We start from the raw sequence: 57,671 nt of genomic DNA on the forward strand, positions 1-57,671 counted from the left end.
CTGCGTGCTTGGGCATGGAGAAGTCCTTGGGCGGGTCGGAAGAATGACGGCGGATTCTCGTGGCTGACCCCGGGCGCAACAATGTGGCATGGTGTCGCACAGTGCTCCATGCCATGGGCTTACACGTTTCCGGACCGCCCCCCCAAGGTTGAGGTCCAGCAGAACGTAGGCGGGCCTGATGCTCACCGTCAGCGCCAGGGCGTCATCGATGGCAGCTGCGGCGTGAACGCCGAAGCCATGCTGCTGGAGCGAGCGTGACAGGACCTGCGCAAAGGTCTCGTCGTCCTCCACCAGCAGCAGCGGCCCATGGGCGCGCAGGGTGTTGGTCATGTCCATGGCAGGGCTGCCCTGGGCAGGTGGATGGCGACCGTTGTGTGCTGTCTGGAATCGTTGTGGATGAAGAGGTCGCCGCCAAGCCGCTCGATGGCGCTGCGGGCCACTTCATGGCGGATCTCCGGATCGGCGATCGATTCTCCAGGCGGGGAGACGAAAAAAAGAGCCCTGAGGAAAGGGCTCGAAAATGAGGTGGCTTCTCCGTTTTCGAAGAGCTGCGCCGAATCCTAGGCGGTCTCGCTGTGGCCGGAAAGTGACCGATCGTCGCACCCGGAGCTGCGCCTGCGCGGCGATTCGCCGCGCGACCATGGGTCACTTCTGCGCGCCCATTCCCTTGTCCAGAATCCGCCCCGTCCGACGCTCCAGGGCCCGGACAGTCCTCCCGCCGGGAGCGCTCCGCCAGGGCCTCCCGGCCCCCCTTCACCCGACCCCCGCGGGAGCTTCCCGAGATGAAGTCCTTGCCGTTTCCGTCCAGCCGGCTTGCCCGGGACATCACCCTCACCATCGCGGTCAAGCTGCTGCTGGTGGCCTGCCTGAAGTTCGCGTTCTTCAGCGAACCCATGGACAAGGCCGAGGCCGCGCAGCGGATTGCCGATCGTGTGTCGGGGCCTTCCGCGCCGGCCGGTGATGCGTCGCCGCCGTCATCCCATCCACATCCGGAGAAACCATGATCAACGAAACCGTCGTCGATCTGTCGCGGCTGCAGTTCGCCGCCACCGCGCTCTACCACTTCCTGTTTGTTCCCCTGACCCTCGGTTTGTCCTGGTTGCTGGTGATCATGGAGGCCGCCTATGTCATGAGTGGCAAGGAGATCTACAAGGACATGACCCGCTTCTGGGGCAAGCTCTACGGCATCAACTTTGCGCTGGGCGTCACCACCGGCATCACCATGGAGTTCCAGTTCGGCACCAACTGGGCCTACTACTCCCATTACGTGGGCGACATCTTCGGTGCGCCCCTGGCCATCGAGGGGCTGATGGCCTTCTTCCTGGAATCGACCATGGTCGGTCTGTTCTTCTTTGGCTGGAACCGGCTGTCCAAGGCCGGCCACCTCACCGTCACCACCCTGATGGCCCTGGGCACCAACCTGTCGGCGGTGCTGATCCTGATCGCCAACGGCTGGATGCAGAATCCGGTTGGTTCGGCCTTCAACCCGGTCACCATGCGCATGGAGCTCACCGACTTCGCCGCCCTGGTCTTCAACCCGGTGGCCCAGTCCAAGTTCGTGCATACGGTGTCGGCCGGCTATGTAACGGGCTCCCTGTTCGTGCTCGGCATCTCGTCCTGGTATCTGCTCAAGGGGCAGCATGTGGAGTTCGCCCGTCGCTCCTTCCGCATCGCTGCGGCCTTCGGCCTGGCCGGCACGGCATCGGTGATCGTGCTGGGTGACGAGTCGGGCTACTCGGTGGGCGAGGCCCAGCACTCCAAGCTGGCAGCCATCGAAGCCATGTGGGAGACCGAGCCGGCCCCCGCGGGCTTCAATCTGATCGCCATTCCCAACGAGGCCCGCCAGGCCAATGACTTCGAGCTGCGCATACCCTACGTGCTGGGGCTGATCGCCACCCGTTCGACAACTGAAGTCATCCCCGGCATCAAGGAGATCCGCGAGAAGAATCGTCAGCGCATCGAGTCGGGCATTCAGGCGGCGATTGCCCTGGAAGGCATGCGCAAGAACCCGCAGGACGAGGCGGCCCGGGCTGCCTTCATGGCCCACGAGAAGGATCTGGGCTACGGCCTGCTGGTGAAGAAGTACGTGGAAGACCCCCGCCAGGCCACGCCGGAGATCATTCACAAGGCCGCCATGGATTCGGTGCCGCGGATCGCGCCCCTGTTCTGGAGCTTTCGGGTGATGGTCGGGCTGGGCGTGGCCATGCTGGCCCTGATGGTGGTGGCCTTCTGGCACAGCGTGAAGGGCAGCTTCCAGGACAAGCCCTGGTTGCTCAAATGGGCTCTGTATTCAATTCCCATGCCGTGGATAGCCATCGAGGCCGGCTGGTTGGTTGCGGAATACGGTCGTCAGCCGTGGACGGTGTTCGGTGTGCTGCCCACCCACCTCTCGGCGTCCAGCCTGTCGGTGGAGAGCCTGTGGGGCTCCATCGCCGGTTTCGTCGGTTTCTATTCGCTGCTGCTGGTGGCCGAGATGTACCTGATGTTCAAGTACGCCCGTCTCGGCCCCTCCGTCCTGCACGCCAAGACTGCCTGAGGAGCCATCATGTTTGATTACGCAACCCTGAAACTGATCTGGTGGCTGCTGGTGGGCGTGCTGCTCATCGGCTTCGCCATCATGGATGGCCACGACATGGGGGTGGGCACACTGCTGCCCTTCCTGGGCAAGGACGATACCGACCGCCGGGTGATGATCAACAGTGTCGCGCCTCACTGGGACGGCAATCAGGTGTGGTTCATCACCGCTGGCGGCGCGGTCTTCGCGGCCTGGCCCCTGGTCTATGCCACCGCTTTCTCCGGCCTTTACTGGGCCTTGCTGCTGGTGCTGTTTGCCCTGTTCTTCCGGCCGGTGGGTTTCGAGTACCGCTCTAAACTACCCAACCCGGCCTGGCGGAAAGGCTGGGACTGGGGCCTGTTCGCCGGCAGCGCAGTCCCGGCCCTGGTGTTCGGGGTGGCCTTCGGCAACCTCTTCCAGGGCGTGCCCTTCGATCTGGACGACAGCATGCGCTCCAGCTATTCGGGGTCCTTCTGGGCGCTCCTCAATCCCTTTGCCCTGCTCTGTGGTGTGGTGAGCCTCTCCCTGCTCACCCTGCAGGGGGCCACCTTCCTCTCCCATCGGGTCGAGGGGCCGCTGCAGCGCCGCACCATCCTGGCTGCCCGGGTGTGCGGTGTCGTGCTGCTGGTGAGTTTTTCGCTGGCGGGCATGTGGGTGGCGCGGATGGAGGGCTATGTGCTTGAGTCCATCCCCGATGTGCGCGGCGTGCTGACCCCGCTGATGAAGGAGGTGGGGCGGGCGCCGGGGGGGTGGTTTGCCAACTTCAACAACTTCCCCCAGTTGTGGATCATTCCCGTGCTGGCCTACGCCGGGGTGGGGGTGGTGCTGGCCAGTATCGGCAGCGGGTGGACCCTGCTGTCCTTCGTGGCGTCCTCGGTGGCCTGCGTGAGCGTGATCCTGACGGCGGGTGTGGCCCTGTTCCCCTTCGTGCTGCCCTCATCCGCCCATCCGGCGGTGAGCCTGACCCTCTGGGACTCCACCTCCAGCGAGCTGACGCTGAAGGTCATGCTATGGGCGGCGCTGATCTTCACCCCCATCGTTGTCGCCTACACCAGCTGGGCCTACCGGGTGATGGCCGGAAAGATCACCCGCGACTACATCGCGGCCAATGACAAGCAACTCTACTGACAATCGAAGGAGATCATCATGTGGTATTTCACCTGGGTGCTGGGTTTGGGGTTCGCTGTACTTCTGGCGTTGGTGAACGCGCTGTGGCTGGAGGCGCAGGAGTGATGGCCGGCTAGGGAGACGAGGGCCCTGTATCGGATGGGGCTCGTCCGGCGCCTGTCTTGACGCCACCCGGAGTAGATATACTGCGTGCCGAACTTTAGCCATCCGGAGAGGCCGTCATGCCCACATCGTCGTTCAGCAGGTATTGGTTTTTCTTCTGTTCGTTGTTCATCCTGATGGCCGGGTTCGCCGGCCAGGCCTCCGCCGAGTGGGGCGAAGGTGATTACCGGATCATCAAGGCCTTGTATGGCACGCCGGAGAGGCATGTCGACGTGACCTCGCGCCTCAAGGAGCTGGCTCAGCGTGATGAGCGTTTCCGCCTCGGCAACGGCGTCTTCGGTAGCGACCCGGACAAGGGCCGCGTCAAGACCCTGCGCATCGAGGCCGTCAGCGCCAGCGGGCGCAGCCGCACCTTCGAATACACCGAGGGCAGCTGGGTGGATGGGGCTCAGTTTCAGGGCTGGAGCAGCGGCAACTGGGGCGGTAACGGTGACAGGGGAGCGGGTTGGGGCGATCGGCCCGGCTACCAGGACCGGAACGAGGGCGAGTACCGCATCCTTCAGGCGCTGTATGGCACGGCGGAGCGCAATGTGGACGTGACCCGCCGCCTGCGCCAGCTGGCTGGCCGTGACGAGCGTTTCCGGCTGAGCAACAGCACCTTCGGCGTCGATCCGGACAAGGGCCGCGTGAAGGTGCTGCGTATCTATGCCGAGGGCCCCCGTGGGCAGCGCACCTTTGAATACACCGAGGGCAGCTGGGTGGATGGCGCCGAGTTTGCCGGCTGGTCTGGCGGCAGCTGGGGCAACGGGGGGTGGAATGGTGGCTGGGGCGGCTCGCGGCCGTCCTACAACGACAACAACCGCGACCGGGACCCGGACGGGCTGAAGATCCTCCGCGCCGAGTACGGCACCAGCAGAAATCGTATCGACATCACCCATCGCCTGAGCCAGCGGGTCATCCTGAACCGCCTGACGGCGCGGGTGAACAACGACTTGGCGGGTGACGATCCGGCCCGTGACCAGGTCAAGCGCCTGTGGGTGACCTACAGCGTCGCCGGCCGCGAAATGCGCCGGGATGTGCGAGAGGGGCAGGTGCTGGTTCTGCCGTGATCAGGATTTGAGGCGGGTGGGGGCGCTGTGGCGATCCTGCCGAAATGATGCAGAACGGGCGCCGGAGCAGGCGCCCGTTCTGCATTTTTGGTGGGCTTGATGCCGTTTGGAACGTCATCCGCAGAGCCCGCTCATCGCCATGCCGCTTACGACCGTCCGTGATCGAAGGCATTCGACCCTGCGGGAGAGGCCGTGTCTGCCAGAAAGCCCCTCACCAATTCGATCACCGCTTCCGGGTGTTCCCGGTGCGGCATGTGGCGGGAGTCCGCCATGATCTCGACCTGAGCCCGGCTGGCGCGGCTGAGTTGACCGATGAGTTCGGGGTGGCGGGTTGAGCCGTACTCGTCGTGAAGCCCGTGGATGGCGAGCAGGGGGCAGCTCACGTGGGGCAGAACGGGGGCCAGGGACCAGCCGGCGAAGGCCGGACTGAGCCAGGTTTCGGTCCAGGCGTCGAGCACCCAGCGTGCCTTGTCGCCGTGGTATTTCTCGAGCCGCTCCACCTGCCGGACATCCTTGAACTGCTCCTTGGCGACCCGGATGCCGTTCAGGGTCCGGTCTTCGGGAAAGGCCTGGGCGGCGATGGTGATCAGCGCCTCGCAGTCGGCGGCAAACTCGGCAGCACAGTTGACGGCCATGCCGCCACCCACGCTATGGCCGAAGGCAATGAAGGGCCCGATGCCCAATTGCCGGCGCACCAGGGTGAAGTCGTGGTGGGCTTCCGCGGCGATGAAGTCGAGGGGCAGGGCGCCGTGGCGCGGGCTGGACTGGCCGAATCCGAGCCGGTCGTAGGCGACCACCCGGCGGCCGGTGGCGAGGCTTAGCGCAGCGGGGAAGTCACGCCACAGCTCCACGCTGCCCAGGGAGTCGTGGAGCATGACGATGGGGGCGTCGGGCAGGGGGCGGCCAGCCGGCAAATCGGGCGTCCAGACCCGGCTGAACAGGCGGCCTTCGGGGTGCTCGATCCAGACTTCGGTGAAGGGGGCGGTGCCAGGTGTTTGGTCAGACATGGGCGTTGGGCTCGTGGGGGCTCGTGGGGGCGTGTCGTCCGGACTCGCAGGCCGGGCTTTGGCCTGATTGTTAGTCAGTGTTGACGTGAACGTCAACTTCTTGCGGGGTGTTGAAGTGGTGTAGTCATCGCTGCTCATTCGGGCGGTGATGCTGCACCCCCCGCCGCTGCCATTACAATTCCGTGTATGACAAACAAGCTCTACGCGGTGGTGCATGGCGGAACGCGCTGACCCACCCCGCGCCCGGTGTCTCTGCCTTGATATCGAAACCGCCCGCCAGGACCAGAGCGCCCTGCGGGAGTTAGGCGTGTTTCGCCCCGATCTGGACGCCCGGCTGCGCATTCCCGGCAAGGCACGTGACCTGGCTGCGCGTCTCGATGAGCTGACCGAAGGTGCGACCTTTGTCCTCGGCCACAACGTGGTGGCCTTCGATCAGCCGGCGCTGGCGCGGCTCCATCCCGGCCTGGCTCTGCACCGCCTGCCGCTGGTAGACACGCTCGAACTGTCTCCGGTGGCTTTCCCCCAGAACCCCTATCACCGCCTGGTGAAGGACTACAAACTGTGCACCACCACCCGCAACGATCCGGTGCAGGACGCGGAGCTGGCCTACGCGCTCTTCCTGGATCAGAGAGCAGCCCTGCAGGCGCGGGTGGCGGAGCATCCGGACGAAGCCCTGTGCCTGCACTTCCTGCTCTCGCCCGAGCCGGGCAAGGGGGTATCGAGTTTCTTTGCCAGCCTGCGTCGGGCGCTGCGCCCATCCCTGGAAGACGTGGTGGCGGCCTGGCAACGGGCGACCGCCGGCAAGGTGTGCATCTCTGCGCAGCGCACGCTGCTGGCCGAGTGGCTGCCCGACCCGGTGTGGCACAAGCCCCTGGCCTATGTGCTGGCCTGGTTGCGGGTGGCCGGTGGCAATTCGGTGCTCCCGCCCTGGGTGGGGGCGAGCTTTCCGCGGGCCCGCGAGGCCATCTCGGCCCTGCGCGACCAGCCCTGCCGCGATCCGGCCTGCACCTGGTGCCGTGAGCAGCATGATGTGGAGGCCCTGCTGCCGCGCTTCTTCCCGGGCATCACGCGCTTTCGCAGCACGCCCGCCACGCCGGACGGGCGCTCCCTGCAGCAGGCAATCGTTGACAACGGCTTTGCCGGCATCTCCACGCTGGCCATCCTGCCCACGGGGGGCGGCAAGTCCCTGTGCTTCCAGCTCCCGGCCCTGGCCCGTTACTACCGCAAGGGCAGCCTCACGGTGGTCATCTCGCCCCTGCAGTCGCTGATGAAAGACCAGGTGGACAACCTGGAGGCGCGGGGCGTCACCTGTGCCGGCTATCTCAACAGCCTGCTCAACCCCCTGGAGCGGCGGGCCATGCTGGACAAGCTGCGCCTGGGAGATCTGGGGCTGATCTTTGTGGCGCCGGAGCAGTTTCGCAGCACGGCCTTCGCCACGGCCCTGATGCACCGGGAGGTTGGCGCATGGGTGTTCGACGAGGCTCACTGCCTGTCCAAATGGGGGCATGACTTCCGGCCCGACTACCTCTATGTGTCGCGCTTCATCCGGCGCCGCCAGGGCGACGCACCCTCGCCGGTGTTCTGCTTCACGGCCACCGCCAAGCCCGACGTGGTGGACGACATCTGCGACCACTTCGAGAAGCGCCTGGGCGTGCGGCTGGCCCGCCTCGAAGGCGGCGTCGGCCGCGACAATCTGAGCTACGAGGTGCGGCAGGTGCAGGTCCAGGCCAAGTATGCGGACGTGCTCCGCCTGCTCCAGGAGGCGTTGCGGGAGGAGGGCGGGGCCATCGTCTTCTGTGCGCGCCAGAAGACTGTTGAAGAGCTGGCCCGCTTTCTGAAGGACGGGGGGCTGGATTGTGGCTACTTCCATGGCGGCATGCTGCCGGCCGACAAGCGCCGGGTGCAGGAGGCCTTTCTCAACGGCAGCCTGCGGGTCATCGCCGCCACCAACGCCTTCGGCATGGGCGTGGACAAGCCTGATGTGCGTCTGGTGATCCATCTGGACACGCCAGGCTCGCTGGAGAACTACCTGCAGGAGGCCGGGCGGGCCGGGCGCGACCAGGCCCCGGCACGCTGCATCCTGCTCTACGACGATGCCGACCTGGACGTGCAGTTTCGCCTGCTCAAGAACTCGCGCCTGACCCAGCACGACATCCTCTCCATCCTCAAGGCCCTGCGTGCCATCGAACGCAGAGACCGGAGCGAAGGCGAGGTGGTGGTCACCAGTGGTGAGATTCTGCTGGAAGTGCCTGAATCCAACCGTCTTGATCCGGACGCCAGCGACGCCGACACCAAGGTGCGCATCGCCGTGGCCTGGCTGGAAGAGGCCCGCCTGCTCGAACGCCACGAGAACCACACCCGGGTGTTTCCGGGCAGCCTCATGGTGGCCAGCATGGACGAGGCCACCACGCGCCTGCGCCAGAAGCTGGGTGCCGATGCCGACATCGCGCCCTACCAGCAGATCCTGTCCATCCTGATGCAGGCCGCCGATGACGAAGGTTTGTCCACCGACGACCTGATGCTGGCCACGGGCAGCGACTCCCGCCGCCTCCAGGCCATGCTGAGGGAGCTGGACACTTGGAAGCTGCTTTCCAACGACACCGAGATCGGCGTCACCCTGTACCGGGACCCGGACAGCGCCCAGCGCATCGACGAACTCGCACGCATCGAGGATGCGCTGCTGAGTATCCTGCGGGAGCTGGCCCCCGACGCCGCCGACGACGGTTGGCAGATCCTCGACATGCGCCGCCTGTGTGACACCCTGCGGCGCGACGCCCGGGCGGATTTCAACCCCGAGCGGCTGACCCGCCTGCTCAAATCCTTCGCCGAGCCCTTTGGTGACGGCGAGGGGCAGCGCGGCTTCTTTGCCCTGCGCCCGGCCGGCCAGGACTGCCGCCACATCAAGCTGCTGCGCAGCTGGCAGGAGATCGACACGATCCGCGTCCGCCGCATGGCGCTGGCCCGGGTGCTGCTCAACCTGTTCCTGGCCCGTCGCCAGGGCAACACATTGCTGGTGACCTGCAAACAAGGAGAGCTGGAGGCCGGCTTGCAGGCCGACCTGACCCTGGCGGGGTTGAGCGTGAAGGACTGGAGCGTGGCCTTGTCCTCGGCCCTGCTCTATCTGGACACCAACGAGGTGTTGCACCTGGCCCGGGGCAAGGCGGTGTTCCGGGCGGCCATGAACATCGAGCTCAACCCCGAGGCGCGACGGCGCCAGTTTCGCAAGTCGGACTACGCCGAGCTGGCCCTGCACTACAAGGACAAGGTCGTGCAGGTGCATGTAATGGCCGAGTACGCCAAGCTGGCGGTGCAGAAAGTGCAGGCGGCGATGGCCTTCATTGCCGACTACTTCAGCCTCGACCGGGCCGTGTTTGTCCGGCGCTACTTTGCCGGCCGCAAGGACGTGCTCGAGATGGCCACCACCGAGGCCGCCCATCGCAGGATACTCACCGACCTGGCCAACCCGGACCAGCAGGCCATCGTTGCCGCGCACCAGGAGGGCAACTACCTGGTGCTGGCCGGCCCCGGCGCCGGCAAGACGCGGGTCATCGTGCACCGGGTGGCCTGGCTGCTGCGCGAATGCATGGTGCTGCCCGAAGAGATTATGGTGCTGGCCTACAACCGCTCCGCGGCGGTGGAAATCCGCCGCCGCCTGTGGGCGCTGGTGGGCAGCGACGCGGCCGGTGTCACGGTGCAGACCCTGCACGGCCTGGCCATGCGTCTCACCGGCACCAGCTACGCCGTGGCGATTGAACGCGGAGAGTCGGTGAACTTCGCGGAGGTCATCCAGCAGGCCACTGCACGCCTGCGGGCGGCGGAGCAGGGCGACGGCGCCGGCCCTTCCGTGATGCGCGACCGCCTGCTGGCCGGGCTGCGCTTCTTGCTGGTGGATGAGTACCAGGACATCAACGGCGACCACTACGCCCTGATCAGCGCCCTGGCCGGGCGTACCCTCCAGACCGAGGAAGACCGCCTGTCCCTGATGGTGGTGGGCGACGACGACCAGAACATTTACGCCTTCGACGGCGCCAACGTGCGCTACATCCGCCAGTTCGAGGCGGACTACCAGGCCCGGCGCTTCTCCCTGGTGGAGAACTATCGTTCCACCGCCCACATCATCCACTGCGCCAACCGGGTCATCGCCCCGGCCCGGGAGCGGATGAAGGCCGGGCAGGAGATCCGCGTCGATCACGCCCGCCGTGGCCAGCCCGACGGCGGCGCCCAGGCCGCCCTGGACCCGCTGGCAGCGGGGCGGGTGCAGGTGCTCGAAGTGCCGCGGAATCTCCATCGGGAGGTGCGCATCGCCCTGGCCGAGCTGCAGCGCCTGCACGCCCTGGACAGCAACCGTGGCACGGCCTCGTGGGGTGGCTTTGCCGTCATCGCCCGGCGCTGGGAGGATCTGGAACCCATGGCCGCCCTGTGCCGGCAGCACCGCATCCCCGTGCAGCTTCTGCGGGACGGCAGCACCACGAGCCTGCATCTCACCCGCCAGGGGCACGCGCTGCTGGCCTTGCTGCGCGGGGCCCGGCGGCGGGCGTCGCGGCGGCGCGTCGTGCTTCGCGCCGGCACCCTCGGGCGCTGGTTCCGGCGGCGTCATGGGCTGGATCTGGACGCCGCCATCGCCCACCCCTTCAAGGCGGCCCTGGCCCAGTTCATCGTCGACACCGAGTCCACGGCACCGGGATGCGAGCGGGTGGTGGGCGACCTCATCGATGCCCTTTACGAGTTTGGAGCCGGCGGGCGTGCCCCGGCCGGAATGCGCCCGAACGCCCCCCTGGTGCTGATGACCGCCCACCGGGCCAAGGGCCTGGAGTTCGAGCACGTGCTGGTGCTGGATGGCGGCGGCTGGCAGGGGCGCAGCGACGACGAGCGCCGGCTCTTCTACGTGGCCATGACCCGCGCCCGCCGCAGCCTGTGCCTGTGCGAGGCCATCGGTGGTGCCCATCCTTTCACCCGCGATGCGGATGGGCTGAGCCTGCGCGTTCGTCCCGAATGCCCGCCGGAAGTGGCCACACTGGACACCCGGGTCTGGCTTGCCGACCCAGGGCACGTGGTGCTGTCGTGGCCCGGGCGCTTTGCGTCTTCGGCGCCCATACACCGGGCGCTCGCCGCCCTGGATGTGGGCAGCCCCCTGCGCCTGCTGCCCCGCGCCGACGGCAAGCCGGGCTGGGTGCTGGCCGATGAGCATGGCGTGGTGCTGACCCGCATGTCGGCGCGTTTCAGCCTGCCGGTGGGCGACATCCTCGCCGTACGCGTCGCCGCCATTCTGGTGCGGCATGCCCGGGAAGGAGAGGCCGGGCTGCATTGTGACCAGTGGGAGCTGGTCCTGCCCGAGATCGAGTATCGGCCGGCAGGCGGCTGATCGCGCTGGATGGCTATGAGGTCTCGCCCGAAGAAGAGGCGCTGACCCGCACCCCGGCGCAGCGTGCGGCGCTGACAGCACAGATCGAAGGCTCGCTGTTGCAGATGCACGCCTTCTGGCTGCCGCTACGGCAGGCCGTGGCCGAGCGCGAGCGGGCGCGGCGCCTGAGCCCCAAGGTGGGCCGCAATGAACCCTGCCCCTGCGGCAGCGGCAAGAAGTTCAAGAAGTGCTGCGGGGCGTCGTCTGAGCGGCACTGACCCGGAAGGCAGCGCAGATCGGCACCCGGAAGCGGCGGGGTTGTGCGCTGGACTTTGCCTGCGGCTGAGGCTCGCCACTACTTGAAAACCGAAGTAACTAACAATTTCACGCGCTCGACAAACCCGAGCTTGATTGGGCTATCCAGGTTGTTCCAGGCGTCTTCGCACAAGCTTCGGATGTCACCTGTGTAGATTTGATCAAGGCGATCAGGGGTCGTCAGGCCCAGATTCACGGAGAGTGACAAGGCAATGTAATCACTGAACTCATGGTTCACCGCGCCAGGCAATTCACAAATTGACTTATTCGATCCCTGTTGCCGCTTCCCGTGCTGCAACAAGGCGGAAATCAAGCGTATGGCGTGGTAATCGAAATTCCCGTCGGCTTTATGCACCAGCAGCGGCTCAAGCTGCAACACAGGCGTGGTCAGCAGTTCGTGGATGTTCCACTCAAAATCATCGTCCAGATAATTCCGTTCGCCAATCGACTTCAGATATTGCTGTAGGTAGCTGAAGGCCACTGACAGTTTTCCATGGGCATAGCCATCAAACTCCGGCGAATTCGACAAGGCACGAAGCAGATTGTCCAGTGCCATCCTCAGGTTCTCGTCGGTCTGCCGAGTCGCAAACGAATGGCCATGAAACACGCGCTGCATGACGGAAAGATACTGGCCGGTTGCGGACTGCGGAACCGCCCGGTGCATCCAATGCAGCAAGGGCATCAGGTCGATGAAGTCGCCGAGGAAATGGCTCAGGTCCATCTCCAGTTTGATGGGTGGTTCTTCCACCGGTAGCGGCTCAGGCGCCACACCCCGGTGCCGCAACTCGTTTTTGGCCAGGCTGAGCAGGCTTTCGACAAGCTCATACCGATCTTTCTCGAACCAGATCGGGGTGATGCCCAGCTTGGCCAGTTCCGCGTTGCGCTGGGCGATCTCCGCAGGGGTCTCCGGGGCTTGCTCGATGGCGAAGTGCTGTTTGGTCTCCGCCTCTTCGCCCATGTCTTCCCTGATTTTCCTGAATACCTGAACCGTTCGGTCATTGCTCAGGCTACAGCCCAAAAAGAGCAGACTGCTGTTCTTGTAATGGTAGGCAAGCAGCTTGGGAATGGGCTTGTGCAGATTCAGGCTGCCGTTGCCATAGGCCTCGTCATATTGGTTCTTGCTGAGGATGCAGCGTTTCGGCTCGCGAATATCCCCGTGCAGTTTGATGACCGTGATCTTCTTCGGATCGGGCTGCTCCAGCGCATTCGGGCCATTGATTACCTGAACCCTGTCGGCCTCGCCGGTTTCAAACGACTGCTCAAGCAGGCGATCGTAATTGGTCGTGATCACCGTATCCGTGAACAGCTCGGAGATGCGCCAGACCACATCGGGGATCGTGGGGTTGCGGGAGAACTCATCGCGAATTTCGTTGATGAACACCTCGCGGCCCCGAACAGCCTCGATCTCTTCCAGCACCGTTTCGTAAGCGCCGGCAGCCAACAGTTCTTCGATGCGTTCCGCAGCGATATGCGCGGTTTTTCCCTGGTGGCGCAGATGCTCCTTCCAGCTTGAAAACCCCGCCGAGGCCGAAATGCCCGCCCCGACAAACGGCACCACCGCCCCGGTTGCAATGAGATTAACAAGCTGAATGAAGTGATCCTCATTGCGCTGGAACCAATGCTCATCGCCAAGCTGCTCCTGAAACCAGGATCTGCCCAGCGCCTCGTGGCGACAGGCTTCGCGAAACGCCTGGAATGCTTCGTCATAGCCGTTTCTGTCCCCCGCAAACAGCGCCTTGCTGGGCTGGGGCAAGGCGTCAATGCCATAGTCAATCCGGGCCGCCTGCCCTTCCTCGCCATCCAGCCACTCATTGAAATCGGCAAAGTGCTCGTAGCGGGTGTGCTCGTCTTCGTCACACCAGATTTTGTGCAGCGCCGGCGTCATACCCTGTTACTCAGCCGATGGCCCGCTCGACGAGAGCATCGGCGAGGTGGTGCTGGGTGGTTTGGGCATCGCTGAGGCGGGACTTGAGCTGATCGCACAGGGCCATCAGCTCGTCTACCTTGCCGACGATGCGGTGTTGTTCGGCCAGAGGTGGAAGCGCAAAAAAGTAGCGATTAAGCTCTTGACCAGCGAAGTGCTTAATTGTTGCGCCGGTAAAGAACTGGTCGAGACGCTTGCACAGCGCATCGGCTTGCAGGCAATTTGCGATGTGCTCAGGGAGAATCCCCCCGAAAACACGTACTCGGTGCAAGGCCTTCTGAAAATACATCTCCGATCTCTCCGTACGCCAGATCGCGCACCGCCCGGGCTCGCCTCCTTCGCAGATAAGTAAATCACCATCTCTCAACCGATACTCTTCCAACTCGTATGGTTCAAGATTGATTTCCTTGATGTCGTCAAGCTTGAATTGTTGCCACTGGACGTTGGTGTTCCGCAAATATGGGTAAGCTGCGCCGGAATTTTTTGCTCTATCAAGCATCTTCCCGAGTCTGCATTCAGCGACTTGGTAAGTGCGAACCCACTCCCAGCCTTTTGGCAGGTCGTAGGGCTTCTCATTGTCGGCAATCGGCGGCAGTGGCTTTTCCTTCTTAATCTTCCCTTCCTTTACCAGCTTCGCCTTCTCGGCGGCGATCTTCTTGAGCAGTTCGCTGGCGGGTTCGTCGTTCGGGTCTTGCGGGACGAGCTTGCCCATCACCGCCAGTTGCAGGATGGTTTGCTTGAGCTGGGCTATGCTCTCTTCGGTGGTGAACAGCGTGTCGAAGTGGCCGGCGATGCGCTGCCAAGCGCTGGCGAATTGTGCGTGATCGGCGGCGCTGGTCAGCGCGCTCAACAAGGTTTCCACCAGCGTTTGATGGGCGCCGAGGCTGGCGTCGGTTTCTTGCTCAAGCTGGTCGCACAGCGCCATCAGCTCGTCGACTTTGGCGACGAGGCGGTGTTGTTCGGTGAGAGGAGGCAAGGGAATCAGGAACTTACCAAGGTCTGCGGCTGACAGATTGGGCTGCGCAGTTCCATTGTCATATTTTTGAATCTGCCTGTAAGAGAGAGGACTATCAAAAAAGTTATGAAAGTAGAACCTATCTGATTCCCCAATCAATCTGACAATGACGAGAGATGAGGCAATGGCACCTCTCGAAAATCCTTCGACAATCGCGGATTTTCCAAGCGACCCTCGGAGACAAAAAAGGATGTCACCGTCCGAAAACTTTCCTCCGCTGAGTAGGTTGAACCGCTCCTCGGATATGAAAGTCATCTCCGATGTATTAATTCTTCCACTTTGCAGGTGCCCTGCGTTCACAAAGGGAATGCCTGAATCGACGAGCAGAGATTTGTTTGGGTAGTTTTTACTTCGGTCGCCGTTCTCCAACTCACAAAGCACTGACAGTCGAATCCATATCCATCCTGGCGGTATTTCGAACGGTTTTTCTGCTTCCGTGATCGGCGGCAGCGGCTTTTCCTTCTTGATCTTGCCCGCCTTCACCAACCTCGCCTTCTCAGCGGCAATCTTCTTGAGCAGTTCACTCGCCGGCTCATCGTTCGGGTCCTGCGGCACCAGCAGGCCGCGCACGGCCAGCTCCAGAATCAGCTCCCGCAGCTTCTTGATCCCGTACAGCTCGACCTTGCTGGACGAACCCCGGCCGGCGGTGGATTTGCGTTTAAGGGCGGTGGTCCACAGATCAAGGTGATCCGTGACGAGGGTTTCCACGGGCGACACGGCGTTCATGCCTGGGCCTCGCGCTGGTTTTCGAGCAGGGCGCGGTCGCGTTGCAGTTCGGCTTGCAGTTCGGCCTCCGAGGGCAGGAAGGGGCGGTAGCGGCTGGCGAAGAGTTGCTGGCTGTCGGCGAGCAGCGAGTATTTGGCGACGGCTTCGTTGCGCTCGGAACAGAGGATCAGGCCCAGGGTGGGGTTGTCGCCTTCGGCGCGGTATTGCTCTTCGAACACGCGCACGTACATGTCCATCTGGCCGACATCCTGATGGGCGAGCTTGCCGATCTTGAGATCGATGAGGACGAAGCATTTGAGCAGGTAGTTGTAGAAGACCAGATCGATGAAGCAGTCTTCATTTTCAACGCGCAGGTGCTTCTGGCGGGCGACAAAGGCGAAACCCTTGCCCAGCTCCAGCAGGAAGGCTTGCAGTTGCTGGATGAGGCCGGTTTCCAGCTCGCTCTCGAAGAGGGCGGCGCCGGGCTGGGCGTCGATGAATTCAAGAATGTAAGGGTCGCGGATGAAGTCGCGCGGATCGGCCGGGGTTTGCGCGGCGATCAGGCTGCTGGCTTCCTGCCGGAGGGCGGCCTTGTCCTGGCTGGAAAGCAGGCGCTCGTAGTAGAGGGTGGCTATCTGGCGATCCAGGGCGCGGGCGCTCCAGCCTTGCTGGCTGGCTTCGTTCATGTACCAGTTGCGGGCGTCGAGATTGTCGATGCGCATGAGCTGGCGCAGGTGGGTCCAGGTCAAATTGCTACGCAGCGCGTAGCGAATCTGCTCGTCGCTGAAGGTGAGGTAGAACTGACGGAAATTGCGCAGGTTGGCGGTGGTGAAGCCTTTGCCGAAATCTTCGGTCAGGCGCGCGGCCAGCGCGGCGAGCACGCCCTGGCCGTAGGCGGCGCGGGCCTCGCCGCCTTGCTCATGCTCGACGATGCGGCGACCGATCTGCCAGTAGGCTTCGACCATGGCGGTGTTGACGGCGCGGTAGCTCTGTTGACGGGCGGCGTGCAGGATGCCGCGAATCTGCTGGTACAACTCTGGCGGGAGCGCGGTGTTTTCCAGCCGGCTCATGCGTCGCGCTCCAGTGCAGCGGCGAGGATGCGCTTGAGCTGGTCGCGCAGCGACTGGATGTCCTGCTGCTGTGCCTGATACTGCTGCAGGAGTTGTTCCGGGTCGTGGCTGATCTGCTCGCCGACGTGCGGGTTCTTGATGTCGAGGTTGTAGTTGCGGGCGGCAATGTCTTCGAGGCTGACTTTCCAGGCCTGCGGGGTTTCGACGCGGGCCGCGAAGCCGTCGCTTTCGTCGCCCCACCAGGCGCATTCGCTGGCGAATTCCTCGAACTGCATGGGGCGGGTCTTGTTGTAGCTGCTGACGCCCTCGGGGTAGGGGTGCTCGTAAAACCAGACTTCCTTGCTTGCCGGCCATTCGGCCTCGGGCTTCTTGGTGAAGAAAAGAATGTTGGTCTTGATGCCGGTGTAAGGGCTGAACACGCCATTGGGCAGGCGGACGATGGTGTGCAGATGGCATTGCTCCAGCAGCGTCTGCTTGAGGCGGGTCTTCATGCCTTCGCCGAACAGGAAGCCATCGGGCAGCACCACTGCGGCGCGGCCGTGGCTTTTGAGCAGGCGGACCACCAGCGCCATGAACAGGTCGGCGGTTTCGCGGGTGCGCAGGGTTGCGGGGAACTGGTTTTCGACGCCGTCCTCTTCCATGCCGCCAAAGGGCGGGTTGGTGACGATGACGTTGACGCGGTCGGCCTCGCCGTAGTCGGTGTAGGCACGGCGGCTGAGCATGTTGTCGTGTTCGATCTGGGTCGGGGTGTCGATGCCGTGCAGGATCATGTTGGTGGTGCACAGCATGTGCGGCAGGGCTTTCTTCTCGACCCCGTGGATGCTGGCGACGAGGACGGCTTCGTCCGCCGCGTTCTTCACGTAGTGCTTGCGCTTGTGGTCGATGGCGCAGGCGAGAAAACCGCCAGTGCCGCAGGCCGGATCGAGCACGCTCTCATTGAGCTTGGGATCGACCCGGTCGACGATGAACTTGGTGACGGCGCGGGGGGTGTAGAACTCGCCCGCATTGCCGGCGCTTTGCAGGTCTTTGAGGATCTGTTCGTAGATGCTGCCGAAGGTGTGGCGGTCTTGCGTGTTGTTGAAATTGATCTCGCAGATCTTGTTGATGACCTGCCGCATGAGGGTGCCGGACTTCATGTAGTTGTAGGCATCCTCGAAGACGTTGCGGATGACCTTGGCGCGTTCGCCGGTGGGGCCGCTGACTGCGAGTTTGTTCTTCAGCGTGGGAAAGAGCTGGAGGTTCACGAAGTCGCCCAGCTCGTCGCCGGTCATGCCTTCGGGGTCGGCCGCCCAGTTGCGCCAGCGCAGGTGCTCGGGCAGCGGCGATTTGTAGTGGTCTTCCAGCAGCTCGATTTCGGCTTCGCGGTCATCGTAAATCTTGAGGAAGAACATCCAGACCAACTGGCTGATGCGCTGGGCGTCGCCGTCGACGCCGACATCCTTGCGCATGATGTCCTGGATGGATTTGATGATGCCGCTGACGTTGCTCATTGAGATTCCAGTGTTGCTTAACTTGCTTGTTTGAAGAGTTCGGTTTCAAGGGCCTGCAAGGCCGCTTCGTATTGGGCCTTGCCGCCAAAAACGCCGTTGATGATTTCCACCGGCGTGCCCAGCTGCTTGAAGGGATCAAGCTTTAGGACGTTGTTGTTCTCGATGCTGACAATGCCTTCGTCTGCGTATTTGTCGAGCAGGGCTTCCAGCACGGCACGCGCCTTGTCGCCGTACTGGGTGAAGTAGTTGCGCTTCTTGACGTTATTGGCGCGCTCGGCGCGGGTGAGGGGCGGCTGGTCAAAGGCAATGTGGCAGATGAGGTCGAAATCGCCGTAGTCCGTGCCCACTTCCCTGGCGAGTTTGGGCAGCTCGATGCCGTACTCCGCAAGGACCTCGATGATGGCGGCCTTCTTCTTGCTGCCGTTCCACTTTTGCAGGAAGTCGTCCAGTGAGCCGAATTCCTGACAGATGTTCTTGCGGCTGTAGTCACGGTAGCTTTCGGTGACCATCTGGCCGTCTTCGCCATAAACCTCGACGCGCTCGGCAACGATGTGAACCGTGACGCCGCCGACGTGGTACTTCCTGATGATTTCGCCTTCTTCACCCCCCGCTTCATCCTCTTCTCCGTCGCCTTCGGGATCGGGGGGGACCGGGTCGTCGTCATCCCCGGGTTCGTAGATGACGACCGGCTCACCATCGAAATCCGGGTCTTTGAAGAGCTCGGTGGCCTTCTTGAAATCCATGATGGTGAAGAAATATTTGTTCTGCGATTCTTCGATGCGCGTGCCACGACCGACGATCTGCTTGAAGGTGGTCATCGAGTTGATGGTCTTGTCGAGCACAATGAGCTTGCAGGTCTTGGCGTCCACGCCGGTAGTCAGCAATTCCGAGGTGGTGGCGATGACGGGGTATCTGCTCTCCGGATCGATGAAGTTGTCCAGCTCGGCCTTGCCCTCCACGCTGTCGCCGGTGATGCGCATCACGTACTTGCTGTTGGCTTTAGCAAGCTGCCCGGAAGCATTGACGATGGCCTTGCGCATGCGCTCGGCGTGGTCGATGTCTTCGCAGAAGATGATGGTCTTCTGGAACGGGTCGGTGGCGTTGAGCAGCTTCATGACGCGCTCGGCGACGAGCTTGGTGCGCTGGTTGAGCACCAGGATACGGTCCATGTCGAGCTGGTTGTATTCGCGCTGCTCGATCTCGTTGCCGAGATCGTCTTTCATGCCGGGTGGCGGCGTCCAGCCGTGAATGTCCTTGTCGATGTCGATACGCACCACTTTGTAGGGTGCGAGGAATCCGTCCTGAATGCCCTGTTTCAGCGAATAGGTGTAGATCGGTTCGCCAAAATAGGTGATGTTGGAGGCGTATTTGGTTTCCTTGGGCGTGGCGGTCATGCCCAGCTGGATGGCACCATCGAAATACTCAAGGATTTCTTTCCAGGCGGAATCATCGTTGGCGCTGCCACGGTGACACTCGTCGATGACGATCAGATCAAAAAAATCGCGTTTGACCGACTTGAATATCTTGTCTTCCTCATCGGGGCCGGTGAGTGCCTGATAGAGGCCCAGATAGACCTCGTAGGCAGGGTCGATCTTGCGATTGCGGATTTTGGTCATCACCGAGCCGAAGGGCTTGAAGTCGTTGACCAGTGTCTGGTCCGCCAGAATGTTGCGGTCCACCAGGAAAAGGATGCGTTTTGCCTTCTTGGCCTTCCAGAGACGGTAGATGATCTGGAAGGTGGTGTAGGTCTTGCCCGTGCCGGTGGCCATGACCAGTAGCAGGCGCTTTTCGCCTTGGGCCACTTTCTCGATCACGCGGTTGATGGCTTCGGCCTGGTAATAGCGGGGCTCCTTGTTGCTGCCATCATCGTGATACGGTTCGGTAACGAGGGATTCCTGATCGTCCGCAATACCTCTGAAACGCTTGTAGCGCGCCCACAGTTCCGCTGGCGATGGAAACGCATCCAGCCCGAATTCGGTTTCAGTGTCTTCGCCTTCGGCAGCCACCTTGTTATGGCTAGCAAAGCCGTCACCGTTGGAACTGAAGGCGCAGGGCACCTCCAGAATGTCGGCGTAGCCCAGGGCCTGCTGCAAGCCATGGCTGATGGTGTAGTTGTTTTCCTTGGCTTCGACCACCGCGACCGGTACGCCTTTTTCCTTCTGGAGCACGTAGTCGGCGAATTTTTTCTTTTTCTTGTTGCGCGAGGACAGATTGCCGCGAACGACGACCGGGCCCGGCGTCAAGGTTACTTCACGACGAATCTGCGTCATCTCGTCCCAACCCGCCTGGACGATGGCCGGCGTGATGAACTTGGCCTTGATGTCTGACTCGCTGAGTTCCTTCTTCTCGTTGCTATCCATCAGGGGAATCCAAAGTTGAATGACGCATGGCTTGTTTGCGCCATCGGTGCGCTGCTGGGCTTCGGATTCTATCCGGTTTCTATATGTCAGCTTGGCGGCATATTTCGCTCATTCGGCAAACAAGATCGGTCGGCCACGGGCAACGTCCTGTCGGCGGTTGGGCGCTCCGTAATACTGCTCTGCTCCCAAGCCTCCATCCCCACCCACAAGCCGTCTCGCCCCCATCACCGCCCCCCGCGCACCTCTTCCGCAAACCCCAGCGCATCCGGAAAGAATTCCAGAAAATCCGCCTCAAACCCCGGGTAAGCGGCCAGCAGCTCCTCACCGGCGCCGGCCAGGGGATTGGGCTGGCGGGCCCGGTGGTGGGCCATGCGGTCGAGGGCGAGGGCCACGTTGGCGGGGTCGCGGTAGCTGCCCAGCCAGTCGTGGGCGGCCATGCGTGCAAAGACTGGCGCGAAGGGGGCGGGCAGGTCGTCGAGCCGGGTGGCGATCAGGCGGTAGGTTCCGGCGGTGAAGTCGGCCAGGGGTTCGGGGCAGTAGCGCTGCCAGTGCACGGCCAGGAGGTGGTCGTAGAACATGTCCACCAGTACGCCGCCAAAGCGTTTTCTTGCGTCACTCACCCGTGCCCGGCTGCGCCGGAAAGCGGGGTGGGTGTCGGCAAAGCTGTCGATGCGCCGATGCAGCCTCACGCCCTCGGCCAGGGCCGGGTCCAGCCACGCGGGGCAGGGTTGCAGCAGGCCCTTCACGAAGTCGCCGGCCACCCCGCCGACACGATCGGTGGCGAGAGGGCCGGCGAGGAGGGCGTGGGCGAGGTAGTTCATGGAGGCAGATCAGGGGGGCTCCCTTCAAGTCTAGCCTGAGCTTGCCTCGCCGAGGCTTGCGGCGGGTTGATACCCTGGGTGGCAACGGTTCGGCCAACGCTTTTGCGGTGGGTTTCTCTCACGCATTCAGTGCGGACATGCTGCGCTGATTGCGACCACTCGTCCGGCGTGCCCTCTGTGGGCTGCCGGCGGAGCTCCGGCCGGGGAAGCGCCGCGCCTGAGTCCTTCCCTCAGCGAAACTCGAACAGCTCCCGGTGGAATGCCGGCGCATCGGCGCCCTTGCCCAATGCCCGGGCCAGGGCGTCGCCCCATGCCGCGGGGCCGCAGAACCACAGGCTGGCGCCGGGGCGGAGGCGGGCTTTCACGGCTGCGGGGGTGAGGGGGCCGTCTTCTTCCGCGTAGATGCGGTGCAGGCGGATGCCGGCGGCCTGGCACAGGCCCGGCAGGGTGTCGGGGTAGCCCGGTTCGTGACGGCGGCTGCAGTAGAAGAAGTCCACCGGGCTCTGGCTGCCGCCCCGGGCGGCGAGTTCTTCAAGGCGGGCCAGGAAGGGGGTGATGCCGATGCCGCCGGCCACCCACACCTGGGGGCCGGGGGTGGCGCCGTCAAAGGTGAAGCCGCCGTAGGGGCCTTCCAGACGGATGCGCTGGCCGGGCGCCAGCAGCCCGGGCAGGCTGCGGGTGTAGTCGCCCAGGGCCTTGATGGCCAGGCTCAGGCGGCCGTCGCTGGGGTTCCAGACACTGGCCAGGGTGAAGGGGTGGGCGCCTTCGCCGGTGTGACCGAAGTCGGCGAGCAGGTGCTGGCCGGCCCGGTGGCCCGGCCACGGGCCAAGCGGCCGGCAATGCAGGGCGAGCACCCCGTCGGCATGGGATTCGATGGTCTCGATGACCGCCTCCACCCGGTGCCGGGCACCAATGCGCCCGCGCAGGGACAAGGCCGCCGGCACCACGCCAAGGGCGGCCATGCCGGCCGTCAGCCAGCCCAGGGGCTGCTGCCAGAAGCTGGCCGGCATCAGCATCAGGCCGTGGTAGGCGCCGGCAATGAAGACCAGGGGAAAGAGCTTGTGCACCCAGCGGAAGTAACGGTAGGGGATGCGCTTGACCAGGGCGATCAGCACCAGCGCCAGCAGGATGTAGCCCGCCCACTCGCCCACGTCCTTGGCCAGGTCCACCCACACGTCGGCAGGCCCCTTGGGAGGGCGCGGGCCCCGCACAGGGCGCTCGATGAAGCCGGCCTTGGCCAGGTTCTTGGGCAGCCATTCAAGCATCCAGTGGGTGAACACGATGATGCCGGCGCCGATGCCGATGTCCTTGTGCAGGCGGTACAGGCGGTCGAGGCCGCCAAAACGCTGCTCCAGCCAGGCGGGCCGGGCGGCCAGCACCATGCCGGCGCTCATCCACCACAGGGCCAGAGTGCCGGACAGAAGGATCAGGGCGCGGCGCCAGTCCCAGGCGTTGCGGGCGCTGGCCAGTACGTCGGGCAGGGCAAACCCGGCCCATACCAGGAAGGGCAGGCCGGCAAGGAGGACAAGGGGGCGTTTCATGATGGGTATTCCGGATGGGGCGATGGGGTACGGATCAGGGGCTGGCGGGGCTGAGGGCTCCTCCGCCCAGCACCTTGTAGAGGGTGACGCTGTTGCTGGCGGCGGCGAGCTTGAGGCTGACCAGGTTCTGCCGGGCGGCGTACAGGCTGCGCTGGGCGTCCAGGGTGCTCAGGTAGCTGTCCACACCCTTCAGATAGCGGGCCTCGGACAGCCGGTAGCTGGCCGCGGTGGCGTCCACCAGCTTCTGCTGGGCGTCGAGGCGGGTGTCCACGGTGGCGCGCTGGGCCAGGGCGTCGGCCACCTCGCGGAAGGCGCTCTGCACGGTCTGTTCGTAGCGGGCCAGGGCGATGTTCCGGTCGGCTTCGGCCACCTGCAGGTTGGCCCGGTTGGCGCCCCCGTCGAAGATAGGCAGGCTGACCTGGGGGATGAAGGTCCAGGCGCCCGATCCGGCGGCAAACAGCCCGCCCAGGCTGGTGCTGGCGCTGCCGGCGGTGGCGGTCAGGCTGATGCGCGGAAAGAAGGCGGCCCGGGCGGCACCGATGCTGGCGTTGGCGGCACGCAGCGCGCGCTCGGCGGCGAGCACGTCGGGGCGCTCCTGGAGCACCGTGGAGGGCAGGCCGGCGGGCAGGGGGCGCAGGGCCGTCACGCTGTCGAGGCCGGCGGGCGGCAGCAGGCTGTCGGGCAGCGGGGCGCCGGCCAGCAGCACCAGGGCGTTGCGGTCCACGGCCACTTGGGCGGTGTAGGTGGCCACATCCCGGCGGGCGGTCTCCACACTGGTCTCGATCTGGCGCAGCTCCAGCTCGCTGCCCACCCCCAGCTCGACGCGCTTGCGGGTCAGCGTCAGGCTGCTCTGCTGGCTGGTCAGGGTGTCCCGGGATATGGCCAGCAGGGCGCTGTCGGCCGACAGGGTGAGGTAGGCTGCGGCCACCTCGGCCACCAGGCTGATGCGCGTGCTGCGCAGGGTGTCCTCGCTGGCCAGGTAGCTCTCCAGGGCTTGGTCGCGCAGGCTCTGCAGGCGGCCGAAGAGGTCGATTTCCCAGCCGCTTACGCCCAGATCCACGCTGTGGCTGCGGCTTGTGACGGCCTGTCCGCTGCCCGACAGCTCGGCCGGAGTGCGCTTGGCGGTGGTACCGGCGCTGGCGTTGATGGCGGGAAACAGCCCGGCGCGCTGGACGCGGTACTGGGCGCGGGCCTTGTCGATGGCCAGGGCGGTCTGGCGCAGGTCGCGGTTGTTGGCCAGGGCCAGGTCGATGAGCTGGCGCAGGCGTTCATCCACGAAGAACGCGCGCCAGCCCAGGGTGGCTACGTTTAGGTGGCGTCGGTGCTGGGGGCATCGGCCCAGCGGGCCTCCACCGGGGCGGTGGGGCGGGTGTAGTCGGGGGCAAGGGTGGCGCAGCCGCCCAGGCTGCCCAGCAGGCCGGCCAGCAGCAGGCTGCGGCTGAAGGTTGGCAGGGTCATTATCAGGCTCCTTGGGGGGCGGGTGCCGGGGTGGGGCGGGAGAACAGCCGGCGCACCGCCACGAAGGCCAGGGGAATGAAGAACAGGCCGAGCACGGTGGCGGTGATCATGCCGCCGAGCACGCCGGTGCCGATGGCGACACGACTCGCCGAGCCGGCGCCGGTACTGATGGCCAGGGGCAGCACGCCCAGGGCGAAGGCCAGGGAAGTCATCAGGATGGGGCGCAGGCGCAGGCGCACGGCCTGCAGGGTGGCGTCGATGAGGCCGGCGCCTTCTTCCTGCAATTGCTTGGCGAACTCCACGATCAGGATGGCATTCTTGGCCGACAGGCCCACGGTGGTCAGCAGGCCGACCTGGAAATACACGTCGTTGGAGAGGCCGCGCAGGCTGGTGGCGAGCACCGCGCCGAGCACGCCCAGGGGCACCACCAGCATCACCGAGAAGGGGATGGACCAGCTCTCGTACAGCGCCGCCAGGCACAGGAACACCACCAGCACCGAGATGGCGTAGAGCAGCGGCGCCTGGGCGCCGGACAGGCGCTCCTGGAAGGACTGGCCGGTCCATTCAAAGCCGATGCCTTCGGGCAGCTGCTTGATGATGGCCTCGATGGCGTTCATGGCGGTGCCGGAGCTGACGCCGGCCGCCGGCTCGCCGACGATCTCGAAGGCGGACATGCCGTTGTAGCGTTCCAGCTGGGGCGAGCCCATGGTCCACCGGGTGGACGAGAAAGCCGAGAAGGGCACCATGCCGCCATCGCCATTGCGCACGTACCAGCTTGCCAGGTCTTCACCCATGGCCCGGGCCGGGGCGTCGCCCTGCAGATAGACCCGCTTGACCCGGCCCTTGTCGATGAAGTCATTGACGTAGGTGCCGCCGCTGGCGGTGGACAGGGTGTCGTTGATGTTCGACAGGGAGAGGCCGAAGGCGCCGGCCTTGCGGTCGTCGATGGCGATGTGGAAGCGCGGCGTGTCGTCGAGGCCGTTCTTGCGCACCTTGGTCAGGGCCGGGTCCTTGGCGGCGAGGGCCAGGAACTGGTCGCGGGCCGCGACCAGCTTGTCGTGGCCGATGCCGCCCAGATCCTGCAGCTCCAGGTCGAAGCCGCTGCTGCTGCCCAGGCCGCGGATGGCTGGGGGCTGCATCACGAAGATCTGGGCATCACGCACCGCCGAGAGGTCGCGGGTGGCCCGGCGGGCAAAGGCTGCGGCCGAGCTGGCGGCGTCTTCGCGCTCGCTCCAGTCCTTCAGCTTGATGAAGGCGCGGCCCGAGTTCTGGGCGCTGCCGCCGTTGCCCATGCCGTTGATGGTGACCAGGCCGGCCACCTCGGGTTGCTGCAGCATGTATTGTTCGAGGGCGTTAACCGCGGCGGTGGTGCGTTCCTTGGTGGCGCCAGCCGGCAGGTTGACCATGGCCATCACGAAGCCCTGGTCTTCCTCGGGCAGGAAGGAGGTGGGCAGGCGCAGGAACAGCACCGACAACAGCCCCACCAGCAGCACATACACCAGGCCGGCACGCCCGCCCCGGCGCAGCAGGCCGGCCACGCCGCCCTGATAGCGCAGGCTTTGGCGGTCGAAGCTGCGGTTGAACCAGGCAAAGAAACCGCGCTGATGGACATGCCCCGGCTTGAGCAGGGTGGCGCACAGGGCCGGGGTGAGGGTCAGGGCCACCAGCACCGACAGCAGCATGGCGGCCACGATGGTGATGGAGAACTGGCGGTAGATGACGCCGGTGGAGCCGCCGAAGAAGGCCATTGGCACGAACACCGCCGACAGCACCAGGGCGATGCCCACCAGGGCACCGGTGATTTCGCCCATGGACTTGCGGGTGGCCTCCCGGGGTGACAGGCCCTCCTCGCTCATGATGCGCTCCACGTTCTCCACCACCACGATGGCGTCGTCCACCAGCAGGCCGATGGCCAGCACCATGCCGAACAGGGTCAGGGTGTTGATGGAGTAGCCGAAGGCTGCCAGCACGCCAAAGGTGCCCAGCAGCACCACCGGCACGGCGATGGCCGGGATGAGGGTGGCGCGGAGGTTCTGCAGGAAGAGGTACATGATCAGCACCACCAGCACGATGGCCTCGATCAGGGTCTTCACCACCTCTTCGATGGAGATGCGCACGAAGGGCGTGGTGTCGTAGGCCACCACCGGCTTGAGCTGCATCTCGGCGGGGAAGAAGCGCGACAGCTCGTCGAGCCGCGCCTGCACCCGCTCGGCGGTCTGCAGGGCGTTGGCGCCAGCCGCCAGCTTGATGCCCAGGGCCGCCGAGGGTTTGCCGTTGTACTGCACGCTGACGTCGTAGTTCTCGCCGCCCAGCTCGATGCGGGCCACGTCGCGCAGCTGCACGGTGGCACCATCGGCGCTGCTTTTCAGAACGATGGCGCCGAACTGGGCCGGGGTCTGCAGCTTGCTGCGGGCGGTGATGGTGGCGTTGATCTGCTGGCCCCCGCGGGACGGCAGGCCGCCAATCTGCCCGGCCGTGACCTCGGTGTTCTGGGCCTGGATGGCGGCCTTCACGTCGGCGGGCATCAACGCGTATTGCTGCAGCCTGGCCGGGTCCAGCCAGATGCGCATGGCGTAGCCGCTGCCCAGGGCCTGCACGTCGCCCACGCCCTCGACGCGGCTCACCGGGTCGAGCAGGCTGGTGGCGATGTAGTCGCCGATGTCGATGGCGGTGGTGTCCGGGTTGTCCGACACCAGGGACACGATCATCAGAAAGTCGGTGCCGGTCTTGGCCACCGACACGCCCAGGTTCTGCACGATCTCGGGCAGGCGCGATTCGGCCTGCTTGAGCTTGTTCTGCACCTGCACCTGGGCCACGTCGGGGTCGGTGCCGGCCTCGAAGGTCAGGGTGATCTGGGCGCTGCCCGCCGAGCTGCTGCTGGAGGACATGTAGCTCAGGTGGTCGAGGCCCTTCATCTGTTGCTCGATGATCTGCACCACCGAGTTCTCGATGGTCTCGGCGGAGGCCCCGGTGTAGTTGGCCGAGATGGTGATCTTGGGCGGAGCGATGTTGGGGTACTGCTCCAGGGACAGGCGGCCGATGGAGAGGGCACCGGCAAGCATCACCACGATGGCGATGACCCAGGCGAAGATGGGGCGGTCGATGAAGAAGCGGGCCATGATCAGACCCCCGGCGTCGGCGTGGCGGCTGCCGCAGGGCGGGCCGCCACCTTGTTGTCCACCACCACGGGTTTGACCACCGCCTTGGGGCGAACCTTCTGGCTGCCTTCGACGATGACCCGCTCACCGGCGGCCAGGCCAGTCTCCACCAGCCAGCTGTCGCCGATGGGGCGGCTTACCTGCAGCACCCGCTGCTCCACGCTGTTGTCGGCGCCCACCACCAGGGCCGTGGCCTCGCCCTTGACGTTGCGCGATACGCCGCGCTGGGGCACCAGCACAGCCTGCTCGGCAACGCCCTCCTGCAGGGCAGCGCGCACGTACATGCCGGGCAGCAGCTCGCCCCTGGGGTTGGGGAAGACGGCGCGCAGGGCCACCGTGCCGGTGCCGGCGTTCACCGTGATGTCGGTGAATTGCAGGCGGCCCTCGTGGCCGTAGCGGCTGCCGTCCTCAAGGATCAGCGCCACGGCGGCCTGGTTGCGCCCGGCCTGGCGGAGCTGGCCGGCCTCGAAGGCGCGGCGCAGGCGCAGGGCGTCGGTGCTGGACTGGGTCAGGTCCACGTAGATCGGGTCCACCTGCTGCACCGTGGCCAGGGCGGTGGCCTGGCCGGCGGTGACCAGGGCGCCGGGCGTGACGGCCGACTTGCCGATACGCCCGGCCACCGGCGCGGTGACGCGGGTGTAGGCCAGGTTGATGGCGGCGCTGTCGAGGGCGGCGCGGGCGGCGTCTACCTCGGCCTCGGCCTGGCGCAGGGCGGCCAGGGCATCGTCGTTGTCCTGCTGGGCAACGGCCTTGATCTCGGCCAGCTCCTTGTAGCGGGCAGCCTTGGGGCGCAGGCTGTCCACGTTGGCGCGGGCCTTGGCCAGGGCGGCGCGGGCGCTGTCCACGGCAGCCTGGTAGGGGGCCGGATCGATGCGGTAGAGCAGCTGGCCGGCCTTTACGTCGGCACCTTCGGTGAACAGCCGCTCGCGGAGGATGCCGCCCACCTGGGGGCGGACTTCGGCCACTACCGTGGACACAGTGCGGCCGGGCAGCTCGGCGCTCAGGGTGACGGGGCGGGCTTCAAGGGTGACCACGCCGACCTCGGTGGGGCCGCCGCCGGGGGCGGGTGGGGCGGCCGACGAGCTGCAGCCGGCGATGAAGGCCGCCATGAGGGCTCCAAGGGTGCTCGTGAGGGCAAACGGTCGGGGGAGGGTGCGGGGAGGCATGACGTTTCCTTTCGGGGAAGTCCGGGCCGGCCTCGGGGCCGGTCTCTCATGCCGCCATTGTCAAAAGCAAATGTGCAGGGAAATTGGAGAGATTGTGGAGATGCCGCCCCGCCCGTTGCCCTTAGCCCGGGACGGAGGCTTAATGGCAGCCCCGGCCCTTCCGATCTCCTGTCCGCCATGAAACTCGGCATCACCACCAAAGCCTTCCTCGCCGTCCTGCTGGTGGCGCTTGCCGTGCTGCTGGCCATGGGCGTGGCCGGGCGCTGGAGCTTCACCCGGGGTTTTGTGGGCTACGTGGACGAGCTGGCCGTGCAGCGGGTGGATGATGTGCTGCCCAAGTTCGTTCAGGCCTATGGTCGCGAGGGCAGCTGGGATTTCCTGCGCAACAATCGCCGGGTCTGGTTCCACCTCACCCGCCCCCGCATGGGTGACGACGAGCCCGGCAACTGGCGGGAGGACCGGGGCGGACGGGATGGGCCGCGGGACGGCCCGAAGGACGGACCGCGGGGTGGGCCCCGGGAAGGGCCGCTGGACTCTCCCCCGGAGTCCGACCTGACCGGGGCCGTTTTTCGCCTCGGCCTGGTGGATGCGGAGCAGCGCTTCGTGATGGGCAACCCCCGCGTGGCGGACGACCCGCGCGCGGTGAGGCGCGCGGTGAGGGTGGACGGGCGGACCGTGGGCTGGCTGGTGATGGGGCCTTTCCAGAGCGTCAGCAACACCGGCGCCCAGCGCTTCTACGACGAACAGCTCTACGCCACCCTGCTGGTCGGAGGCATCGCCGCCCTGGTTGCGGTGGCCATGTCCCTGTGGATCGCCCGCACCCTGGTGGCGCCCATCAAGGGGGTGGCGGCGGCCACCCACCGGCTGGCGGCGGGTGATTACGCCGAGCGGGTCATCCCCAGCTCCCGCGACGAGGTGGGTCAGCTGGCCCGGGATTTCAACAGCCTGGCGCGGACCCTGGAGGCCAACGAGCGCATGCGCCGGGACTTCATGGCCGATGTGTCCCACGAACTGCGCACGCCCCTGGCGGTGTTGCGGGGCGAGCTGGAGGCCATGGAGGACGGGGTGCGCCGCCTCGACGCCGAGGCGCTGCAGTCCCTCAAGGCCGAGGTGATGACCCTGACCCGGCTGGTGAATGATCTCAACGAGCTGGCCCTGGCCGACGTGGGGGCGCTGGTGTACCGCAAGCAGCCGGTGGCTGTGGCCGAGGTGCTGGAGCGCACCGTTGGCGCCTACCGCGAGCGCCTGGCGGGGGCCGGGCTGGCGCTGGAGTTCGTACTGAGCCCCGGGCTCCGCATGGCCGCCGACGAGGCTCGGCTGGCCCAGCTCTTCCGCAACCTGGTGGAGAACACCCTGCGCTACACCGACCCCGGCGGCAGCCTGAAGATCGTCACCCGGCGCGAGGGCGACACGCTATGCATCGACTTCCTCGACTCGGCCCCCGGTGTGCCCGACACCCTGCTGCCCAGGCTCTTCGAGCGCTTCTTCCGCGGCGATGCCTCGCGCAACCGGGCCACGGGGGGCTCGGGCCTGGGCCTGGCCATCTGTCGCAGCATCGTCGAGGCCCACGACGGCAGCATAGCCGCGCACCCCTCGCCCCTGGGCGGGGTGTGGGTGGCCCTGCGTTTCACGGCCCTGGAGGACTGAGCCATGGATGCCGTTTCCGCCTTCATCCTCATCGTCGAGGACGAACCCAAGCTCGCCGCCCTGCTCGGCGACTACCTGAAGGCCGCCGGCCACGAGACCGCATGGATCGCCAACGGCCTGGAGGTGATCCCGGCCATCCGCGCCCGGGCGCCTGATCTGGTGCTGCTCGACCTGATGCTGCCGGGCCGCGACGGCCTGGACATCTGCCGGGAGCTGCGCAGCTTCAGCGAGCTGCCGGTGATCATGATGACCGCCCGCGTCGAGGAGATCGATCGCCTGCTGGGGCTGGAGCTGGGCGCCGACGATTACATCTGCAAGCCCTACAGCCCCCGGGAGGTGGTGGCTCGCTGCAAGGCGGTGCTGCGGCGCAACCGGCGCAGCCTGCCCCCTGAAGGGGCGCCCTTACAGATCGACGAAGCTGGCTGGCGCGCCAGCTTTCACGGCATCGAACTGGATCTCACTCCGGTCGAATTCCGCCTTTTGCGCACCCTGTCGGCGGCGCCGGGGCGGGTATTTTCGCGCGAGCAGCTCCTCGATGGGCTGTATGACGACCACCGGGTGGTCACCGACCGTACCGTGGACAGCCACATCAAGAACCTGCGCCGCAAGCTTGAGCAGATTGCCCCCGAGGCGCCGCTGATCCGCTCGATCTACGGGGTGGGCTACCGCTTCGAAGGGGATTGAGGCGGGAGTTCCGGGTGGGGTGTCACGGGGGTCTCAGCCATCGACCGGGCGCTTGCCCTGGCGGGCCCGGCAGGCGGGGTCGGAGCACACGCCATAGAGGGAAAGGGCGTGTTCCCGCAGCTCGAACCCCCGTCGTTCTGCCACCTGGTGCTGCAGTCGCTCGATCTCCGGGTCGCAGAACTCCTCGACGCGGCCGCAGAGCACGCATACGAGGTGGTCATGGTGCTGGCCCTCGTTCAGTTCATACACTGCCTTGCCCGATTCGAAGTGCAGGCGCGACAGCAGCCCTGCCTGCTCGAACTGGGTGAGGACGCGGTAGATGGTGGCCAGACCAATCTCTTCGCCGTCGGCCAGGAGGGCACGGTAAACATCCTCGGCGCTCAGATGGCGCTGGGCGGTCTCCTGAAAGAGCCGGAGAATGCGGATGCGCGGCCAGGTGGCCTTGAGACCGCTGGAGTGGATGTCACTGGCGTTGTCGGAGGCTGGTCGGGTCATGGGGCCGTTCGATGGGTGGAATGAGTCTGTTTGTTAATGATAATACTTATCATTAATGAGCTCCAGCCCTGGCTGGGCTTTCAGGTCTCCTTCACTTCTTTCCTGCAACTATGGCAGGCCACGATGATCTCGATGTGTTCGTTCGCGATGCTGAGCCCGTTTTCCGTGGCCAGTCTGGACAGGGGCTCCGCGATGGCGTCGTTGTTCAGTGGAATGCGTTTGCCGCAGCGTCGACACACCAGGCTGGCGAGCATCCCGGGGCCGTCGGGGGGGACGAGGCGGAAGCGGGTCCTGCGCTCCGGGTCCCAGCTACGTTCGAGGAGACCGGCCGACTCGAGATCGGCAAGCACCCTGTAAACGGCCCCGATGCCGATCCGGCTGCCGGTGCCGGAAATACGCCGGAATATCTCGTCGGCGCCGAGAAAGTCGCTGTCGAGCTCCTGCAGGGCCTGGATTACCGTCAGACGCGGAGCGGTGGCACGCAACCCCGCCTGGCGCAGGCGGCTGGCCGGGTCTGGAGGATGGAGATCCGGCAGTGCGGCTGTGCGGGTGGGCGTCACGGTGCCGGTGCGCCGAGGAGGGAGAGCTGAGGGGGGCTTGAGGGCGTATGCCAGCCGCCGCCCAGAGCCCTGTAGAGATCGAGACTGGCCTGGAGTTGCGCCTTGAGCAGTTCCAGGGCGGTGTCCTGGGCAGCAAACTCGTTTCTCTGGGCATCCAGCAGGACAATGAGGTTGTCGGTGCCGGCCCGGTAGCGTGCCTCCGCGAGGCGGGTCGTGCGGCGGGCTGCCGCCAGTTCCTGCGCCTGGGCTGCTCGCTGCCTGTCGATGCCGTGAAGGGCCGCGAGGCTTCGCTCGACCTCTCCCACGGCGGCAATCACGGTGCTTTGATAGCTCGCCAGCAGTGCGGCTCGACCGGCAATGGCGGCGTCCCGTCCGGCTGCGAGGCGACCACCGTTGAAGATCGGTGCGAGGAGCGTCCCAGCAATACCGTACAGCGGTGCGTCAAGGAGGCGGGAGGGATGCTCGAAAACCGAACTCAGGCTGGCCGTGAGCGAGAGCCGGGGCAGCAGCGCCGCACGGGCCGCCGCCACGTCGGCGTCAGCCGCGGCGAGGAGTGCTTCGGCCCTGGCGATATCGGGTCGTCGGGTGAGCAGACCGGCGGGCTGCCCGGCGCGTATCGGTGGGGCCATGAGCTGTGCGGGATCGACGAATGCCAGGGACAAGGCCGCGGCTGGCCGCCCGGTGAGCACCGCCAGACGGGCCTGGGCGTCTGCACTGCCTTGCGCGAGGGCGGCCTCTTGCCGACGTTGGCTGGCAACCAGGGTTTGCTGCTGGGCGATCTCCAGCGGGCTTGCCGCACCCGCACGGCCGCGCTTTACCAGCAGGGACAGAATCTGCTCGGCCCGCGAGAGGTTGTCGGCGGCCAGGGACGCCCGGGCCCGCAAGGTCATGGCATCAAACCAGGCGGAGGCCGTCGATGCGGCCAGTGTCAGGGCGATGCTGTCCCGGTCAAAGGCGACGGCGCGGGCCCTGGCCGCCGCCGCATCCGACTCATTGCCGATGCGTCGCCACAGATCCAGCTCGTAGCTCGTCTGCAGCCCCAGGGTGTGGAGGCTGCTGCTTGCGTTGCCCCCGTCGCTCAGGGCGCCACGGCTCCTTGACATGTTGACGGTGGCGTCGAGGCTGGGTGCGAGGGCGGAGCGGGCTTGCCGGGTCAGGGCTTCAGCCTGCTGCAGGCGCGCCACCGCGGCTCCCATGTCGGGGTTGTCGCGAAGTGCCAGATCAACGACCCGGTTCAGTTCTGGCGTGCCGAACTGCGACCACCAGTCTGCCGTCGGCCATTCTGGCGTGGTGGATGGCCGGGCGTTGTGCCAGGCTACGGCTGACGGCACTGCCGCCATCTGGATTGATGGCGGCGGTGCCGTGGCGCAGGCACTGCAGACGAGTCCGAGCATCGTCACAAGGACGCTGGTCGGCCGGAAGGAGGGGGTGCTTCGAGAGAACATTGTGAGGGCTGAATGACGGTTCCAGGTTACCTGGGAGGGGCCGTTCAGGTGGTGCAGGAAGTGCACCTTCAGGCGAAGGATGGCGCTTTCGGCGATGTGTCGACAGCGCTGGATTCCGCTGTGATCCTGCGTTTTAGCCGGAATCGCAGTTGAGATTCACTCACAATCGACATGCCGGAGCTTGATCCCGGCGACAAGTGATGCCAGCCTTGAAGCCTGAGTCATTTGGAGAAGCCCCATGAAAGGCGATAAAAAGATCATTGGTATCCTCAACACCCTCCTCGCAGGTGAGCTGACCGCAGTGGACCAGTACCTGATCCATGGCGAGATGTATTCGGACATGGGCTTTGGCCGTCTGGCCGAGAAAGCGCTGCATGAGTCCGAACATGAACGTGAACATGCCCGCGCCCTGATCCAGCGCATCCAGTTTCTGGAAGGTGTGGCCATCGTAGACAAGCGCAATCCGCTGCACGTGGGCGATACGGTGCCGGCCATGCTCCAGTCCGACCTGAACCTGGAATACCACGTGGTGGGTGAGCTGAAGAAGGCCATTGCCGCGTGTGAGAAGGCCGGTGATTACGTGAGTCGCGACATGCTGCTGGTCCAGCTCGAAGACACCGAAATGGATCACGCTTACTACTTGGAAAAACAGTTGCGCCTGATCGATGCGGTCGGCCTGCCCAACTTCCTCCAGAGCCAGATGGGCTCCGGGGCTGCTGCGGCTTGAGGGAGGGATAGGGCATGAAGGGCGACAAGAAAGTCATCGGCATCCTCAACAAGGTGCTGTTCAACGAGCTGACGGCGATCAACCAGTACTTCCTGCACGCCAGGATGTTCCGCAACTGGGGTTTCGAGCGGCTCAACGACTACAACTACAAGCAGTCCATCCGCGTCATGAAGGAGGCGGACGAGATCATCGAGCGGGTGCTCTTTCTGGAAGGTCTGCCCAACCTGCAGAACCTCGGCAAGCTGATGATCGGCGAGAACGTGGGCGAGTGTCTGGGTTACGACCTCAAGTATGAGCGCGAAGTCCAGCACCCGTTGCTCAAGGAGGCTGTGGCTCTGGCCGAAGCCGAGGCCGATTTCGTCAGTCGCGACCTGCTCCAGGAACTGCTGGAGGCCTGCGAGGAAGCCATCGACTGGCTGGAAACCCAGTTGAGCCTGATCGATGTCGTGACCCTGCCGAACTACCTGCAATCGCAGATCGACGACTGACGCTCTAACCGCCCAAGCCGCAGGGCGGCCCCGCCGACGCGGGGGCGCCGCGGCACGGGCGGCTTCAGTTCACCCACTGCTCCAGGAGGCTGTAGAGCTGGGGTACCGCCACCGGTTTGCGTAGCACAAGGTAGCCGTCCTGCTCGGCCTCCTGAAGCTCGGGTGAGGCGTGCTCGCCGCTGACCATCGCGCCGCTGGCGTCGGGGCAGCGCGCAAAAAGGGCCTTCAGCACGTCCACGCCGCTTTCACCGGAGCGCAGGCGTTGGTCGCACAGGATGGCCTGGGGCTGAAACCCCCTGTCGAGATGTGCAAACGCCTCCATCGCCGACGCGGCGCAGCGCACATCGATGCCCCAGGCCTGCATGAGGCTTTGCCAGGCCGACGAAACCTGAGGATCGTCATCGATGACCAGGCAGGTGCCGGACAGCTGCCGATAGACCTGGGGCGGCCTGCCGGCCTCGATCCGGGGCGGCGAGGCCTCGGCCGAAACCGCCGGAAACTGTATCCAGAAGCGCGAACCTCGCCCCTCCACCGAATCGAAGCCGTGGGCGGCACCCATCAGCTCTGCGCAGCGCGCCACCACCGCCAGCCCGAGACCATGCCCGGCGCTGTCAATTCGCCAGGCGTGCTCGTTCCGGAAGAAGGGCGAGTAGATTCGCCCCCGGTCGGTGTTGGCCACGCCCACGCCGGTATCCCACACTTCCAGCCGCCAGTCGGGCCCGCGACGTCGGGCGCCCAGCAGCACCCCGCCCCGGGAGGTATAGCGCAGGGCGTTATGCACCAGGTTGACCAGAGACTGGCGCAGCAGCACGGGGTCGGCCAGCGCAACGCGCCGGCGCCCGGAAAAATGGATGCGCAAGGCCAGCCCCCGGCTTCTGGCCTCTTCCCGGTAGAGGATTTCCACGTCGCGCAGGAGCGTGTCGATGTCCACCTGGACCCGACTGATGTGGACCCCGCCATTCTCGATGCGCGACAGATCGAGCAGGGAATTGAACATCAGCGTCACCGAGCTGACACTGCGACGCAGGTCTTCCAGCGCCGAAAGCTGGGCGGCATCCCGGTTGCGGTGGATGATGGACTCGATCAGAAAGCCCATGGCATGCACCGGCTGGCGCAGATCGTGGCTGGCGGTGGTGAGAAACTGGCTCTTTGCCTGGAGCGCCGCTTCGGCCTCCTCCTTTGCAACGCGATAGCGCTCGGCCAGCCGCTTGCTGCTCTCTTCCAGCTCGGCATAGCGGACGAAGAAATGGTGGGAGCTCGTGGCGTGGCGGAGGATCGCCACCACGTAGAAGAGCATCAGGAAGCCGGTTGGCACCCACATCGTCGGAAAGGTCCACGGGGCGAGGACGACGCAGCCGCCCCAGGCCGTGAGGAAGAAGCGCTTGAATGTGCCGAACTCGGGGGACTGGTGGGTGGCGTTTCCGGCAACGATGGACATCTGCGTCGACACGAGCAGGAAGGCGAACTCGATCGGCACCCGGCCGGCGGTGATCAGGGACACGGTGCTGACCCCAAGGCCATGGACCAGCGCCGCCCGATGGGCGACCGGCCGCCAGCGCGTCAGCACCGCCTCGGCGGGGAGGGAGGCGCTGTCCCGTTCCAGTCTTGACTTGTTAGGGATCACCCACAGATTGCCCAGGCCGTAGGCCGCCAGCCACAGCAGCATGGCGTCGATGTCGAGGCCCAGGTGCACCATCCAGAGGATGAAGGGCACGCCTACGAAGGGCATCGCGCGAATGCCGAAGATCAGGCGCCGGAAAGCCATCTCCAGCAGGGGCAGGCGGGCCTCGGGCGACAGGACGGAGGCGGACTCATCCTTGTTGAGGCTGAAACCGCCGGGTATCAAGACTCGATCCTCCGCCCACCCATGCGCGCGATGACTTCAAGCCGGCTGGACGCGCCTAGGCGGGCCAGGATGTTGGTGACGTGCTCCTTCACGGTCTGCTCGGAAATGTGCAGATCCCGGGCAATACGCTTGTTGGGCTGGCCGCGCAGCAACATGCCCAGGATCTGACCTTGCCGTTCGGTGAGCCCCAGCTCGTGGGGGCGCAGGGGCAGTTCGCGGCGCAGGGCCGTGCCATCCGCCGGGGGGCACTCGGCAAACCAGCGCTGGCCCGCCCGCAGCGTCGCCACCGCGTGGGCAAACGTCTCGGGGCTTGCCTGCTTGTGCAGGTAGCCATCCGCGCCGGCCGACCGGGAGAGGTCCGCCAGTTTCGGGTCGTCGTCGCCGCTGACCACCAGCAGTCGGCTGTGCGGGCAACGCTGCCTCAGGGCCACGAGCAGATCGGGGCCATGCCATCGGGGAGCCAGAAATCGATCACCGCCAGCTCGGGTGGGCCGTCCAGGTCGATGCGCAGCAGGCACTCGGCGGTGCTGCGGGCAATGTGTACCCGAGGGAGCCCGCAAGCCATGGTCATGTATCCGGCAAATCCGCTGGCGACCAGCGGGTGATCGTCCACCACCAGCGCGTAGGGGCCGGCAGTGGGGGCTGGGGCGGGATCGGAGGCGCCATCTTGCATAAGGCGCAAGCCTATCAGGCTATGCAGCGGTGCCAAACCCTACCGAGGTTGGGTAGGCGGCGTATGCGCCCCGGCGGGAAGATCCGGGCCTTGAGCCATCTGGCGCCCCGGCTGCCCAGGTGGAAACGTCCAGCAAGGAACCCGCCATGTCCGCCACGTCCCGTCCCATCCGGTTTGCCGCTCTTGCCCTGGGGGCCCTGCTTGCGGGTTGCGCCGCGCAGATCGTCAAGGAAGACCATCTGAAGCAGAAAACGGCCTTTGCCCTTGGTCTGGAGCAGAACGCCTTCACCGTTTCCGACCGGGTCGATGATGGCCTCCAGACGCGCTACAGCGTGCGCACCGATGATGGCCGCCGTTTCAATTGCTACGTGGAGGGGGCTTTCGGCTTCGCCACCGGCCGCGTCGTCAGCGACGCCATCTGCAGCCAGTTGGGTGGCGGCGGCAAGCCCGCGTCCCGCCCCAAGAGCGGCGCCCCCGCTTCCGGCAGCGGCTGCAACGAGTTGCTGCGGGCCGCCGGGCGCTGTTGATCGGCCTGTCGTTCCCGTCGCCCTCAACCGAGTCACCCATGAAGCGCCTGGCAGCGCCCTGGTTTCTGGCCCTTGCCGTCCTGGCGGGCACGCCGGTGTTCATCAGCCCTATCCTCGACAAGCAGAAGGAAGCGCCCGTGTGGAGCGCCAGGCCGGATGGCCATGGGGGCCGGTCCGGATGGGCGGGGGGCGGGTCGGTGTCGAGCGGGGAGGGCGAGGGCCGCGACGCCCGATTGTTCGACGGTCGCGACTGGGGAGGGGGGCTTCGCATTGATCAAGCACCGCTGCGCTACTGGCAGCAGCTGCTTCAAGTCCTGTGCGGCCCATCCGGGTGTTCCGCCCGTCAGCATCGGGCTGCGCTGCCAGCGCGTCCCTGTTTGCAGCGGTCTTGACCCAATGGTGCCGCGGGTGTTTCAGCGCCGCACCCAGACGTGGCGGGCGACGCTGTGCTCCAGTGCCAGTTCCACTTCCTCCGCCAGGATCACCGTCATCGGCCGTTGTTGCAGCACCGTGAGCGGGCGGTTTTCGGCGAGTCCGTAGGCCGTGAGCTGTTCCCGCTGATGTGGGTCGATCTCATCCCCCAGGGAGGCCAGGCGGACTTCACTGCCGGGGGAGATGAAGGCCAGTGGTACCAGGGCCTGGTGGTCGGAGGTGGGGGTATCGTTGCTCATGGATTCACCATAGGGCGCGCAGTGCGATATTGAACAGACCGCCCACCAGGAAGGCAAAGGGGACGATGAGGGCCACCATGGTGGCCGCCGTCTTCAGGCCCTGTTCCTTCACCATCATCATCAGGCTGGCAAAGCAGGGGATGAACAGGGTGATGGTGATCATGCCGACCACGGCCTGGATCGGGCTCAGGCTGGCGCTCATGGCGAACAGGCCGGTGGCGCCGAAGTCGCGGCGCAGGAAGCCCATCACGAAGGCCGCGCTGGCCTCCGGCGGCAGGCCCAGCCAGCCCGAGACCAGGGGTTCGCCGGCACGGATGATGGCCGGGAGTACGCCAAGCTTGTCCAGGCTGAACATCAGGAAGGTGCCCACCAGGAACAGGGGGATCACCTCCACCAGATACCATTTGAGGCGTCCGGCGGTCTTCTTCAGCACGTTGCCGAAGATGGGCAGACGCATGGGCGGCATTTCGGTGACCAGCGGAATGCGCCGGCCCGGGATCAGCCGCGAGGCCAGGAAGCCCGTGAGCATCAGAACGCCAACCATGGCCAGGGCCCAGATCAGCACGGCCTTGAAGGACAGGCTGCCAAGCATGCCCAGCACCACCCCCAGCTGTGCCGAGCAAGGGATGGCCAGGGCCAGCAGGAAGGTGGTGATCAGGCGCTCCCGCGGGCTGTGCAGGATGCGCGTGGTGAGGGTGGCCATGGTCACGCAGCCCAGGCCCAGCACCATGGGCAGCACTGCCCGGCCGTTGAGGCCGATGGCGGCGAACAGGCGGTTGGCGATGACCGACAGGCGCGGCAGGTAGCCCGAATCCTCCAGCACGCCGAAGGCCAGGAAGAAGGTGGTGACGATGGGCAGGATCAGCGCCAGGGCGTAGGTCATGCCCATGGTCCACAGGCCGTACTGGCCCACCAGCAATTCGGATACCCAGCTGGCCGGGGCGATGGCCTCGATGAACTGGGTCACCGCCGGGTTGAGCACGCCTTCGAAGAGGTCTTCCTCCAGCAGGCCCACCAGGGTGGTGGCACCAAAAACACCAACAAACTCGTAAATCAGGTAAAGCACGGCCAGCAGGATGGGCAGGCCCCACACCGGGTGCACTACCGCCTGGCCGACCCGCTGGCTGAGCAGCGGGCTGCTCTTCACACTGCGGCTGACCACGCTGGTGGCCAGCACGTCGGCGGCTTCGGTGCGCTCCCGGGCCAGCAGCGTGGGCAGGTCGCCCTCCACCCGGTTGCGGGCAGCCTGGCGCAGGGCCACGAGGTGGGCGAAGTTCTGCCCGGCCTTGTCTCGCATCCAGGCGGCCACTTCGTCGTCACCGCCGAGAAACAGGATCGCCAGGCCACGGGCGGCGAGCACCGGGTGGGGGCAGTGCTCGGTGATGGCCGCGGCGACCTGTTCGATGTCCACGTCGATGGCCTTGTCGTACTGCAGAAAGCGCCGCGGCGCCCGGGCGTCGGCCAGGTGCCGGGTGAGGGCGCCGACGCCCTTGCCGTCGGTGGCCACGGTGGCCTCGACGGGCACGCCGAGCTCTTCTGACAGGGCCTTCAAATCGATGGTGACGCCGCGGGCGGCGGCCTCGTCGTGCATGTTGAGAGCCAGCACCAGGGGCACATTCAGCTCAGCCAGCAGAGCCGTCAGGGTGAGGGTGCGGCGCAGGTTCTTGGCGTCGCCCACCTGCAGCAGGGCCCGGGTCGGTTCGTTGAGCAGGGCCCGCACGGTGGTGCGCTCGTCATCGCTGCGGGAAGGCAGGGACAGCACCCCCGGGGTATCAAGGAGGGCCGCGTCCCGGTCGAAGCGGGCGCTGGCCCGGGTGACCTCGACAGTGGTGCCCGGATAGTTGGAGACGTTGACGTAGGCGCCGGTCAGGCGGTGGAAGAGGACTGACTTGCCGACGTTGGGGTGGCCGACCAGCAGGTAGGTGCCGGGGATGCTGAGGGTTCCGCTCATGCTCTGCAGGGAAGGGGCGAGATCGTGGCTCGGGAGACAGGATCATACCTTACTTTGAAAACGCAAATCATTCGCGTTATTGCGCGATGGCAAGATGATGGGCAGCACGGCCCTGCTGCAGCGCGTGGGTTTGACGCCCCTCGTGGAAGCAAAGATAATGAGAACCATTATCAAATCAAGCCAGCCATGCCCGCCTGCGGCTAGCCAGCGAGCCCGTTGCCTGGAGGCTCCCGTGAGCACCGTTACACAAACCGAAGTCGTCACCGAGCTCTACCGCGCGCACCATGGCTGGCTGAATGGCTGGTTGCGCCGCCGTCTGGGCAATGCCAGTGATGCGGCCGATCTGGCCCAGGATGCCTTCCTGCGGGTGATCCGTGCGCGTAACGCCGATCTTGTCGTCGAGCCGCGCCATTACCTTGCCACCATTGCCAAGGGGCTGGTTGTCGATCTGTTCCGGCGGCGCAGTCTGGAGAGCCAGTATCTTGAGCTGTTGGCGCAGCAGCCGGAGCAGGAGTGGCCGTCTCCCGAGACCCGGGCGCTGGTCGTCGAGGCCTTGATGGAAATTGACCGGATGCTCGACGGGCTGGGCCCCCGGGTCAAGCAGGCCTTCCTGCTGGCCCAGTGCGATGGCTTGACCTATCCGGAGATCGCTGCCCGGCTTGAGATATCCCTGCGCACGGTGAACAACTACATGGCCCGTGCCATGGAGCATTGTTGTCTCTACCAGCTGCAGCAGGCGGGCGAATGACGTCCCTGGCCCCGATCCTGGCCCGCGATGACCGGGAGGCCATTCGCGCCGCAGCCGAATGGTATGCGCGCCTGGGCTCCGGTGCCGCCGGGGATGGTGCGACCGAGGCCTGGCAGGCTTGGCTGGCGGCGTCTGAGCTGCATCGACGGGCCTGGATGCAGGTGGAACAGGTTTGTGGGCAGTTCAGCCGTGTTCCTGGCCCCCTTGCCGGGCAGGCCCTGCGTGGTGGTGGTGGAAGCCATCGGCGTGCCGTGCTGTGCAGTCTGCTCCTTGCCGGGATCGCGGCGCCCCTGGCCTGGCAGCTGGGGCACAGCATGCCATGGCGGGTCTGGCAGGCCTCCCGCCAGACCCGGGTCGGCGAGCGCCGTCCCTTTACCCTGGACGACGGCAGCCTGCTGGTGATGGATACCGACAGCGCCCTCGACGTCGTCTTCGATGCCAGTCAGCGTCTGATTCATCTCCATCGGGGGCGTGTCCTGATTGCCACCGCCCGGGATGCCGGTGCGGCGGCAGGCGAGGTGGGGCGTCCATTCCGGGTCCGTACCGGGCATGGGCTGGTGGAAGCTCTGGGCACCCGCTTTACGGTACGCACCCAGGCCGATCTCAGCCAGGTGGCCGTAATCGAGGACAGGGTGCGGGTCATGCAGAACGGGGGCGCGGGTGAGGGCATCCTTGTAGGTGCCGGTCAGCAGCTGGATTTCGGCTTGTCCGCCAGCGCCGTCCCCGAGCTTTCGGGGCCGGCCACGGCCGCGTGGGTGACCGGCAGCCTGGTTGCCGTCGACATGCCCCTCGGCGAGTGGGTGGCCGAACTCGGGCGCTACCGCCGAGGCGTCCTGCGCTGCGACCCGGCTGTTGCCGGCTTGCGGGTCTCGGGCGCCTTCCCCCTCGACGACACGGATCGTGCACTGCAGTTGCTGGCAGACACCTTTCCTGTCCGCCACGTCTGGCGCACCCGCTACTGGGTGTCCATCGAAGCCGCCTGATTTTTTTCACCGGCAGGTGCACTGTTGCGGGGTCTGCTTCGGCCCCCGGGTAGAACCACCCCATCTACTCGAGTGAAATCCATGCCGAATCGCCTTCAAGCCCACTCCCGCGCCTCTCGTCGTGCTCCTGTCAGGGTCCTGCGTGGCACCGTACTTGGCCTGACGGCCATCGGATTCGTTCCTGCTCCCCAGGCCTTTGCAGCAGAGGGCGGGGTGCCGGTGGTCAAGGAGCAGGCCCGGGAGTTCGCCATTCCGGCGGGCGCCCTGAGCAGTGTGCTGGCCCGCTTTGCCGCCGACGCGGGCGTCGCCCTGTCCTTCGACGCCGCCGGTTTGCGCCAGCTTCAATCCCCCGGGCTCAAGGGGCGCCATACCATCCAGCAAGGCTTCGACAGGCTGCTTGCCGAGTCTGGCCTGCACGCCGTGAGCCAGGGGCGTGGCGACTATCGGCTGGAGCCCTTGCCCCGGCCATCCGCCGACGGCACCACCCTCCAGGCGGTCACGGTGCGGGCAAACGCGCTGGCCGACGCGGTGACCGAGGGCAGTGGCTCCTACACCAGCGGCGGTCCAATGCAGACGGCCACCCGGCTCCCCCTGTCGATCCGCGAAACGCCCCAGTCGGTGTCGGTGATCACCCGCCAGCAGATGGACGACCAGGGCCTGATCCAGCTCGCCGACGTGGTGCGCCAGACGGCGGGCCTGACCCTGAGCCAGGCCGGCAACCTGGGTTCCGATTCCAGCCCCATCTACTCCCGTGGTTTCCAGGTGGAGAACTACATGGTGGATGGCATCGGCCACCTGCACAGCAACTACAGCAGCATCTACCAGAGCAATGACATGGTGTTGTACGACCGGGTCGAAGTGGTGCGCGGGGCCACCGGGCTGATGAACGGCATCGGTTTGCCCAGTGCCACCATCAACCTGATCCGCAAGCGCCCCACCCGGGAGATGCAGGGCAGCGTGCGGGTCGAGGCCGGTTCGTGGGAGCATCGCCGCGCCGAGGCCGACGTGTCGCTGCCCATCGAAGAGGAGGGGCGTCTGCGCAGCCGCTTTGTCGCCGCCATGCAGGAAAACGGCTCTTACATCGATCGGCTGCAGGAGCGGAAGAAGATCTTGTATGGCGTCTTCGAGGCCGATCTGACGCCCTCCACGCTGGCGGCTTTCGGGCTGACCTATCAGGAGCACGAGGCCACCGGCCATACCCGGGGCGGACTGCCGCTGTTTTACTCCGACGGTACGCGTACCCGCTGGAAGCGCTCCGATTCGGCCGCCGCCGACTGGGCCTATTCCAGCCGCGAGAGCCTGGCCCTGTTCGCCTCCCTGGAACATCGTTTCGATAACGAATGGGTGCTCAAGGGGGTCTATTCCCACGACCGAACCCGCTTTGACGAGCAGCTCGGCTATGCGGCCGGCGGCTACCCCGACAGGATCACCGGTGTGGGCATCAACCTCTATGGCGGGCGCTGGGCCGGTCAGCCCATCCAGAACAGTTTCGATCTGAGTGCCCGTGGCCCCTTCACTGCGTTCGGGCGCAAGCACGATGTGGCACTGGGGGCCACCGTGTCCCACACCCTGCAGGATTCCGAGGCCCACCACCTGTGGTACATCCTGCCGATTGGAGACATCCGCCGCTGGAATGGCAGCACGCCGGTCCGGCCCGACAGCTCCGTCAAGGGCGACTTCAACTACAGCGAATACACCCGCAGCGCCTATGCCACTGCGCGCCTGCGCATCACCGATCCCTTGTCCCTGATCATCGGCGGGCGCACCACCAGTTGGGGCGACAAGACGTTCAGCAGCAACTACGCCACGGGGGTCAGTTCCAGCGAGCGGCGTGAATGGGGCGACCGCTTCACGCCCTACGTGGCACTGGTCCATGAGATCGACCGCCAATGGTCTGTGTATGGCAGCTTCACCAACATCTTCAAGCCCCAGAGCAACAAGAGCGTCACCGGTGCGTCCCTGGACCCGCTGCTCGGTGATGCCTACGAACTGGGGATGAAGGGGGAACTCCAGGGTGGCCGGCTCAATGTGGCCGCTGCGGTGTACAAGATCCAGCAGGACAATTTTGCCGTGGCCCTGCCCGGTGTGCTGGCACCGGACGGTTCCCAGGCGTATCGGGCGGCGTCCGGAACCCAGACGCGGGGCTTCGAGGTGGAGGCCAACGGCCAGATTGCCCGCAACTGGCAGGCAGCCTTCGGCTTCTCGCGCAACATGACTCAGGATCGCGATGGTGCACTGCTCAACACCAACGTGCCCCAGAACACCTTGAAGCTGTTCACTACTTACCGCATGCCCACGGTGGGCAAGGGCCTGCGTGTCGGTGGCGGGGTGCGCTGGCAGAACCAGACGTGGACCGATTTCCCCCGCGTGACCGGTTCGCCCCGGGTGACCCAGGGCAGCTACGCGCTGGTGGACCTGACGGCCCACTACACCATTGCCAAACAGCTCACCGCGTCGATCAACCTCTACAACCTGTTCGACAAGACCTATCAGACCACGTCCTCGTCGTCCTACTACGGCGAACCGCGCAGCCTGCGGGTCGGCCTGACCTACCTGTTCTGAACCGGGAGTGACCATGAATCCTCCTTCCCTGGCTCCTCGCGCCGCTCCCGCCGTGCTGTCGCGGGTACTCGCGGCGATCTTCGGAGGCTATCTGATGGCCTCCATGGCAGTCGTCCTGCTCAGCCACCTGCTGCCTTCATCGTTGCCCGAAGCGGTACTGGGGGCGACCCTGTTCGGCTTCGCCTTTCATGTGGCCGCCGTGATCGGTGTATTTGCCGCCGCCAGCGCCCGGCGGGCCTGGGCCCTCCTGCTGGGGTCGAGTGCCTTGATGGGGGCGCTGGCGGGGCTTCTCGAACTGCTGGGAGCACAGCCATGAAGGCCGGTTTCCGTCAATCCATGGCCTGGCTGCACACCTGGGGCGGCCTGTGGTTCACCTGGATCCTGTTTGCCATTTTCCTCACCGGAACCCTGGGCGTGTTCGACGACGCCATCTCCCACTGGATGCGTGACAAGGGGCGGGCCGAGGCGGAAGCGCCCCTCAGTGCCGAGGCGCGTGCCGAGGCGGTGCGCACCGCCCAGGCCTTCCTGGCCGGAGAGGCGCCCCGTGCCGACTTCTGGAGCATCGGCCTGCCCGCCGAGGATGACCCGGCCTTGCGCGTGTCCTGGCGTGAGCACGACGACGGGCCTGTGCAGCGCCGGCGTCTTGACCCGGCCAGCGGTGAGGTGATGCCTGCTTCCCTGACACGCGAGACGGAAGGCGGGCACCACTTCGTGCACATGCACTTTGAATTTCACGCCGGCACGGCCGGTATCTGGGTGGTCGGGATCGCTACCCTGGCCATGCTGGTGGCCCTGGTTTCGGGCATCGTGGTGCACAAGAAAATCTTCACCGACTTCTTCACCTTCCGGCCCGGCAAGGGCCAGCGCTCCTGGCTGGATGGGCACAACGCCCTGGGGGTGCTGACCTTGCCATTCCTGTTCATGATCACCTACACCGGCCTGACCATCTTCTGGGCCACCTACATGCCAGCCGGTATCGTGGCCCGCTATGACGGCAGCCGGGAGGCCTTCTTCAGCGCCCTCACCGAAGGCCCGGCGCCGCGCCCTGAACAGCATGTGGCCGCCGACATGGTCCCCATGGCGCCCTTGCTCGCCGTGGCCGAGCAGGCGCTGGCCCGGGAGGCGGCCTTTGTTTCGGTCAGTCATCCCGGCGATCGCAGTGCGGCGATGCGGGTGTTCGGGCGTTTTGATCCCGACGCCGACAGCGATCGCCTGGTGGGCCGCAGCAGTGGCCGGGTACAGTTTGATGCTGTCACCGGCGAGCTGCTTGACGTGCAGCGCCCCAACACCACCCGGGGTGGCCAGGTGCTGGCGGTTCAGCGCACCATGAACGCCCTGCACTTCGTGCGCTTCGGCGGCGAGCCGATGAAGTGGCTGTACTTCATCAGCGGCATGGCCGGCTCGGCGATGCTGGCCACTGGCGCGATCCTCTTCATGGTCAAGCGCCGGCGCCGCAGTGGTGACGAGTTCGGCTCCGCCACGCCGCGGGTCCTGCAGATCATCGAGGCCCTCAATGTGGCCGGCATCGTCGGCCTGGGCCTGAGCTGCGTGGCCTACCTGTGGATCAACCGCCTGCTGCCCCTCGGGATCGAGGAGCGGGCTGCCTGGGAGATCCGCCTGTTCTTCGCCGTGTGGCTCCTCACCCTGGTCCATGCCAGCCTGCGCCCACCGATGCGGGCCTGGCGGGAGCAACTGGCGGCCGCGGCATTGCTCTGCCTCGGGCTGCCCCTGGTGAACGTGTTGAGTACCGGTGACCACCTGTTCGCGGCCCTGTCGCGGGGGGATGGAGAGAGTGCCGGCGTCGAGCTGACGAGCCTTGCTTTCGGCATCGTGTTTGCCCTGGCGTGGGTGCGTCTCGGCGCCAGGTTGCGTGCCGGTGCCGCAGGCCGGCAGGCCCCTGGTCACGCGGTGGAGGGCCTCTGACATGGTGAGCGGTGTTTCCATCATGACGGGCCTGCTGTTGTGCCACGCCGCCCTGACCGGGCTGTGCCTGGCCATGGATCGGCACCACACCCAGGTTCTCGGCCGCAAGCCCGGCACCCGCCTGGCCAGAGCCTTGCGTGCTGCCGGCTGGGGGCTGCTCGGTCTGGCCTTGTGGTACTGCGGGCGTAGCTGGGGCTGGGCCATCGGGCCGGTGGCCTGGTTCGGGCTGCTTTCCGCGGGGGCTTTGATCCTGGTGTTTTCGCTGCCCTATGCCCCCCGCGCCCAGGCCCGGCTGGCCCTGTTCAGCCTGACCGGCGCTGTGGTGTTGATGTTGTCCTGACCTGGAGCGAATCCCAAATGATCTTATTCAAACATGCGGCACGGGTCGCGGTGGCTGCGCTCGCCCTCTTGGCTGCGTCCGGCGCCCGGGCCGACTACGTATGGATCGAGCCCGCCGGTGCGGGCGCCCGGATACTTGTCGGCGAGATCGGGGCGCCCCGGCCGCTTGCCCTGCATGGGGCCAAGATCCTGGCCGCATCCGGCAAGGCGGTGGACGCACCCGCCCAGGGTGCGCGCTGGGATCTTCCCGTCGTTCCGCCAGGTGATCTGCGCTTCTCCGCCCGGGCTGAAGCCGTTGCCGGCACCCTTGAGTTCCTCCACGCCCGTAGTGGCCGCCACGACACCCGCGCCGGAAACGATCTGGAACTGGTGCCCACTCAAAGAGGGGGCTCGACCTTCCGCCTGTTCTGGAAAGGCGAGGCCGTCAGCGCCTCCCAGGTTCGGGTAAGTACCTCGGCCGGCTGGAACAAGACGCTGCGCCCGGCGGAGGATGGTAGCGTGACCCTGGATACGCCCATTCCCGGGCTGTACGTGCTGGTGGTGTCCGCGCGAATGGATGGCGGGGCCGCAGTCGTGGATGGCAAGCGCTACAACGAGGTCCGGCACACCGCGACCCTGAGCTTTTGGGAGGGGGAATGACAGGCGCCAACGTGCGCCGGCACCTGCCGTCGCGCCGGCTGGTGGGCGTCGCTGCCGTGCTTGTGGCGCTGCTGGTGAGCGTCTGGTGGACGTCGCGTCCTGAGGTGGAGTACGAGACCGTGGGAGTGACCCGGGGTGACATCGAAGCCACGGTCACCGCCATCGGCACCCTCGAACCCCGCCGCTACGTGGATATCGGTGCCCAGGTGTCGGGGCGGATCACCCGCTTGCATGTGCAGCCCGGCAGCGCGGTGGGCAGGGGCGATCTGCTGGTGGAGATCGACCCCAGTGTGCAGCGGGCCACCGTCGAGGCGGGGCGGGCGGCGTTGGCCGGGCTGCATGCCCAGCTGGCCGAGCAGCAGGCCCAGCTGCAACTGGCGATCCGGCAGCAGGCACGCCAGCAGCAACTTGTCCGCGATGAGGCGACCCGCCAGGAGGATGTGGACAGCGCCGACGCCAGTCTGGCGATGGCGCGGGCGCGGGTGGACAGCCTGAAGGCGCAGATCCGCCAGACCCAGGCCACCCTGCAGGCCGACGAGGCCCGCCTGGGCTATACCCGCATCGATGCCCCCATGGCCGGGACGGTGGTCAGCATCGAGGCGAGGGAGGGACAGACCCTCAACGCCACCTATCAGACACCCCACATCCTGCGCGTCGCAGACCTGTCCGGCATGACCGTATGGACCGAGGTGTCGGAGGCGGACGTGCGTCAGGTCAAGCCGGGGCAGACCGTCTACTTCACCACCCTGGGGGGGCACGGCGCCGCGCAGCCCCGGCGCTGGAGCGGCTCGGTGCGTCAGATTCTGCCGGCACCTCGTCCGGCTGCGGTGACGCAAGGGGCGTCGGCCCAGCCGGCGGCCAGCAAGGCCGTGGCCTACACGGTCCTGTTCGATGTGGACAATGCCGATGGCGAGCTGATGCCCCAGATGACCGCCCAGGTCAGCATCGTGACGGCCGCCGCCAGGGGCCATCTGCATGCGCCCCTGGCGGCCCTGGAGCCGGTGTCTGGGGTGGCCGACCGATTCATGGCCCGGGTCCGCATGCCAGACGGCGCGATCGAGCGGCGTGAGGTGGTGGCCGGCGTGCGCAATCGTCACCAGGTCGAGGTGCGTACAGGGCTTGCCGAAGGGGAGGCTCTGGTGCTTGCCGAGCGTCGGCGCGACGGTGGTCTGCGGAGATTCACCTGGTGAGCGATGTGTCTCGTCCCCTGATCGCCCTGAGTGGCCTGTGCAAGACCTACGGTGGTGGCGAACAGCCTCTGGTGGAGGTGCTCCGGGGCATCTCGCTGGACATCCACGCCGGCGAATTTGTCGCCATCGTCGGTGCTTCGGGCTCGGGCAAGTCCACACTGATGCACATCCTGGGCTGCCTGGACCGGCCCACCTCTGGCCGCTACCTCTTCTCCGGGCAGGACGTGGCCGACTTCGACGCGGATCGCCTGGCCTGGCTGCGGCGTGAAGCCTTCGGCTTCGTCTTCCAGGGCTACCACCTGATCCCCAGCGAGACCGCCCGGGAGAACGTCGAAGTGCCCGCTGTCTATGCCGGCATGTGTGAGGCTGAGCGGTCGGCGCGAGCCACCGCCCTGCTCGAACGGCTCGGGCTCGGCTCGCGCCTGGACAACCGTCCCCGGCAGTTGTCCGGCGGCCAGCAGCAACGGGTGTCGATTGCCCGGGCCCTGGTCAATGGCGGGCGCATCATCCTGGCCGACGAGCCCACCGGCGCCCTCGACTCCCGCAGCGGGGCCGAGGTCATGACCCTGCTGGCGGAACTGGCGGAGGCCGGACACACCGTCATCCTGATCACCCACGACCACCGGGTGGCGGCCCAGGCCCGCCGGGTGATCGAGATCCAGGATGGACGGATCGTTGCCGATTCGGGCGTGCCGGCGCCTTCTGCCCAGGGCGAGACTCCACCGGAGCTGCCCGACGCGCCGCCGGGCAGGACGGGTGCCGGGATCTGGCGTGCCGAACTGCGCGAGGCCGCTCGCAGTGCCTGGCGTGGCATGCGCATGAACCGCGGGCGCACCGGGCTGACCCTGCTCGGCATCGTCATCGGTGTGGCATCGGTGATCGCCATGCTGGCCATCGGGGAAGGAGCGCGACAGAAGGTGGCCACCCAGATGGGCAGCATGGGTGCCACCATCATGTACATGGGCAGCCGTCCTCCCCCCAGCGGTGGCCCCGCCGGGGTTGTCACCGAGGAAGACCTCGCCGCCCTCGCGGCCCTGCCCGAGGTGGCCAGGGTGATGCCGGTGATTGGTGATCCGATCTCGGTCCGCCATGGCAACGTGGAGCGCAATCTGTACGTCTTCGCCGGCACCGCCGCCATGCCGCAAATGCACCACTGGCCCATTGCCGCCGGGCGTTTCTTCAGTGACCAGGAAGACCGTGATCTGGCGCCCCTGGTGGTGCTCGGCCACAAGGCGCGGGAGAACTTCTTCCCCGATGGGGCCGACCCCACCGGTCGGCATCTGCTGATCGGCACGGCCCCCTTCGAGGTGATCGGCGTGATGGCCGAGCGCGGTGCCGAGTCCGGCAGCCAGGACTACGACGATATGGTCTTCATCCCCTATCGCGCCGGTCGTGCCCGGGTCTATCGGGCCCAGACCCAGCCCGACTACACGGTCATCGAAGCCGCCGGGGCGGAGCAGGTGCTGGCGGCCGAGCAGGCCATCCGCCGGCTTCTGCTGGAGCGGCATGGGCGGGAGGATTTCGGCATCGGCAACGCCGCGGCCAAGCTGCAGGCCGAGATGGAGACCCGCGAGGCGATGACCATGATGCTGGGCCTGATTGCCGCCGTGTCCCTGGTGGTGGGGGGCATCGGCGTGATGAACGTGATGCTGATGACGGTGCGCGAGCGGACCAGGGAGATCGGCATCCGCATGGCCACCGGTGCTCGCCAGCGGGACATCCTGCGCCAGTTCCTGACCGAGTCGGTGTTGCTGACGGTGGTGGGCGGGGGGCTGGGGGTGGTGGCAGGGCTAGGTGTCGGGACGCTCCTCATCCTGTGGCAGGTGCCGGTGATCTTCTCGCTGAGTGCCATGCTCGGCGCCTTTGCCTGCGCCGTCATCACCGGCCTGCTGTTTGGCTATCTCCCCGCCCGCCAGGCTGCGCGCCTGGACCCGGTAGTGGCGCTGGCTGGCGAGTAGCGCGTGGCGGATCGAGAAGGGCACCTGGCGGTTGAGTGAATTCGACCCCACGGAACGCCCGGGCCCTTCCGTGGGGCAGGCCTCAGCTCAGCCGGAAGCGCCCGATGTCCTGCTCCAGACGTACCGCCAGGTCCTTCAGCTGCTGGGCGGTCCGGGCCGATGCCTGGGAGCTGACACTGTTGCTCTCGGCCATCTGGGCAATGCCTTCGACCTGCCGGGCGATCTCGGTGCTGGCGGCGCTCTGCTCGCCGAGGGCGTCGCTGATCTCGTTGATGGCATTGACGGTGCGCCCGGCTCCAGTGTGGATGAGCGCAATGGCGGTGCCGGCCTGGCTGGCCCGGTCGACGCCCTCACCGACCCGCTCGACACCTTCTTCCATGGCCAGCACGGCATGCTGGGCGCCTTCCTGGATGCCGCCGATCATGCTGGCGATTTCCTGGGTGGACTGGGTGGTGCGCTCGGCCAGCTTGCGCACTTCGTCGGCCACCACGGCAAAGCCACGCCCCTGTTCGCCAGCGCGGGCGGCTTCGATGGCGGCGTTGAGGGCCAGCAGGTTGGTCTGGTCGGCGATTTCCTTGATGGTGCCGACGATGGTCGAGATCTGGGAGGACTGGTCGCCGAGCTTGCGGATGATGCCGGCGGAGCGCTTCACCACCTCGGAGATGCGGCCGATGTCATCGACGGTCTGGCGCACCACTTCGCTGCCTTCGGTGGACAGCTGTCCGGCGTGGGTGGCTTCGGTCTGGGCATCGCGGGCGTTGGAGGCGATGTGGTTGATGCCGACCGTCATCTCTTCCACGGCGGCGGCCATGGCGCTGGCAGCGTCGCTCTGGTGGGCTGAACCCCGGGCCACGTCGCTGGAAGAGCTGGCCAGCTGATCGGCCGCAGCCGACAGGTCGTCGGCCGTCTTGCGAGCGCCCTGGAGCAGCTGGGAGATGGATTCGCCCATGCGGTTGAAGGCGCCGGCGACGCGCTGCAGCTCGTCGCGGGTAGCGAGTTCGACCTGCACGGTGAGGTCGCCGTCGGCCACCTTCTCGGCATTGCTGGCCAGGTTGGCCACGGCTCCGCCGATGGCCGAGGCGACGGCGGCGAGGAGGTAGGTGACCAGCACGGCGATACCGATGGCCGCGGCCGCCGACAGGGTGAAGGTGCGCATCAGGCGTGAGTCACGTTCTGCCAGCAGGCCTTCAAGTTCAGGGATGAAATGGTCGAAGGCGCCCTTGTAGAGGGCGTCGATGGTCGTGGTGGAGCGCTGCACCCACTCGGCTGCCGGGGTTTCGTAGCGGCTGGGGAGGATGTCATTGCGGGCCACGCCGGTCAGCCAGGTGAGGTGGGGGTCGGCTTCCTGCTTCAGGGCGGTGGTGCTGGCGACGATATCCGGATGGCCTTCGCTGGCGCGATGGAGTTTTTCAATGGCCTTCTGGTATTCGATTTCGGCGGTGGCCATCAGCACGGTCAGGTCTTCCTTTTCCTGATCACTGCCGGCCTTTTTGCTGAGCAACTGGTTGCCGGCCGCACGCATCTTGCCGATTTTCTCGATCAGCTCCGGCAGGGCATCGAAGGTTGCGTCGATCATGTAGAAGGAGCCGGCTTCGGGGTCGAGCAGCAGGTCGGATGCGGTGATCACCGCCCCGATGTGGGCCAGCAGCGCTTCAATCACCTTGTGGTGGGCGGCGCGGCTGGCGGCGGCGTCCAGGCTGCCACCGGTGAGAAGCAGGTTTTTCCAGTCCTTGCGCAGGCTGGCCAAGCCGGGGGCGGTGCCGCTGAGGGCGGGGGTGGCTGCCAGGGCCGAGTCGGCCTTGTCGAGCCAGCTGTCGGCCTGGGCCGCAGTTTCGTCGGCCCGGGCTTTCAGCTCGGGCTTGCCGGACAGCACGCTGACCATCTGGCCCCGGTGCTGCTGGATCATCTGCACGGCGTGCAGGGTGGGTACCAGAGCGGCTACGCCGGCCTGCTCGTTACGGGTGTGGCGGATTTCGCTCCACAGGGTGGTGCCCAGCGATCCGCCGAGGCTGGCCAGGGCGATGAGCACACAGAAGATGATGACGGCGAACTTGCCGCGGAAGCTCAAACGGTTGAGCAATGCCACAGCGGGGGCAAGGAGCATGTGCATGGGAATACCTGCTGACGTGTTGCAAGGGCTTGGTCCGCTCGGTGCGGGCCTTGCCTTATATCGGTCTTTGTTCGCCAAGATGTAGCGCTGAAGAGGCCGTATATTGGTGATTCGCGTGCCCCGCGGTGTTGATCAATGTTAATAACTGTAAATAAAGCTGTGTGCTCAGCGCGTCAGAAATGTGCTCCGGAGCAGGGTTTCAGCCTCGTGGTGGGGTAGGGGGCGTGAGAAGAAGTAGCCCTGGGTGAGAGGGCAGCCCATGTCTTGCAGCATGTTCACCTGGGCGGCACTCTCGGCACCTTCGGCGATCACCTCCAGGTGCAGGGCCTTGCCCAAATTGAGGATGGCCCGCACGATCTCGGCGCCCTCGACGGTATGGGCCATTGCGGCGATGAAGGACTGGTCGATCTTCAGGGTGTCGATGGGGAAGCGTTGCAGGTAGCTGAGGGACGAGTAGCCGGTGCCGAAGTCGTCCATGCTGATGCCGATGCCCATGGCGCGCAGTTGGGTCAGACGGCTCAGTGCCAGCTGGGCGTTGACCATGAGCACGCTCTCGGTGATCTCAAGCTTGAGGCAGGCAGGGGGCAGCCCGGTCTCTTCGAGCACGTCGGCTACCTGGCCGACCAGGCCTTCGTCGGAGAACTGGCGGGCTGAGAGGTTGACACTGATGCCCAGGCCGGCGAGGCGCACATCTGCGGTCTGCCATTGGCGCAGTTGGCGGCAGGCTTCGCGCAGGGCCCAGCGGCCAATGGGCAGGATCAGGCTGGTTTCCTCGGCAAGGGGAATGAACTCGGCGGGGGAGATGAGGCCACGGGTTTCGTGGGGCCAGCGGATCAGGGCTTCGAAGCTGCTGATCCGTCCGGTCTGCAACTCGATGACCGGCTGGTAGTGAAGTTCGAAGCCCTCGCGGTCGATGCTCCGGCGCAGGCTGCTTTCCATGTCCAGGGCTGCCACTGCCCGGTGGTGCATGTCCGCATCGAAGAGCGCGTAGCAGGCCTTGCCGTCGGCCTTGGCCCGGTACATGGCGGTGTCGGCATCGCGCAGCAGCTCGTCCGCGTGGTGGTACTCGGGCGTCGACAGGGCAATGCCGATGCTGCAGTTCATGAACAGCTCGTACCCGTCGATCAGGAAGGGCGTGGCGAAGTGGCGCTGGATGCGGTCGGCCACGCGGATGGCGTCGGTGGCGTTGTTGATGTCTTCCAGCAGCAGCACGAACTCGTCACCCCCCAGCCGGGCCAGGGTGTCGTGGGGCCGGCAGCACAGGCCCAGGCGGCGCCCGCATTCGATCAGCAGCTTGTCGCCGGTGGTGTGGCCGAGGCTGTCGTTCACGTTCTTGAAGCGATCCAGATCGAGGAAGAGCACAGCAAAGCGCCGCTCAGGCTGGCGCTGCATGTGTTCGATGGACTGGTGCAGGCGGTGGGTCACCAGGTTGCGGTTGGGGAGGCCGGTGAGGCCGTCATGCAGGGAGTCGCGGAGCAGGCGCTCCTCGGCCAGCTTGCGGGCGTGGATGTCGGTCTGGGAGCCGGCCATGCGCAGGGGCAGGCCGTCCCGGTCGCACACGGCCATGCCCCGGCACAGCATCCAGCGGTAGTCGCCATTCCGGGTGCGGATGCGGTACTCCACGTTGAGGGGGGCGCCGGAGAGGGTTTGCGGGTTGGCGAGCTGGGTACGGACGGTGGTGATGTCATCGGTGTGGATCAGGGCCAGCCAGGCTTCAGGGTCGTCGCCGATCTCGTCGTCGGCAAAGCCCAGCATGGACTTCCAGCGTGGCGAAAAGTAGGCCCGGCCGCGTTGCAGGTGCCAGTCCCACAGCCCGTCGTTGGCCCCGGCGGCGGCCAGGGCGTAGCGTTCCTCGCTTTCCCGCAGGGCCCGCTCGGCCTCCTTGCGTTCCATGGCGTAACGCATGGCACGCAGCAGCAGGTTGCTGTTCACCTCACCCTTGACCAGGTAGTCCTGGGCGCCGGTCTTGACCGCGTGCAGGGCCATCACCTCGTCGTCGGTGCCGGTGAGTACGATGATGGGCACCTGGGGGGCGTGGGCAAACATGGTGCAGAAGGTCTCGATGCCCAGGCTGTCAGGCAGGGACAGGTCGAGCAGCACCACGCCGATGTCGCCGCTGGAGAGCATGTCCAGCCCGGCCGACAGGCGGTCGGCCCGCCACAAGCGGAAGCTGTCCCCGTCGCTGTCGGCGAGCATCTCCTGGATCAGGCGGGCATCGCCGGGGTTGTCTTCGACCAGCAGTACATTGGAGTTGGCGCTGCTCATCCGCGGGCTCCGCAGGGCAGGGTGACCACGCTCAGCCAGAAGGCGTCGATGAGCTTCACCGCCTGGATGAAGCACTCGAAATCCACCGGTTTGGTGATGAAGCAGGCCGCCTGCAGCAGGTAGGCACGCTGTACGTCCTGCTCGGCCCGGGAGGTGGTGAGCACCACCACCGGGATGTGCAGCAGGGCCGGGTCGGCCTTGATGGCCGCCAGCACCTCGCCGCCGTCCATGCGCGGCAGGTTGAGGTCGAGGAGGATCAGGTCGGGCAGCGGCTTGCCGGCGTGGATGCCCTCCTGGCGCAGGTAGGCGAGGGCCTCGACCCCGTCCCGGGCGACGTCGAGGGGCGTGTCGACACGGTTGTCCTTGAAGGCTTCGATGGTCAGGCGCACGTCTCCGGGGTTGTCTTCGACGAGCAGGATGCGGATGGGGCGCTGGCGGTCAGGCATGGGGGGGCTCCTCCCGGTCGGGCAGGGTGAAACTGAAGCGGGCCCCGGCGCCGGGGGTGGAATGGAGCTCGATGTGCCCGCCGTGGCGCTCCACGATCTTCTTGCAGATGGCCAGCCCGATGCCGGTGCCCGGGTATTCGGCGGCGGTGTGCAGGCGCTGGAAGATCACGAAGATCCGCTCCGCGTAGCGCGGGTCGATGCCGATGCCGTCGTCCTGCACCCCGATGCACCAGGCTCCATCCTCGCGCCGGGCGTCGATGTGCACCCGCGGCGCCGGGCCCTGACGGAACTTGATGGCATTGCCGATCAGGTTCTGCAGCAGTTGCTCCATCTGGGTGGCGTCGGCGCAGACCACGGGCAGCGCGCCGACATCGATCTGTGCGCCGCTCTCCTCGATGGCCGAGCGCAGGTTGATCTGCACCTGGGCTACGCAGGCGGCCAGGTCCACCGGCTGGAAGCCCTTGCCCCGGCTGCCCACCCGGGAGAAGGCCAGCAGGTCGTTGATGAGGCGCTGCATGCGCAGGGCGCCATCCACGATGAAGCCCATGAACTCGTCGGCGTCCCCGTCCAGGCGGCTGCGGTAGCGCTTGCCGAGGAGCTGGGTGTAGCTGGCCACCATGCGCAGGGGCTCCTGCAGATCATGGGAGGCCACGGAGGCGAACTGTTCCAGGTCGGCGTTGGAGCGGGCCAGCTCCCGGGCCTGTTCAGCCAGGCGCTTCTCGGCACGACGCCGCTCCTGGATCTCCTGCTGCAGCTGGGCGTTGCGCTCTTCGAGCTCGGCGGTGCGTTCGCGCACGCGTCGCTCCAGCTCGTCGTGGGTGTCGCGGAGGGTCCGTTCGGCGGCGCGGCGCTCGGTGATGTCGCGCAGGATCACGGTGAACACCAGCCCCTCCGGCCCGCGGAACTTGGAGATCGAGGCCTCGGCGGGAAACTCGCTGCCGTCGTGCCGGCGTCCGTAGATCTCGCCCCGCTGGGCCATCATCCGCGAGGCCTCCGGCGCCGTCGAAAAATCCCGCACCTGGGTGCCGTGATGGGCGACGAAGCGTTCGGGAATGAGGAGGTCGAGGGGCTGGCCGATGATGTCTGCGGCGGCGTGGCCGAAAATGCGCTCGGCCCCCCGGTTGAACAGGGTGATGTGCTGGGATTCGTCGATGGAGATGATCGCGTCGTTGGCGCTGGCGAGGATCTGGTCGAAGCGCGGATCGGCACCACGCGTGCTCCGCGTGTTCCCTGCCGAGTCGGGCGGGGCGGAGGGCGAGGCGAGATGCGGGGGGGATTTCGCGCTCACGGGACACTCCGGGGAAGGGGTGCCCCAAGTCTGGCCGCTCGGGCCGGTGACTTCAACCCTGCGCTAAGTAGGGTTTCCGGCCCGGCGAAGGGGGCCGCGGCGGTCTTGTGGGGTCGAACTCACTCGACCCCACGGGAGAGGGCCGGGCCAGGGAGTTCCGGGAGGAGGCTGCCTGGCCCGGGTGGGGGCTTAGAAGCCGCCGCCGAAGCCGCCGCCGTGGTGGTCGGCCGGTGCTGCGGCGGGTTTGTCTTCCGGCAGTTCGGCCACGATGGCGTCGGTGGTGAGGATCAGCCCGGCTACCGAGGCGGCGTTCTGCAGGGCCGAGCGGGTCACCTTGGCGGGATCGAGCACGCCCTGTTCCACCAGGTCGCCGTAGCTGCCGTTGCCGGCGTTGTAGCCGAAGTTGCCGCTGCCCTCGATGACCTTGTTCACCACTACGGAGGCTTCGTCACCGGCATTGGTGACGATCTGGCGCAGGGGCTCTTCCACCGCGCGCAGCACGATCTTGATGCCTGCATCCTGCTCGTGGTTGTCGCCCTTGAGCTCGCTGATGGCCTTGCGGGCGCGCAGCAGGGCCACGCCGCCGCCGGGCACCACGCCTTCTTCCACTGCCGCGCGGGTGGCGTGCAGGGCGTCCTCGACGCGGGCCTTCTTCTCCTTCAGCTCCACCTCGGTGGCGGCGCCGACCTTGATCACCGCCACGCCACCGGCCAGCTTGGCCTTGCGCTCCTGCAGCTTCTCCCGGTCGTAGTCGGAGGTGGCCTCGGCGATCTGGGCGTCGATGGTGGCGACCCGGGCCTTGATGGCGTCGGCGCTGCCGAGGCCGTCCACCACGGTGGTGTTCTCCTTGCCCACCTCGATGCGCTTGGCCTGGCCCAGGTCTTCCAGGGTGGCCTTCTCCAGGGTCAGGCCGACTTCCTCGGCGATCACCTGGCCGCCGGTGAGCACGGCGATGTCTTCGAGAATGGCCTTGCGCCGGTCGCCAAAGCCCGGTGCCTTCACCGCCACCACCTTGAGGATGCCGCGGATGGTGTTGACCACCAGGGTCGCCAGGGCTTCGCCCTCCACGTCCTCGGCGATGATCAGCAGCGGGCGGTTGGCCTTGGCGACCTGCTCCAGGATGGGCAGCAGGTCGCGGATGCTGGAGATCTTCTTGTCGAAGAGCAGGATGAAGGGATCGTCGAGGGCGGCGATCTGCTTGTCGGCGTTGTTGATGAAGTAGGGCGACAGGTAGCCCCGGTC

46 protein-coding genes and 1 pseudogene (1 of these 47 running past the window's edge) are annotated in these 57,671 nt (G+C 66.2%); 21 read left to right on the top strand and 26 right to left on the bottom strand.

The features are described from left to right. A pseudogene (locus tag PHI64_RS11085) lies at positions 1–336 on the bottom strand (hypothetical protein); the annotation flags it as partial. Positions 337–782: 446 nt separating this feature from the next. On the opposite strand from PHI64_RS11085, the gene cydP reads away from it, so the two are divergent. The 5 genes from cydP (at position 783) to PHI64_RS11110 (ending at position 4,893) form a co-directional block, all read left to right on the top strand. Further along, positions 783–1,004 carry a cytochrome oxidase putative small subunit CydP gene (cydP, locus tag PHI64_RS11090; RefSeq protein WP_299882596.1) on the top strand — a complete coding sequence of 74 codons (222 nt, stop codon included), beginning with the start codon at positions 783–785 and terminating at the stop codon, positions 1,002–1,004. Next, complete coding sequence (locus PHI64_RS11095) at positions 1,001–2,536, top strand: cytochrome ubiquinol oxidase subunit I (RefSeq protein WP_299882598.1); 1,536 nt, start codon at positions 1,001–1,003, stop codon at positions 2,534–2,536. The genes cydP and PHI64_RS11095 overlap by 4 nt, the downstream gene beginning before the upstream one ends. Before the next feature lie 9 nt (positions 2,537–2,545). Then, a complete protein-coding gene (gene cydB / locus PHI64_RS11100; RefSeq protein ID WP_299882600.1) occupies positions 2,546–3,682 on the top strand; it encodes a cytochrome d ubiquinol oxidase subunit II in 1,137 nt (378 codons plus the stop codon). 18 nt (positions 3,683–3,700) lie between these two features. Beyond that, complete coding sequence (gene cydX, locus PHI64_RS11105; protein ID WP_299882705.1) at positions 3,701–3,787, top strand: cytochrome bd-I oxidase subunit CydX; 87 nt, start codon at positions 3,701–3,703, stop codon at positions 3,785–3,787. A 116-nt stretch (positions 3,788–3,903) separates the two neighbouring features. Beyond that, on the top strand, positions 3,904–4,893 hold the full coding sequence (locus tag PHI64_RS11110) for a hypothetical protein (RefSeq protein ID WP_299882603.1): 990 nt from the start codon (positions 3,904–3,906) through the stop codon (positions 4,891–4,893). Positions 4,894–5,039: 146 nt separating this feature from the next. Here the strand turns inward: PHI64_RS11110 and PHI64_RS11115 are convergent, their stop codons facing one another. Beyond that, a complete protein-coding gene (locus tag PHI64_RS11115) occupies positions 5,040–5,900 on the bottom strand; it encodes an alpha/beta hydrolase (protein WP_299882605.1) in 861 nt (286 codons plus the stop codon). A 214-nt stretch (positions 5,901–6,114) separates the two neighbouring features. On the opposite strand from PHI64_RS11115, the gene PHI64_RS11120 reads away from it, so the two are divergent. Together PHI64_RS11120 and PHI64_RS11125 are read left to right on the top strand one after the other, a co-directional pair. After that, complete coding sequence (locus PHI64_RS11120) at positions 6,115–11,262, top strand: RecQ family ATP-dependent DNA helicase (RefSeq protein WP_299882607.1); 5,148 nt, start codon at positions 6,115–6,117, stop codon at positions 11,260–11,262. Beyond that, positions 11,214–11,519, top strand: coding sequence for an SEC-C metal-binding domain-containing protein (locus PHI64_RS11125; RefSeq protein ID WP_299882609.1), 306 nt, complete (start codon positions 11,214–11,216; stop codon positions 11,517–11,519). Before PHI64_RS11120 ends, PHI64_RS11125 begins: the two co-directional genes overlap by 49 nt. A 77-nt stretch (positions 11,520–11,596) precedes the next feature. Here PHI64_RS11125 and PHI64_RS11130 read toward each other — a convergent pair whose 3' ends face one another. From PHI64_RS11130 to PHI64_RS11180, 11 genes are all read right to left on the bottom strand, one after another. After that, positions 11,597–13,441, bottom strand: a complete 1,845-nt coding sequence (locus tag PHI64_RS11130; protein WP_299882611.1) for an SIR2 family protein — start codon at positions 13,439–13,441, stop codon at positions 11,597–11,599. 10 nt (positions 13,442–13,451) lie between these two features. Continuing rightward, complete coding sequence (locus PHI64_RS11135; RefSeq protein WP_299882613.1) at positions 13,452–15,221, bottom strand: restriction endonuclease subunit S; 1,770 nt, start codon at positions 15,219–15,221, stop codon at positions 13,452–13,454. Continuing rightward, a complete protein-coding gene (locus PHI64_RS11140) occupies positions 15,218–16,270 on the bottom strand; it encodes a PDDEXK nuclease domain-containing protein (RefSeq protein ID WP_299882615.1) in 1,053 nt (350 codons plus the stop codon). Before PHI64_RS11140 ends, PHI64_RS11135 begins: the two co-directional genes overlap by 4 nt. Continuing rightward, the gene (locus PHI64_RS11145) at positions 16,267–17,760 is read right to left on the bottom strand and encodes a class I SAM-dependent DNA methyltransferase (protein WP_299882617.1); all 1,494 of its coding nucleotides are present in this window, start codon (positions 17,758–17,760) and stop codon (positions 16,267–16,269) included. The genes PHI64_RS11140 and PHI64_RS11145 overlap by 4 nt, the downstream gene beginning before the upstream one ends. A 17-nt stretch (positions 17,761–17,777) precedes the next feature. Next, positions 17,778–20,120: an EcoAI/FtnUII family type I restriction enzme subunit R gene (gene hsdR / locus PHI64_RS11150; RefSeq protein ID WP_299882619.1), complete on the bottom strand. Its 2,343-nt coding sequence runs from the start codon at positions 20,118–20,120 to the stop codon at positions 17,778–17,780. A gap of 224 nt (positions 20,121–20,344) precedes the next feature. Further along, positions 20,345–20,941: an ACP phosphodiesterase gene (locus PHI64_RS11155; RefSeq protein ID WP_299882621.1), complete on the bottom strand. Its 597-nt coding sequence runs from the start codon at positions 20,939–20,941 to the stop codon at positions 20,345–20,347. A gap of 230 nt (positions 20,942–21,171) precedes the next feature. Continuing rightward, on the bottom strand, positions 21,172–22,482 hold the full coding sequence (locus PHI64_RS11160; protein ID WP_299882623.1) for a ferric reductase-like transmembrane domain-containing protein: 1,311 nt from the start codon (positions 22,480–22,482) through the stop codon (positions 21,172–21,174). A gap of 34 nt (positions 22,483–22,516) precedes the next feature. Beyond that, positions 22,517–23,758 carry an efflux transporter outer membrane subunit gene (locus tag PHI64_RS11165; RefSeq protein WP_299882625.1) on the bottom strand — a complete coding sequence of 414 codons (1,242 nt, stop codon included), beginning with the start codon at positions 23,756–23,758 and terminating at the stop codon, positions 22,517–22,519. 32 nt (positions 23,759–23,790) lie between these two features. After that, on the bottom strand, positions 23,791–23,940 hold the full coding sequence (locus tag PHI64_RS11170) for a hypothetical protein (protein ID WP_299882627.1): 150 nt from the start codon (positions 23,938–23,940) through the stop codon (positions 23,791–23,793). Positions 23,941–23,942: 2 nt separating this feature from the next. After that, the gene (locus PHI64_RS11175) at positions 23,943–27,059 is read right to left on the bottom strand and encodes an efflux RND transporter permease subunit (protein ID WP_299882629.1); all 3,117 of its coding nucleotides are present in this window, start codon (positions 27,057–27,059) and stop codon (positions 23,943–23,945) included. A 2-nt stretch (positions 27,060–27,061) separates the two neighbouring features. Next, positions 27,062–28,264: an efflux RND transporter periplasmic adaptor subunit gene (locus tag PHI64_RS11180; protein WP_299882631.1), complete on the bottom strand. Its 1,203-nt coding sequence runs from the start codon at positions 28,262–28,264 to the stop codon at positions 27,062–27,064. 177 nt (positions 28,265–28,441) lie between these two features. Between PHI64_RS11180 and PHI64_RS11185 the strand changes: the two genes are divergently transcribed. Together PHI64_RS11185 and PHI64_RS11190 are read left to right on the top strand one after the other, a co-directional pair. Further along, a complete protein-coding gene (locus PHI64_RS11185) occupies positions 28,442–29,911 on the top strand; it encodes an ATP-binding protein (RefSeq protein WP_299882633.1) in 1,470 nt (489 codons plus the stop codon). Between the two features lie 3 nt (positions 29,912–29,914). Beyond that, positions 29,915–30,595, top strand: a complete 681-nt coding sequence (locus tag PHI64_RS11190; protein WP_299882636.1) for a response regulator — start codon at positions 29,915–29,917, stop codon at positions 30,593–30,595. A gap of 33 nt (positions 30,596–30,628) precedes the next feature. Here the strand turns inward: PHI64_RS11190 and fur are convergent, their stop codons facing one another. From fur to PHI64_RS11205, 3 genes are all read right to left on the bottom strand, one after another. After that, positions 30,629–31,090: a ferric iron uptake transcriptional regulator gene (fur, locus tag PHI64_RS11195; RefSeq protein WP_299882638.1), complete on the bottom strand. Its 462-nt coding sequence runs from the start codon at positions 31,088–31,090 to the stop codon at positions 30,629–30,631. An 80-nt stretch (positions 31,091–31,170) separates the two neighbouring features. Further along, positions 31,171–31,650: a Fur family transcriptional regulator gene (locus PHI64_RS11200; RefSeq protein WP_299882640.1), complete on the bottom strand. Its 480-nt coding sequence runs from the start codon at positions 31,648–31,650 to the stop codon at positions 31,171–31,173. Continuing rightward, positions 31,647–33,044 (bottom strand): efflux transporter outer membrane subunit, encoded by a 1,398-nt coding sequence (locus tag PHI64_RS11205; RefSeq protein WP_299882642.1) that lies wholly within the window; start codon positions 33,042–33,044, stop codon positions 31,647–31,649. The genes PHI64_RS11200 and PHI64_RS11205 overlap by 4 nt, the downstream gene beginning before the upstream one ends. A 289-nt stretch (positions 33,045–33,333) precedes the next feature. Between PHI64_RS11205 and bfr (PHI64_RS11210) the strand changes: the two genes are divergently transcribed. Together bfr (PHI64_RS11210) and bfr (PHI64_RS11215) are read left to right on the top strand one after the other, a co-directional pair. Continuing rightward, entirely contained in the window at positions 33,334–33,822 is a 489-nt protein-coding gene (gene bfr / locus PHI64_RS11210) for a bacterioferritin (protein WP_299882644.1), read from the top strand. A gap of 14 nt (positions 33,823–33,836) precedes the next feature. Further along, complete coding sequence (bfr, locus tag PHI64_RS11215) at positions 33,837–34,310, top strand: bacterioferritin (RefSeq protein ID WP_299882646.1); 474 nt, start codon at positions 33,837–33,839, stop codon at positions 34,308–34,310. Positions 34,311–34,374: 64 nt separating this feature from the next. On the opposite strand, the gene PHI64_RS11220 is transcribed toward bfr (PHI64_RS11215), so the two are convergent. The 3 genes from PHI64_RS11220 to PHI64_RS11230 are packed head-to-tail and all read right to left on the bottom strand — an operon-like array spanning position 34,375 to position 36,829. Continuing rightward, positions 34,375–36,156 carry a hybrid sensor histidine kinase/response regulator gene (locus PHI64_RS11220; RefSeq protein WP_299882648.1) on the bottom strand — a complete coding sequence of 594 codons (1,782 nt, stop codon included), beginning with the start codon at positions 36,154–36,156 and terminating at the stop codon, positions 34,375–34,377. Next, positions 36,153–36,587 (bottom strand): response regulator transcription factor, encoded by a 435-nt coding sequence (locus PHI64_RS11225; RefSeq protein WP_299882650.1) that lies wholly within the window; start codon positions 36,585–36,587, stop codon positions 36,153–36,155. Before PHI64_RS11225 ends, PHI64_RS11220 begins: the two co-directional genes overlap by 4 nt. Next, entirely contained in the window at positions 36,578–36,829 is a 252-nt protein-coding gene (locus PHI64_RS11230) for a hypothetical protein (protein ID WP_299882651.1), read from the bottom strand. The genes PHI64_RS11225 and PHI64_RS11230 overlap by 10 nt, the downstream gene beginning before the upstream one ends. A gap of 146 nt (positions 36,830–36,975) precedes the next feature. Here PHI64_RS11230 and PHI64_RS11235 point away from each other — a divergent pair, with 146 nt between their 5' ends. Continuing rightward, a complete protein-coding gene (locus PHI64_RS11235; protein WP_299882653.1) occupies positions 36,976–37,356 on the top strand; it encodes a hypothetical protein in 381 nt (126 codons plus the stop codon). 413 nt (positions 37,357–37,769) lie between these two features. Here PHI64_RS11235 and PHI64_RS11240 read toward each other — a convergent pair whose 3' ends face one another. Next, positions 37,770–38,027, bottom strand: a complete 258-nt coding sequence (locus PHI64_RS11240) for a ferrous iron transport protein A (protein ID WP_299882655.1) — start codon at positions 38,025–38,027, stop codon at positions 37,770–37,772. A 4-nt stretch (positions 38,028–38,031) separates the two neighbouring features. Next, entirely contained in the window at positions 38,032–39,978 is a 1,947-nt protein-coding gene (gene feoB / locus PHI64_RS11245; RefSeq protein ID WP_299882657.1) for a ferrous iron transport protein B, read from the bottom strand. A gap of 232 nt (positions 39,979–40,210) precedes the next feature. Here feoB and PHI64_RS11250 point away from each other — a divergent pair, with 232 nt between their 5' ends. The 9 genes from PHI64_RS11250 (at position 40,211) to PHI64_RS11290 (ending at position 50,320) form a co-directional block, all read left to right on the top strand. Next, complete coding sequence (locus tag PHI64_RS11250) at positions 40,211–40,726, top strand: sigma-70 family RNA polymerase sigma factor (RefSeq protein WP_299882659.1); 516 nt, start codon at positions 40,211–40,213, stop codon at positions 40,724–40,726. Further along, the gene (locus tag PHI64_RS11255) at positions 40,723–41,709 is read left to right on the top strand and encodes a FecR domain-containing protein (protein WP_299882661.1); all 987 of its coding nucleotides are present in this window, start codon (positions 40,723–40,725) and stop codon (positions 41,707–41,709) included. Before PHI64_RS11250 ends, PHI64_RS11255 begins: the two co-directional genes overlap by 4 nt. An 81-nt stretch (positions 41,710–41,790) precedes the next feature. Further along, a complete protein-coding gene (locus PHI64_RS11260) occupies positions 41,791–44,271 on the top strand; it encodes a TonB-dependent receptor (RefSeq protein ID WP_299882664.1) in 2,481 nt (826 codons plus the stop codon). Between the two features lie 13 nt (positions 44,272–44,284). Next, positions 44,285–44,587, top strand: coding sequence for an iron transporter (locus PHI64_RS11265; protein WP_299882666.1), 303 nt, complete (start codon positions 44,285–44,287; stop codon positions 44,585–44,587). After that, positions 44,584–46,194: a PepSY domain-containing protein gene (locus PHI64_RS11270; RefSeq protein ID WP_299882668.1), complete on the top strand. Its 1,611-nt coding sequence runs from the start codon at positions 44,584–44,586 to the stop codon at positions 46,192–46,194. Before PHI64_RS11265 ends, PHI64_RS11270 begins: the two co-directional genes overlap by 4 nt. A 1-nt stretch (position 46,195) precedes the next feature. After that, entirely contained in the window at positions 46,196–46,534 is a 339-nt protein-coding gene (locus tag PHI64_RS11275) for a DUF3325 domain-containing protein (RefSeq protein ID WP_299882670.1), read from the top strand. Between the two features lie 17 nt (positions 46,535–46,551). Further along, positions 46,552–47,172: a hypothetical protein gene (locus PHI64_RS11280; RefSeq protein WP_299882672.1), complete on the top strand. Its 621-nt coding sequence runs from the start codon at positions 46,552–46,554 to the stop codon at positions 47,170–47,172. Further along, positions 47,169–48,362, top strand: a complete 1,194-nt coding sequence (locus PHI64_RS11285; RefSeq protein ID WP_299882674.1) for an efflux RND transporter periplasmic adaptor subunit — start codon at positions 47,169–47,171, stop codon at positions 48,360–48,362. Before PHI64_RS11280 ends, PHI64_RS11285 begins: the two co-directional genes overlap by 4 nt. Further along, complete coding sequence (locus tag PHI64_RS11290) at positions 48,359–50,320, top strand: MacB family efflux pump subunit (RefSeq protein WP_299882676.1); 1,962 nt, start codon at positions 48,359–48,361, stop codon at positions 50,318–50,320. Before PHI64_RS11285 ends, PHI64_RS11290 begins: the two co-directional genes overlap by 4 nt. An 82-nt stretch (positions 50,321–50,402) precedes the next feature. Here PHI64_RS11290 and PHI64_RS11295 read toward each other — a convergent pair whose 3' ends face one another. From PHI64_RS11295 to groL, 5 genes are all read right to left on the bottom strand, one after another. Then, a complete protein-coding gene (locus PHI64_RS11295) occupies positions 50,403–52,430 on the bottom strand; it encodes a methyl-accepting chemotaxis protein (protein WP_299882678.1) in 2,028 nt (675 codons plus the stop codon). Positions 52,431–52,595: 165 nt separating this feature from the next. After that, positions 52,596–54,695, bottom strand: a complete 2,100-nt coding sequence (locus tag PHI64_RS11300) for an EAL domain-containing protein (RefSeq protein ID WP_299882680.1) — start codon at positions 54,693–54,695, stop codon at positions 52,596–52,598. After that, a complete protein-coding gene (locus PHI64_RS11305; protein ID WP_299882682.1) occupies positions 54,692–55,141 on the bottom strand; it encodes a response regulator in 450 nt (149 codons plus the stop codon). Before PHI64_RS11305 ends, PHI64_RS11300 begins: the two co-directional genes overlap by 4 nt. After that, on the bottom strand, positions 55,134–56,429 hold the full coding sequence (locus PHI64_RS11310; RefSeq protein ID WP_299882684.1) for an ATP-binding protein: 1,296 nt from the start codon (positions 56,427–56,429) through the stop codon (positions 55,134–55,136). Before PHI64_RS11310 ends, PHI64_RS11305 begins: the two co-directional genes overlap by 8 nt. 189 nt (positions 56,430–56,618) lie before the next feature. Continuing rightward, positions 56,619–57,671, bottom strand: the 3' portion of a protein-coding gene (gene groL / locus PHI64_RS11315; RefSeq protein WP_299882686.1) for a chaperonin GroEL. The gene runs 585 nt beyond the window's last position; 1,053 of the gene's 1,638 nt are visible here — the last part of the coding sequence; its start codon lies off the right edge, out of view — the gene reads right to left on this strand; the stop codon is at positions 56,619–56,621.

Source organism: Zoogloea sp., assembly GCF_028689785.1.
GTDB lineage: Bacteria > Pseudomonadota > Gammaproteobacteria > Burkholderiales > Rhodocyclaceae > Zoogloea.

What these genes read in the sequence shown, in the direction of transcription:
- cydP (WP_299882596.1), top strand. Translation starts at nt 783, where the DNA reads ATGAAGTCCTTGCCGTTTCCGTCCAGCCGGCTTGCCCGGGACATCACC.
- PHI64_RS11095 (WP_299882598.1), top strand. Translation starts at nt 1,001, where the DNA reads ATGATCAACGAAACCGTCGTCGATCTGTCGCGGCTGCAGTTCGCCGCC.
- cydB (WP_299882600.1), top strand. Translation starts at nt 2,546, where the DNA reads ATGTTTGATTACGCAACCCTGAAACTGATCTGGTGGCTGCTGGTGGGC.
- cydX (WP_299882705.1), top strand. Translation starts at nt 3,701, where the DNA reads ATGTGGTATTTCACCTGGGTGCTGGGTTTGGGGTTCGCTGTACTTCTG.
- PHI64_RS11110 (WP_299882603.1), top strand. Translation starts at nt 3,904, where the DNA reads ATGCCCACATCGTCGTTCAGCAGGTATTGGTTTTTCTTCTGTTCGTTG.
- PHI64_RS11115 (WP_299882605.1), bottom strand. Translation starts at nt 5,900, where the DNA reads ATGTCTGACCAAACACCTGGCACCGCCCCCTTCACCGAAGTCTGGATC.
- PHI64_RS11120 (WP_299882607.1), top strand. Translation starts at nt 6,115, where the DNA reads ATGGCGGAACGCGCTGACCCACCCCGCGCCCGGTGTCTCTGCCTTGAT.
- PHI64_RS11130 (WP_299882611.1), bottom strand. Translation starts at nt 13,441, where the DNA reads ATGACGCCGGCGCTGCACAAAATCTGGTGTGACGAAGACGAGCACACC.
- PHI64_RS11135 (WP_299882613.1), bottom strand. Translation starts at nt 15,221, where the DNA reads ATGAACGCCGTGTCGCCCGTGGAAACCCTCGTCACGGATCACCTTGAT.
- PHI64_RS11140 (WP_299882615.1), bottom strand. Translation starts at nt 16,270, where the DNA reads ATGAGCCGGCTGGAAAACACCGCGCTCCCGCCAGAGTTGTACCAGCAG.
- PHI64_RS11145 (WP_299882617.1), bottom strand. Translation starts at nt 17,760, where the DNA reads ATGAGCAACGTCAGCGGCATCATCAAATCCATCCAGGACATCATGCGC.
- hsdR (WP_299882619.1), bottom strand. Translation starts at nt 20,120, where the DNA reads ATGGATAGCAACGAGAAGAAGGAACTCAGCGAGTCAGACATCAAGGCC.
- PHI64_RS11155 (WP_299882621.1), bottom strand. Translation starts at nt 20,941, where the DNA reads ATGAACTACCTCGCCCACGCCCTCCTCGCCGGCCCTCTCGCCACCGAT.
- PHI64_RS11160 (WP_299882623.1), bottom strand. Translation starts at nt 22,482, where the DNA reads ATGAAACGCCCCCTTGTCCTCCTTGCCGGCCTGCCCTTCCTGGTATGG.
- PHI64_RS11170 (WP_299882627.1), bottom strand. Translation starts at nt 23,940, where the DNA reads ATGACCCTGCCAACCTTCAGCCGCAGCCTGCTGCTGGCCGGCCTGCTG.
- PHI64_RS11175 (WP_299882629.1), bottom strand. Translation starts at nt 27,059, where the DNA reads ATGGCCCGCTTCTTCATCGACCGCCCCATCTTCGCCTGGGTCATCGCC.
- PHI64_RS11180 (WP_299882631.1), bottom strand. Translation starts at nt 28,264, where the DNA reads ATGCCTCCCCGCACCCTCCCCCGACCGTTTGCCCTCACGAGCACCCTT.
- PHI64_RS11185 (WP_299882633.1), top strand. Translation starts at nt 28,442, where the DNA reads ATGAAACTCGGCATCACCACCAAAGCCTTCCTCGCCGTCCTGCTGGTG.
- PHI64_RS11190 (WP_299882636.1), top strand. Translation starts at nt 29,915, where the DNA reads ATGGATGCCGTTTCCGCCTTCATCCTCATCGTCGAGGACGAACCCAAG.
- fur (WP_299882638.1), bottom strand. Translation starts at nt 31,090, where the DNA reads ATGACCCGACCAGCCTCCGACAACGCCAGTGACATCCACTCCAGCGGT.
- PHI64_RS11205 (WP_299882642.1), bottom strand. Translation starts at nt 33,044, where the DNA reads ATGCTCGGACTCGTCTGCAGTGCCTGCGCCACGGCACCGCCGCCATCA.
- bfr (WP_299882644.1), top strand. Translation starts at nt 33,334, where the DNA reads ATGAAAGGCGATAAAAAGATCATTGGTATCCTCAACACCCTCCTCGCA.
- bfr (WP_299882646.1), top strand. Translation starts at nt 33,837, where the DNA reads ATGAAGGGCGACAAGAAAGTCATCGGCATCCTCAACAAGGTGCTGTTC.
- PHI64_RS11230 (WP_299882651.1), bottom strand. Translation starts at nt 36,829, where the DNA reads ATGCAAGATGGCGCCTCCGATCCCGCCCCAGCCCCCACTGCCGGCCCC.
- PHI64_RS11235 (WP_299882653.1), top strand. Translation starts at nt 36,976, where the DNA reads ATGTCCGCCACGTCCCGTCCCATCCGGTTTGCCGCTCTTGCCCTGGGG.
- PHI64_RS11240 (WP_299882655.1), bottom strand. Translation starts at nt 38,027, where the DNA reads ATGAGCAACGATACCCCCACCTCCGACCACCAGGCCCTGGTACCACTG.
- feoB (WP_299882657.1), bottom strand. Translation starts at nt 39,978, where the DNA reads ATGAGCGGAACCCTCAGCATCCCCGGCACCTACCTGCTGGTCGGCCAC.
- PHI64_RS11255 (WP_299882661.1), top strand. Translation starts at nt 40,723, where the DNA reads ATGACGTCCCTGGCCCCGATCCTGGCCCGCGATGACCGGGAGGCCATT.
- PHI64_RS11260 (WP_299882664.1), top strand. Translation starts at nt 41,791, where the DNA reads ATGCCGAATCGCCTTCAAGCCCACTCCCGCGCCTCTCGTCGTGCTCCT.
- PHI64_RS11265 (WP_299882666.1), top strand. Translation starts at nt 44,285, where the DNA reads ATGAATCCTCCTTCCCTGGCTCCTCGCGCCGCTCCCGCCGTGCTGTCG.
- PHI64_RS11270 (WP_299882668.1), top strand. Translation starts at nt 44,584, where the DNA reads ATGAAGGCCGGTTTCCGTCAATCCATGGCCTGGCTGCACACCTGGGGC.
- PHI64_RS11275 (WP_299882670.1), top strand. Translation starts at nt 46,196, where the DNA reads ATGGTGAGCGGTGTTTCCATCATGACGGGCCTGCTGTTGTGCCACGCC.
- PHI64_RS11280 (WP_299882672.1), top strand. Translation starts at nt 46,552, where the DNA reads ATGATCTTATTCAAACATGCGGCACGGGTCGCGGTGGCTGCGCTCGCC.
- PHI64_RS11285 (WP_299882674.1), top strand. Translation starts at nt 47,169, where the DNA reads ATGACAGGCGCCAACGTGCGCCGGCACCTGCCGTCGCGCCGGCTGGTG.
- PHI64_RS11295 (WP_299882678.1), bottom strand. Translation starts at nt 52,430, where the DNA reads ATGCACATGCTCCTTGCCCCCGCTGTGGCATTGCTCAACCGTTTGAGC.
- PHI64_RS11300 (WP_299882680.1), bottom strand. Translation starts at nt 54,695, where the DNA reads ATGAGCAGCGCCAACTCCAATGTACTGCTGGTCGAAGACAACCCCGGC.
- PHI64_RS11305 (WP_299882682.1), bottom strand. Translation starts at nt 55,141, where the DNA reads ATGCCTGACCGCCAGCGCCCCATCCGCATCCTGCTCGTCGAAGACAAC.